Below are 57,671 nucleotides of genomic sequence, written 5' to 3'. Positions count from 1 at the left end.
ACGGCGCGTAGCTCGGCCGAGAGGTACACCTTTCCGGAAGGCACAGGGCATATTCTGTTAAATCTGGGCGAGGGGCTTACGAACGAGAGCGGCGCGATGGTTCGCCGGGTGAGCGCCACGGAGATCGAGGGTACGAAGTTGCTGGGGACGTTCTGCTACAATGCGCAGAAGGTTTTCCCGGTGTACTTCGTGCTTCGCGTTTCGAAGACGCCGAGTGCCGGCGGCTATTGGAAGAAGCAACGGAAGATGACGGGCGTGGAGGCGGAGTGGACGCCGGACAACGGGAGGTATAAACTCTATACGGAGTACGGGCGCGAGCTTTCGGGCGACGACGTGGGCTACTGGTTCTCCTTCGACGGCCTTGCGGCGGGCGAGCAGGTGGAGGTGCGCATGGGCATTTCGTATGTCTCTACGGAGAACGCGCGCAAAAACCTCGATGCCGAGCAGCCCGCGGACGCGCCGTTCGACGCCATCCGGGAACAGGCCCGCAAGGGCTGGAACGAGGCTCTGGGCAGAATCCGGGTCGAGGGCGGCGCCGAGCAGCAGCAGAGGGTGTTCTACACGGCGTTGTACCATGCGCTGCTGCACCCGAACCTCGTGAGCGACGTGAACGGCGAATACCCGCTGATGGAACGTTCGGGCGAGACGGGCGTGACGGATGGCGAACGTTATACGGTCTTCTCGCTGTGGGACACCTGCCGCAACCTGCACCAGCTGCTGACGCTTGTCTACCCGGATCGTCAGCGGGAGATGCTGCGCTCGATGACGGGGATGTACGAGGAGTGGGGTTGGCTTCCGAAATGGGAGCTTTACGGCCGCGAGACCTTCACGATGGAGGGAGACCCTGCGATCCCGGTGATCGTCGACAGCTGGATGAAGGGCCTTCGGGATTTCGATGTCGCCAAGGCCTACGAGGCGATGCGCAAGTCGGCCACGACGCCCGGTGCGCAGAACCGCATGCGGCCCGACATCGACCCCTATATCGAGAAAGGCTATATCCCGCTGGGGTTCTACGCCAAGGACCTTGCGGGCGACACCTCCGTCTCGCACGCGCTGGAGTACTACATGGCCGACGCTGCGCTGTCGCTGCTGGCCGACTCGCTCGGACACGGGGACGACGCGCGTCTGTTCCGCGCCCGCTCGTTGGGCTATAAGCGTTATTACAGCCCGGAAAGCGGGACTTTGCGTCCGCTCCATCCCGACGGAACTTTTTTAAGCCCCTTCGACCCGAAGGCGGGCGAGAACTTCACGGCGGCCCCGGGCTTCCAAGGTGGAAAAAACGGTTAAAGTGACCCCTAAAAAACGGAGGAAGATGACCCCCAAAAGTTGAAGCGTAAAAAGAGTTCAAAGTTGTTGTCCGGATTAGGGTCTAAAAGGATATGATTTTGCCCGGGTTAAACAACTTTTTTTTGTAGGTCTTTCGTCCCGATTTTATGCGAGAACCCCACTTAGTTCTCGCCCATAAAACGGTCGGGATTGTGTCGACCAACACTGCAAATATAACTATTTGTTCTAAAAGAACAAAAGAGTAGTTTTGCAGCTGCAGGCGTCTATCCATAGGCATTTTCAGATTTAGATTTTCTTTTCCTTATCGACTCGCCGAACAGTTCAACGCGCAGCGAGTGGTGTACGATGCGGTCGAGTACGGCGTCGGCGATGGTTTTCTCGCCGATCACGTCGTACCAGTCCTTTACGGGGATCTGCGAGGTTATCATGGTCGAGCGCCTTTGATGCCGGTCTTCGATGATGTCCATCAGTATGCCGCGCGATTGGGCGTCGAGCGGCTGCATGCAGAAGTCGTCCAGGATCATCAGGTCTACGCGTTCGATACGCTTCAGGTCGGCCAGTATCGTGCCTTTGGCCTTGGATATTTTGAGCTGGCTCATTAGTTTGGCCGTGCTTGCATACATTACTCGGAAACCGTCCTGGCAGGCCTTATAGCCGAGCGCGGTGGCCAGATAACTCTTGCCCGTTCCTGTCGGTCCGGTAATGATAAGGTCTTTGTGGTCGCGCACGAACTCCATAGCGGCAAGCCGCTCGACCTGATTACGGTCGAGACCCCGCTCGAAGGTATAGTCGACATCATCCAGGGTGGCGTTGTAACGGAACTGGGCGGCTCTGACAGCCCGTTCAACAGCTCGGTTCTTGCGGTTGTCCCATTCACTGTGAACCAGGTGCGATACGAACTGGTCCTGGGTCATCTTCTCTTTGATAGTGTTCTCCAGCGAGGTCTTAAAAGCGTCGTGCATACCAAAGAGGCGCATCTGGCGCAGTTTCTCTAATGTCTGATTGTTCATAGTTTTATGGATTAAGTATTTATTTATAGTACTCTTTGCCTCTGATGTTCTCGTGTTCAGGCATATCGGCAGGCTCCTCCGGAAGGTCTATCGCCTCGGATTTATTCTGAAGTATATCCTGTATCTCCCGGAAACTGTACTTGCCGTAACTGTCGGCCAGTCGGCAGGCCGCTGCCAGACGGTCGGGCCCCACTTTACGGGCGAAGTTCAGGATGCCCGAACATATCTTGTTGGCCTGATCCTGATAGCGGGTCTTCTCCAGTATCCTGCGGATATAATGCTCCACGTCTTCATGTATGGCGGCAGCCTGCTGGAGGAACCGCTCCGGCGACCACTCCATCACCGCGCGATGCTTTGGACAAAGGTGTTCGGTAACGGTAGTGTAGCGGTAGTTATGGCGGTCGCGGGTATGATGGGCTATGATGTCGTAGTTGTAGCGGATCTCCACGTCGGCCACCGTATAGGACAACTGTACTTTCTTGCCGATGTAGGTGTGTGGAACGCTGTAGTAGTGGATGTCTTCGTGTAGGCGCGCATAACCGTATTTATCGACCGTAGTGACGATATGCTTCTTCATCTGGTAACGGATCGGGTTCAGAGGCCCGAGAGCTTCCTGTTCTACATCCTCGAAGTAATCCCGACGGGAGTAGTTGCGCCGCGGACGGTTCTGGTTGTTATGTTTCTCAAGAGCCGCACGGATAGCTATGTTAAGTGACCGCAGATCGGGACAGTGTAACGGCTCGATGACAGTAAAGATATCCTTGTAGGTAAGCTTAACCGCATTCTCGACATGGGCCTTATCCTTGGGACTGCGGGCCCGGGTAGGATATACCGTCACGCCATAGTGTTCGCCGAACCGCTCGAACTCCGTGTTCAGAATCGCTTCATAACGGCTGGCTTTCGTAACCGCGCTCTTCAGGTTATCCGGAACGATAGCTTTGGGTACGCCGCCATAATAATAAAAGGCGTTCTCGCAGGCCGAGATAAAGTCTTCCTTGCGCTGACTCTCGACAGCTTCCACATAGGTCAGCAGACTGCATCCCAGGATCGCCACGAACACCTCCACTTCGCGGGGTTGTTCACCCGGAGGGTAGATCCACAGCTTGCTGCCCGTATAGTCCACGAACAACTTATCCCCTGCCTTATGCTCCATACGCATCGACGGGTTGCTGATGCGTTCGTAGCGACGCAAGGCGACACGGAACTGCGTCAGACTGTAACCGTCCGGATGGGCTGCGCGATAACGCTCCCATTGCTTGTGGCTGGTCATACCCTTACGCCCCATCTCTTTGCTGGCAGAAGGAAGAAAAGCCTCAAGGGCGTCTATACGGGGATTGGACTCCACCGGAGTCTCCTCGATGCAGAACAGAGCGTAAAGCTCGGCATCGCTCTTGGAAAGGAACTCCTTATAGGTAAGGCTGAGGGTGTTCCACTTGTTGACATACTTTTTTACCGTGTTGCGCGAAGTGCGGGCCATCTCGGCGATAGCCCTTAAACCAACGCGATCGGTGTACAATCGAATGATCGTGCGTAATTTATTCATTTTCAAAGGTCTGTTAGGCATAGTCTCTGGATTTTGGTTTGCTTTTGATAGTCAAGCTAACAAAATCCAACTCCTTTTAAACCTCTGAACAACTACTTTTTACTCAAATTACTGACTGGGGCAGCTTGCTCCGTTTTAGATGGATCACTTTCGACCGTTTTAAGGTGGTCAATTTAAGCCGTTTTTACCGGGTCAATTTCATCCGTCCCTACTGGGTCAATTTTACCGTGTTTTCCATTTCATCTTCGAAATGGATTTTGATTGGACATACGGCCGGCAGATCCCCGCTATGAAAGTGAGAAGCCGGCTTCGGGGCAAAAAATTCAGCGGCAGGGGCAGCCCGCAGTCGGTCTTTTTCGCGCGATACGACCCGAAGGGTGGAGATCGCGCGAAAAAGCCGAAAAGGGCGTAAGACCCTGACGCTATCTTGCCCCGCAGACGGCGATCACAAAGGAATTCTGATTATTACTCGTGCTGTCTCAAAACAAAAAAGCTGTTTGTGCCAGTACAAACAGCTTTAGCGCTTTCTCGATTATCGGACAACCACGCGAGGCGCTTTGCGTATGGCATTCTGCAAATTGCGCTGATTGAGTTTCAAAGACAATGCAAGCAAATCGTAGGCATTGTAGAGGAATTGTTTCCGATAAATTTTAGGACGGATTAGACGTTGGTGCCGGCACACGATAAGCGTTTCTGCCGATATACCGAGGATTTCACAAGCCGCACGAGCCGAAAGGTACATCGGATATTTACTTTGGCTGCATAGATATTCGAACAGCATCACGCTTTTGCTCAGCATGAAATTGGTTTTAATCAGGCTCTCCAACCGTTCGGGTGTGACCAGTACATAGATTTGGTCTTTTTTCGGAATGTTCATGGACGATAGTTTTTATAGGTTTGTGTCTTTCAATGTTTCGAGTTTTCCCTGCTTACGCATCTTGCGGATGAACTCTTGGACCTCGGAGAGCAGGTACATCCTGCGATGCCCGAAAGTGAAGCCCACCAGACGCCCTTGTTCTCTGTAACGTCGCACCTGACGTTCGCTTTGGCGGAGCATTTGGCAAACCTCCGAAAACTCCAGCATAGGGTCGCCCTCCAACACGCTGCGATGTTCTTTCAGGGAGCGGATCTCTTCCAGAATTTCCATGACGATGGCCAGAATACGCGAAATGCTGTCTGCGGATTGATTTTCCATAATTATTATGAATTGGTTTCTTCCGCAAAATTGGGATAATCCTTCGAGACGATCATCTATGTTTGAAGCAGTTATATTATTTTGATATACAATTAATTGTAATTAAAACGAATACTTGCCGGAGATTTTGTCATTGATTGTTGTAATAGCCTGGTCGATCATACTTTCGGTTACTTTTGCATAGATTTGGGTCGTCGTAATGCTCTTATGTCCCAGCATTTTACTCAAAGCGATCAACGGCACGCCGTTCATCAGCGAGATGGTCGTCGCGAACGTATGCCGGCTTACGTGGAAAATACCTACCATTTGAGAATTTGGAAGAATATAGAGAATAAACCGATAACGTGTTGTGAATTAGTCGATTTTCTATATTCTGCGAGTATGATAGGAAAGCAGTTCAACACGGAATATTGAATCCTTTCGGTTACCAAACCGTTATCCGTTGGTTTCCCTAGTGTGGTGAGGTAACGGAAAAAGGAAAGGTTTTTCTGACATGGGTTCTATCTCACTGTTCCACAACGTTTTGCTTATCAAAGAACGTTTTAACAACGGGTAATTTTGCCCATAAAATTAAAGCGTATGAAAATAGAAAAATTCAAGGTGTTGCTCTACCTCAAAAAGAGCAGGTTGGACAAGTCGGGCAAAGCGCCCATTATGGGACGTATCACCGTCAATCGTTCGATGGTGCAATTCAGTTGCAAAATCTCCTGCACATCCGACCTGTGGAATCCTCGTGAAAGCCGTCTGAAAGGTAAGAGCCATGAAGCCGTGGAGACCAATGCGAAGCTGGACAAGCTGATGCTCTCCATCCATACGGCATTCGATACCTTGGTGGAACGTAAGGTCGATTTTGATGCAGAAGGCGTCAAGAATCTGTTTCAAGGAAGTCTCGGAACACAGATGACCCTGTTGGAGATGACGGACATTGTCTGCGAGGATTTGAGGAAGCGCATCGGGATAGACCGTGCAAAGGGAACTTATCCTGCCTATATCTATACCCGGAGAACCTTGGCAGAGTTCATCGAAAAGGAGTTTCGCACCAAAGATGTTGCTTTCGGTCAGATGACGGAGCAGTTTATCCACGATTACCAGAGTTTCATCTTGGACGAGAAAGGACTTGCCATAGATACCTGCCGGCACTATCTGGCTATCGTCAAGAAAGTATGCCGAAAAGCCTATAAGGAGGGACATGCCGACAGATGCTTCTTCGCCCACTTCAGTCTTCCCCAACCAAAGGAAAAAACGCCGAAAGCCCTAAGCCGAGAATCCGTCGAGAAAATCCGTGACTTAGTAATCCCCGAACATCGCGCCTCCCATATCTTGGCAAGAGATCTCTTTCTCTTTGCCTGCTATACGGGAACAGCCTACGCCGATGCCGTTTCCGTTACACGTGACAATCTGTTCACGGATGAGAATGGCGGGCTGTGGCTTAAATATCGCCGCAAGAAAAACGAGCTTCGTGCCTGTGTCAAGCTGCTGCCCGAAGCCCTTGCCTTGATAGAGAAATACAGGGATGACGACCGTCAGACTCTCTTCCCGATGTTGCACTATCCCAATATGCGCCGCCTCATGAAATGTCTGGCTATCCTTGCCGACATCAAGGAAGACCTGACCTACCATGCCGGCAGGCACTCGTTTGCATCGCTGATTACCTTGGAAGCCGGCGTTCCTATCGAGACCATCTGCAAGATGCTGGGGCATTCCAACCTGCAAACTACTCAGGTCTATGCGAAGGTTACGCCCAAGAAGCTTTTCGAGGATATGGACAAATACATCGAAGCGACAAAGGATTTGAAACTCATATTATAAACACCCCATAGATAACAAACGAATTATGCGTAGCACATTTTCTTTACTACTCTATATCAATCGCAACAAGGTACGTGTGGATGGTACAACTTCCGTACTTTGCCGAATCTCCATCGACGGGAAAAGCACGACGATAACCACGGGTATTACTTGCAATCCCAAACAATGGAATGCAAAAAAAGCAGAGACCGCGGACGTGCGGACGAACAACCGCCTGAAAGAGTTTCGAAAGTATGCGGAGCGGCTCTATGATGAAATGCTCAAAGAGCAGGGTGTGGTCAGTGCCGAACTATTGAAAAACAGGATAGCAGGTCAGGCGGTCATTCCTACCCATCTGCTCCAAATGGGAGAAAGGGAACGGGAACGCCTTGCCGTCCGTTCCAAGGAAATCGACTCCACTTCGACCTACAGGAGTTCTCGGTATTACCAGAGCTATATCCGTGAGTTCTTGGACTCGAAAGGCAAGGCGGACATTGCCTTTTCGGACATCACCGAGGAATTCGGACGGGAATATAAGGTCTACCTGAAGCGGTACAAGAACTTCGGGGCATCGCAGACCAACCATTGCCTTTGTTGGCTGAACAGACTGATATATCTTGCCGTAGACCATGAGATTATCCGTGCCAATCCTTTGGAAGAGTTGGAGTATGAGAAGAAACCGTCCTCCAAACGAATGCACATCAGCAAAGCGGAACTCAAACAACTGCTAGAACTGAAACTGCCCGCCAATGACCCATTGAAGGAATTGGCTCGCAGGGCTTTTATCTTCTCCTGTTTTACGGGACTTGCCTATGTCGATACCCAACTGCTGTATCCACACCATATCGGGCGGACTGCCGACGATAGAAGATACATTCGCATCAACCGTAAGAAGACGAAAGTGGAGTCATTTATCCCTCTGCATCCGATAGCGGAGCAGATACTTGATTTGTACAATACGACCGATGACACGCAGCCGGTCTTCCCTTTGCCAAGCAGAGACATGATGTGGTTTGAGATACACGAACTGGGCGTCATTATCGGACGCAAAGAGAATCTGTCCTACCATCAAGCCCGGCACAGTTTCGGATCGTTCTTGATTTCCGAGGGGATTTGTACGGAGAGCATTGCCAAGATGATGGGACACGCCTCCATCACCAGCACGCAGACCTATGCGAAGATTGCAGAGAAGAAGATTGCAGAGGATATGGATAAGTTAATCGAAAGAAGAAAAAACAATGAATATTGAATTACTATGAAAAGAGAATTCATAACCATTGAGGAGAATGGGAACGTACACGTTCCTACGACTTCCATTTGGATGTCGGCTTGCGAAATAGCCGATTTATTCGGCGTATTCTCCGGCAAAGTAAACAGCCACATCAAGTCTATCTTCAAAGAAGGATTACTCAGAGAAGATGAGGTGATGCAAACGCTATTGTTTAAGGGTGGTGCAGTGGATTTATATAATATTGAAATGATAACGATGCTGTCATTTCGTTTTGCTTCTCCACAAGCCAAAAGTTTCCGTAAATGGATAATCAGAAGACTGACCGAAAAGAAGAGAACAAGTCCTCCGCTACTTGTGTGTTATGGCAAAGGTGGATGGTACAGTTGAATATGGATACTGTCCTAAAAAAGTGTGTAAGCCCCATAGCTCTTAACTTTGTGGTAACAAGAAAAACAAACTAAGAACAATGGAGCTTACAACATCACAAAAGTCGGCATTTATTTCGGAAATGCTATCATCGGAGTCAGGTATTAACGAACTTATTCGTATATTATTGAACACCTTCTCCAAGCAAGAACGTTCTCTTTTTGTCCAAGAGCATAAAGGAGAACAGTGCAATGGTTTCCGTCCCCGTCGATGGCGGGGCTATGGATGTAGCTTTGAGCTTCGCATTCCACGTACTCGTTCAGGGAGTTTCGAGCCCCTAATTTTGGGCATTCTTTCGCATCAAGAAAGCGAACGCGCCCTTCTCCTCCATGAACTTTATACGCGAGGACTTTCGTGCGAAGATATTGGCGCCGTGTGCGAACGCCTCTATGGTCATCACTATAGTAAACAGCAAGTTAGCTTCCTGTCCAACACGAGTAAGGCAGAGATCTACAAGTGGTTAGAACGCCAATTGTCTCCTCACTATTTGGCAGTGTACATTGATGCAACGTTTGCCTTTACTCGGCGAGAGGATAGTGTCTCTAAGGAGGCTTACTACACGATGCTCGGTCTACTTCCTGATGGTAGTCGCGAGGTGCTTTGTGTGGTGAATCATCCCACAGAGGGAGCGTTGAATTGGGAGATGGAGTTGAAAGCACTCAAAACTCGGGGCGTGGAACGGATAGATCTGATTATCTCAGATGCCTTACAGGGTATTGAACGCGCTATTTGCTCGGCTTTCCCTCAGTCAGCTCATCAGTTATGTGTTGTCCATTTCAAACGACAAGCCCTTAATGTTGTGTCTAAAAGGGATAAAGCTCAGATGACACAGGAGTTGGATGAGTTATTCCCTATTCGAGATATAGGACTTACTCCCATCAAGGCATTTGAGAAATTGTGTACATTTGCAGAGCGTTGGGGTAAGAGTTACAGGAGTTTCCTCTCTCTGTCTTCCCCTCGCAATATAGGCTACTTCACCTATCTGAGATTCCCAGAAGAAGTTCGTCGTATGATTTACTCCACGACCTGGGTGGAGCGCCTCAATCGCAGCTATAAGCGTACGTTACGTATGCGCGGAGCTTTACCCTCGGCTGGTGCCGTCGTATTCCTTTTAGGATCTGTTGCCCGAGAGATGACAGAAAGGACTTATGCTAGGAGGTTGCCCTACTTCCAAGAGCGGAGTATCAAATAAATGGATAATAACAAGAAAACCACAAAGTTTTTACCACAGGGGCATGCCCCTGTGGTAAAAAAGCAACAACTACGCTTACACACTTTTTCGGACACTACCTGAATATGAGAACAGGCAGTAAGATAAATGCGTCTTACTACCTGTTCTTTTTTAGCGATCTTACTGCATCGACAGCAGTTTGCAATACATTCCGCCTTTAGCTTCGAGTTCGGCGTGCATACCCTTCTCCATAAGCTGTCCCTTGTCCATCACGATAATCTGGTGGGCATTGCGGATGGTCTGCAAATGGTGGGCAATGACCAAGACCGTGCGCTTTCGGATAAGCACAGACATTGCTTGCTGTATTTTGTACTCATTGACGGGATCGACATTGCTCGTTATCTCGTCTAAAAGGAGGATCGGAGCATCTTTGAGGAAGGCGCGAGCGATGGAGAGGCGTTGCTTCTGTCCACCCGAGAGTCCCAAACCGTTCTCCCCAATTTTCGTTTCGTAACCATCGGGCAGACTGACGATGAAGTCGTGTATCATCGCCCGACGTGCGGCTTCCTCGATTTCCCCCTGTGTGGCATTGCGGTTGCCCACCTTGATATTGTTGGCAATGGTGTCGGAAAAGAGAATGACGTTCTGCATTACCACACTGATTTTGCCGAGTAGATAATCGTAGTCCATTTCCCGTATGTCCACTCCGCCGATACGGATACAGCCTGCCTGCGGTTCCCAGAAGCGGAGCAGCAGATTGGTGATGGTGGTTTTCCCCGACCCTGACGAGCCGACAAGAGCCGTTACCGTCCGTTCGGGTACGTTGAACGTGAGGTCTTTCATCTCGAACCCCTCTTTTTCATAGTGGAAACCGACACCATCAAACGAGAGGTCGAAGCGTTCCGCCGTTTTCGGTTGGTCGGGATCAACGATCACGGGAGCATCCAACAGACGGGAAATGCGTTCGTAGCTGTCCTTTACCTTGATGTAGTTCAGCCAATGGCTCTCCATATTGACAAAGGGCTTGTAGAACTCCTTCGATACGATGACGAACATCAGGTAAGCGAAAAGGGAAAGTTCGCCACGCCAAGTCCACCAAAGACCAAGCGTTGCCATCAGTGCAAAAGCCAATTCTATCAGAAAGGTGTATCTACCCACACTCACAGCTGCCAAACGAGAAGCATTCTTACTGCTTTCTCCAAATTCACTAACAGAGTGGTCGAGTCTGTCACGAAACATTCCTTTTCCTCCGAAGACTTTCAGCATAGGTATGCCCTTGACGTATTCAACGAAGAGACTGACCATATCCGCCAGACCGTCCTGCGCCTCCTGCTGTGCTTTCATTCCCGAACGGATGCCCCGATACAAGGAGAAGAGGGCAATAGGAAGGATGGCAATCATCGCCAACCCCATGTGCCAGTCCACCCAGAACAGCCCGATGCCGAGTATCAGCGCCACGATGAAATCAGCGGACATCCGTGTCCAAAGGTGCCCCACCACCATTTCCATATTGTCCACGTCTTTGTGAATGACAGTACTTATCTCGCCCAGCCGTTCATTGGTGTAGAAGCCAAGCGAGAACATTTTCAGTTTCAAGATGATCTTCTCACGGATGCGCTCCACGAGATCGAAGCCGGCAAAGTGCTTGCTCATATCGGCTACGGCATTGGATATGGTTTTCAAAATCAGCAGACCAACGAGTATCCACGCTGCCGAAATGAGCGAAACGCTTTCGCCCGATATATGGCGGTCGATAAGGAACAGGACAGTAAGCATTATTGCCGTTCCGCAAAGGGCATAAACCACGAAAAACAGTGCGGAGATTATCAGATGCCGCACTCCGCGAACGGTCAATTCATTCAATATATTGCGTATCATTGTTTATACCTCCTCCTCTTTCAGTTGCCATTTGCTTACCCGTTCCTGTGTTTCCGTCATATTGCGATATAGTGGGCAGTTGTCCATCAATTCTCCGTGTGTTCCCGTCGCCACAACCTTTCCCTTGTCCATCACGACAATACGTTCCATATCCTGAATGGTGTTGAGACGGTGGGCGATGGTGATGACGGTCTTGTTACGCTGCAATTCATCAAGAGCTTCTTGAATGAGTTTCTCGTTCTCCCCGTCCAAGGCAGCGGTGGCTTCGTCGAGGATGACAATCGGCGAGTCTTTGAGCAACATCCGTGCAATGGAAATGCGCTGTTTCTCTCCGCCGGAGAATTTTACGCCGGCTTCGCCTGCCAAAGTATCGTAACCATTGGGTAACCCCGTAATAAAATCGTGAATGCGTGCACGTCGTGCAGCTGTTTCCACCTCCTCTTGCGTGGCGGAGGGCTTGCCGATACGGATATTGTCCCGAATGCTCGTGTTGAAGAGGAATACCTCTTGTTGCACCATAGAAAAGAAATCGGCAATGTTGTGTTCGGAGAGTTCCGCAAGGTTCTCGCCGCCCAGTCGAACGGTTCCCGACTGCGGTTGCCAGAAACCCATCATCAGGCTTGCCAGTGTGCTTTTGCCTGACCCCGATTCGCCCACAATAGCCGTATGACTACCCTTGGGAAATTGCAGATTGACATCACACAACGCACAGTCTTTCTTATTCGGGTAGGCAAATGTCACGTGCTCGAAACAGACATCGGTCTGCATGGCATCCGTATCCCTGTCTGCCGTATCCTTTGCAGGTACTTCGGTAATCGACTGAACCTTCGCCAACGATTGACCATAGACAATCCTGAAATGCTGGAACGTAGCCTGTTTGGCAAAGGAATATGAGAACAGTCCACCCAATATCAGGGCGAGGATGAAACGTGCTACGGTCAGTTCGCCCGAACTCATCAACCTTAGCCCGACAAGGGTCATTACCACGATGCCGCCCTCCAAGAACATCGTGATGAGCGTCATCGGAACAGTAACGCTGAACATGCTCCGCTTCACCCAATGGATATAATCGCGCATACCTCCGAGAACTCGCTCTGTCCGGGTCTCTTCGTGGCTGAATGCTTTAATGATTGGTATTGTAGCCACATATTCCAGAAGGTCTTCCGACATCTTCTGCGTATTTTCCATAAAGTGTCGGAAACTCTTGCCCCAAAACGTTTTAACTGCCATCTGCAAAAGAAATGCCAACGGTAGCAGCGAGATGAGCGACAGTCCCAGCCGCCAGTCCAATACCATAACAATTACCCAAAGCAAAGCAGGGAAAAGCGTTGCCGAGAGGATTTCGGGCAATCCGTGTGCCAGATAAATCTCGATTTGCTCCACGTCGTGGTTGATGATGTTCACCAAGTCACCCACCTTCCGCTCCTGAAAGAAGCCGAGCGGCAGCCGTTGCAAGTGGCTCACGATACGCAACCTCAACCGTGTGAGGGCGTTGTAAGCCGAGCGGTGCGCCCGCCAGATCGACGTTCCGTAAAACACGCCGCGAAGCAGGGCGAACAGCAGCATTGCCGCTCCAACCATCCATATCGCCGTAGAAGTGAGCGTGTCGCTCATCAGTCTGTCCACCGCCCACACCACGAGCAGCAGAGGCAGTGTGCCGAAAACGAGATGCAGTATGACCACCGCATTGGAGAGCAGGCTGCGGCTCTCCCGTTCCTCATCGAGAGGTTTGATTTTTTGTTTATTCATATGTATGTATCGTTTTGATTTTCTAAGATGCAAAAGTACGGAGACGCACAGGGGTAAAATAACCCGAATGAGCATTACACTGCCCGAAAACGATAACTTGACACATATAAAACTCAATAGGGGTATAAGTGTGAATAGTAGGGTTATTTATCTGTTTTATAGGTGGGTAATTTTGCACGGGTTTTCATAAACAGATAAGATATGTCAATCGACTCAATAGTTCATTTATACAAAAGAGTGCTCATCGTCAGCATCCTATTGCTGTGGGCTTATCCGATGTTCGCACAACAGCATTCCATCGAAATAAAAGTTATTGATGCAGAGAATGGAAACAGTATAGAATTTGCCACTGTGCAATGGAAAGGTCTGAACGATCCTTCGTACAAGAACGGTACAACCACCAACAGAAAAGGAGTGGCGAGACTAAATATCCATGCCCATCAAAAACTTGTACTAAGAGTGAGTTATGTAGGTTATCAGACAATTACCGACACAATTACGGCAAATGAAAAGTGTCATACCCTGAAGTTACGTCCGGAATCGACAGAATTGGCAAATGTGGTCGTCTTTGGAAAAACAAAAGCACAGGTTATCAGAGAGTCGCCCGAAGCGGTTTCAGTGATAAATGCAAAGGAATTGCAAGGTCGTTCCGTTTCTTTAGAAACCATCTTGAACAAGACCATTGGTTTGAAGGTCGGGCAGACAGGTGGATTGGGAAGCAGTTCGAGGATTATCGTTCACGGATTGGAAGGAAACCGCATTCAGATTCTTTGGGATGGTATTCCGATGAATACGTCGGATGGAGCCTTTTCGCTTGATGAGATTCCGATAGATATTATCGAACGGATAGAGGTCTATAAAAGCATTATCCCTGCACGTTTCGGTTGCGATGGCTTGGGTGGTGCCGTCAATATCGTCACGAAGGAGTTCAGTACGGACTATTTGGATGCTTCGTACGAACTGGGTTCTTACCGGACACACAAGGGAAGTGTCTTCTCGCGCAAGAACTTTCCGAAGAGCGGTATTCTGCTCGGTGCGGGAGGTTATTATACATCGGCAAAGAATGATTACTCATTTAGAGTTCCTGAAAGAGAGAACCTATTGGTAAAGCGAGACCACGACCGTTTTCGTTCGTATATGCTGAAAGGAAAAGTCGCTTTCACAAAACTTTGGTTCGATGAGATTAGTACTGAGTTCGGGTATTACAACCGTTTCAATGAGATACAAGGAGTATTGAAGAATATCCAGCACGCCGAAAACAAATCAGGAATGTTTATGCTCGAAAACAAGCTGATGAAAAGCGGGGTACTGAACAACCGCCTTAACTTCGAGTCGCATTTCTCCCTATCACATACAACGAACAATTTTGTGGATACGGCACGGGTGAATCACGATTTCGAGGGAAACATATATCCGAGTCCGAACGGACAGGGAGAAACGGGAGATGTCCCTCACAACTCGAACGACAAAGGTTTGGAAATCAACGAACGCCTCAACCTTGATTACAGATTGTCCACCAATCATAGTCTGAACCTGAACACGCTTATCAACTATGCCCGAAGACAACCGAGCGATGACATTGCGAGTCAGCATGCTGGTTTTGTCATCGGAGGATTTCCAAGCAAAAAGACCAGTGTCGCTTCGGGACTGACTTGGGAGACGAAACTCTTCGGCAGGAAACTGACGAATATGTTCTCTGCAAAGTATTTCCATCTCCACTCCGAGATAGAGGATTTGACGTCATACGAGATGATTGAGGCTCCGAAAAAAAAGAGCAATACGACATCGCAGATCGGCTGGATAGAGGCAATGAAGTACGAACCGTTCAGAGGCTTTCATCTGAAGGCATCTTACCAACGGGCAATACGCCTCCCCAATTCGCAAGAGTTGTTCGGCGACGGTATCATCACCTTTCCTGCTGCCGGACTGAAACCGGAGAAAAGCCACAACTTCAATCTGGGCTTCTTGATAGATAAAAACGGCGTACTCGGACTGTCGCGATTGCAATTTGAAGTAAATGGCTTTTATATGCAGGTGAGCGATATGATAAAACTGATGAAACAACATATGGCAGCCGGATATGTGAATGCGGAAAAGGTGCATATCAAGGGTATAGAGACCGAGTTGAAACTGGATATAACGCCGACGCTCTATGCCTACGGAAATCTGACTTATCAGGATGTGCGCGATGTCTTGGACTATTTGCCGGGCACTCAAGCCCTCAATCCGACAAAAGGCTTGCGATTGCCGAATATTCCCTACCTATTTGCCAACTTCGGAGCGGAATATCACAGCGACCGATTGTTCAAGAACTGGTATGTCAAGGCATTCTGGGACGGGAAGTTCACGGAAGAGTTCTTCTACTTTTGGGAACTTACCGAATTGCAGAAACGGCGCATTCCTCGCAGTTTCGTCTATGATATAGGTCTGTTACTGACTTATAAAAACAAATATTCCATCGCCTTGGAATGCCACAACCTGATGAACAAAGAAGTGTGGGATCAGTTCCGTCAGCCGTTGGCGGGACGGACGTTTCACCTTAAATTCAGATACGTCTTCTCGAAAGGTATTTTATAATTCTAAACATAAATAAGAATGAGAACAACAACATTGAAGAACATAGCTTTTTCTGCTATGCTGGTCGGCTCCATAGGGCTGACATCTTGCGACAAGAACGACGACCCAAAACCTACGCCCAACGATGTGCTACAGCATTTTGCCTTTGTACATTATGTGGACAAAAGTGCTTATGTCGGCACGTTCGGCGATTTGACTCCTCAAGCAACAGACAACAAGAAAGCATTCGAATTCGGCTTTGGGTGTTATCTATTCGCAAAAGGAAACACGGTACTTGTGCCCGAAGGGAAATTCGGAGATAAGGTACACAAGTTTACAAGAGGAGTGCACGGCGAGCTGCAGAAAGCAGGTACGATGACTTTTGAACAGATGGCGCAACCCGGAGAAATCAACTTCATCGACGAACAGCGGGCATACGTTGCTTTGCACGGAAGGGGCAAGATTGCACTAATCAATACCGCTACGTTGCAAAAGGAGGATGAAATCGACCTCTCGCCTTATGCCGTTCAGGACAATAATCCCGATCCCGGATGCAATGTCATTCGAGACGGAAAGATGTATGTAGCCCTCAACCAGCTCAATTCGCCCCACACCTCCGTACCGGGTCTGGGTACGGATAAACCCTGATAATCACCTGATTATCAGGGTTTTCTGTTTTTATAGGGTGTACTAAATGTGTACTGAATGACGAATACAAAGAAAAGGTGTACTTTAATAGTTTTCTTCCCCATATCTTTATAATTTCTTAACGCTTATCCTATCTTTTCTTCCTTATTATTGCCGATGTTTTCGGGAAAAGTGAGATTCTTACCTTATATTTGTAGTAAGAACGTTTAAAGGCACACGATTATGGAAAATCATATAGAAACCAATTTCAGAGGAATACAGAAGATATTAGATAGTTGTATAGCTCATGACTATAAAACTAAAGTAGATGCACTATTTTTAAAACGTGAATATTTGACGCAAGCCCAGCTAAAGGATTATTTGCGACAAGAAATTTTCCGTGTGACTGAAAATATTGTAGCCATCCAACAAAAATACCGTGTCGTGCGTAACATTGTATTGGATATGGATATTCCTGATTTTTTGTGGGAAAGCGGTTATTTTGAGGACTTGAATTCTGATGAAAGAAAAAAGTATATCGGTTTCCGCTGCTCTGATTTTGATATGGATGCATATTTGCATGAACCGTCCTGTTATGATGGGCGGCTTCCCTATTTGTCCATTATCGTTAATCTTGTCGTGCTTTCCAAGTATTTGCGCTATCTGCAAGAACAGGAAAGCAATTACCATACAGATGCGGTTGCCATCCAAGAGCAAGCTTTGCCAAAAGAGAAAGAGGAAAGTGCAGATACTAATCCAACCAAGATTGTGGGCAAAAGCAATCCTTTCAAGTCCACGTTGAAAGCCAATGAAATCAAACTTCTGACCGACTGTGTGAATGAAGCGAATATGTTTACTACTACCGTCAGTGCCAAAATACTTACCGATTTTTTCAACTGCAAACTGAATGGGGTATTGAAAGTTAATAATACCCGTCTGTTAGCCTATCTTATGATGCAACTTAGCTGTTATAATTACATCGTTTATGAATGGCAGTCTGTCATAGCAAACAATAAGCTGATATTGAAGAAGATAAAAGGTGAACCGCTTACACGTACTGACCTGTCGAGTGCGACAGACCAAGCGAAAAATATCTATCCGAAAGGATATGAAATCATAGACAAATACATCAAACAACTGAAAAAAGGTTGAGCATAGATTGAACGCTCAAACAAAGGTCAATTAGAGTTCATTTTCAGGCTCTTAACTTTGCCCCCGTTAACAAAAAAAACGAGGGTGCGCACCTTCATATTGTTTCACCTAAATTCCTAAACAATATGGAAAGAGATTTAGAGTTAAGAGTTTCCGAACTCGAAAAGATGTTGTTCCTTTCAAAGAATGTGCTTAGCTTCGATGAAGCGAGCAAGTTCTTGAACCTTTCTAAAAGTTACCTGTACAAGCTGACTTCGGGTAACTTGATACCCCATTACAAGCCGCAGGGCAAAATGCTTTATTTTGAGAAAGCGGAGTTGGAAGCATGGTTACGTCAGAACCCGGTCAAGACGCAGGCGCAGATAGAGCAGGAAGCGCAGAAGTATATCCTTAACCGTCCTCTAAAGAAATAACAGCTATGGAAAATAGAAAAGCGATAGAAGCCGGGCAGGACATCACCATGCAGAAAGAGGATTTCGCAGCCCTTTGGAAAACCATTCATCTAAAGGTGACGGACACTTACGAAGTACCGCCCGAAATACTTTGGGTGAACGGCTCTACCATTGGCACGCTGGGTAATTTCAGCGCATCCACGGGTAAAGCCAAGAGCAAAAAGACATTCAACATTTCCGCTATCGTTGCGGCAGCGTTGAAGAATGACGAGGTACTGAAGTATTCGGCATACCTGCCACCGAACAAACGGAAAATCCTCTATGTAGATACCGAGCAGAGCAAATACCATTGCCACAAGGTCATGGAGCGTATTTTGCGGCTTGCCGGACTGCCTACCGACAAGGACAGGGACGATTTTGTTTTCATCGTGCTAAGGGAGCAGACACCCGATAAGCGGAAACAGATTATCGGTTATATGCTTGAAAATATGCCCGATGTGGGGTTGCTCATCATTGACGGAATCCGTGACTTGATGTACGACATCAACAGTCCCAGCGAATCGACTGACCTAATCAACCTCTTGATGCGCTGGTCAAGCGGATATAACCTGCATATCCATACTGTTCTACATTTAAACAAGGGGGATGACAACACAAGGGGGCATATCGGCACGGAACTGAACAACAAGGCTGAAACCGTCCTGCAAATCACGAAAAGCCAGCAGGACGGCAACATAAGTGAGGTAAAGGCGATGCATATACGTGACCGGGAATTTGACCCATTCGCATTCCGTATCAATGACAACGCTTTGCCCGAAATCGTGGACGGTTATGTATTCCAACAACCTAAGCAGGACAGGAACTTTCCGCTTACGGAACTGACCGAACAGCAACACCGGAAAGCGTTGGAGAACGGTTTCGGCAAGCAGGTGGTACAAGGCTATTCCAATGTCATAGCGGCATTGAAACAGGGTTATGCGAGTATCGGCTACGAGCGTGGACGCAATGTCCTTGTGTCACTTAACAAGTTCCTTGTGAACAAGCGTATGATTGTGAAAGAGGGCAAGGGCTACCGCTATAATCCCGATTTCCATTATTAAAAGTCAGTTTGGTTTAGTCCGGGTGTATATATAAGAGGAACGGACTTACTATTTCCCTGTATCGGAACAGGCAGGTTTAGTATGGTACGGGTATATATATAATGGACTAAACAGGACTGGCGCACTTTTCAACTATTTTTTAATCCCCAAAAAAGAAAATGTTATGAACATCGAAGATGTGAAACAAATACCCATCGCAGACTATCTGCACAGTTTAGGCTACTCTCCTGTCAAGCAGCAGGGCAACGGCTTATGGTACAAATCACCGTTAAGGGAGGAACACGAACCGTCTTTCAAGGTGAACACTGACCGCAACCTTTGGTATGACTTTGGTGCAGGCAAGGGCGGTAACATCATTGCACTGGCAAAGGAACTCTATTGCTCCGACAGCCTGCCATACCTTTTAAACCGGATAGCGGAACAGACACCGCACGTCCGCCCGGTCAGTTTTTCTTTTCCCCAGCGTAGGACAGAACCGAGTTTCCAACATTTGGAAGTCCGTGACCTTACCCATCCGGCATTGCTCCGTTACTTGCAGGGACGGGGTATCAATGTCGAACTAGCAAAAAGAGAATGTAAGGAACTCCACTTTACCAATAACGGCAGACCGTTCTTTGCTATCGGTTTCCCGAACATGGCAGGAGGTTACGAGGTTCGCAATTCCTTTTTTAAGGGCTGCATCGCCCCGAAAGACATCACCCATATACGGCAGCAGGGAGAGCCGAGAGAGAAGTGTTTGGTATTCGAGGGTTTTATGGACTATCTTTCTTTCCTCACGCTCCGGATGAAGAACTGCCCGACCATGCCCGACCTTGACAGGCAGGATTATGCCATTCTTAACTCTACCGCCAATGTGTCGAAAGCCATTGACGTGCTGTACCCGTATGAACGCATCCACTGTATGCTTGACAATGACAAGGCTGGATATGAAGCGACACGGGCTATCGAATTGGAATACCCCTACCGTGTGCGTGACTTCTCGCACAATTATAGGGGATATTCGGACTTGAACGATTATCTGTGCGGCAGGAAGCAGGAACAGAAAAACGCAGCCAGCCAAGTGCAGGAAACGAAGCAGGAAACCGGACAACGTGCCGCCCCAAGACAAAAGAGAGGCAGGGGCATTTAGTCCGGCAGGACTACCAACGGCTGGCGGTTTATTTGGAGAGCAAGGTTATGTTTCGGTAAACCGAAACTACCTTGCTTTGCTCACCGCAAAGAAAATTTCTCCCGTTGGTCGCAATTTTTAAGACACCATTTAAACGTAAAAACCTATGACGAATATAAAGGATAAGCCGGGGGGACGTCCGGCAAAGAAACGGATAGAGAAGCAGCAACGGGTTGTCAGTACGAAACTGACCGAGTTGCAGTATTACGCCATCAGAAAGAGAGCCGGAGAAGCCGGGTTGCGTGTCAGTGAGTATGTCCGGCAGGCAGTTGTTTCGGCAGAGGTCATACCCCGGCTGAATAGGCAGGATGCGGACACCATCCGCAAGCTGGCAGGGGAAGCCAACAACATCAACCAACTGGCACACCGGGCAAATGCCGGAGGTTTCGCACTGGTGGCTGTGGAACTGGTGAAACTGAAAAACAGGATTGTCGAAATTATAAACCAGTTGTCGGATGATTGGAAAAATAAAAAAGGGAAGCGGGTTTAAGGGCTGCGTAAACTATGTGTTGGGCAAGGAACAGGCGGCTTTGCTCCATGCGGACGGGGTACTGACAGAAAGTCAGGGAGATATAATCCGCAGCTTCTGTATGCAGACCGGGATGAATCCCGACTTGAAAAAGCCAGTCGGACATATTGCGTTAAGCTATTCGGCAGTGGATGCACCCAAATTGACAGACGAGAAGATGATACAGCTTGCGCAGGAATATATGCGTGAAATGAAAATTACCGATACGCAGTATATCATCGTGCGCCATCAAGATCGGGAGCATCCGCACGTGCATATCGTGTTCAACCGTATAGACAACAGCGGCAAGACTATTTCGGACAGGAACGATATGTACCGTAACGAACAAGTATGCAAGAAGCTGAAAGCCAAACACGGGCTTTATTTCGCTGGTGGAAAAGAACAAGTAAAGCAGCACCGCTTGAAAGAGCCGGACAAATCGAAATACGAGATTTACAACGCTGTAAAGAATGAAATCGGAAAGTCCAAGAACTGGCAGCAGTTACAGGAACGGTTAGTGGAAAAGGGTATTACTATCCTGTTCAAGTATAAGGGGCAGACGGGCGAGATACAGGGCGTTTCCTTTTCCAAAGGCGAATACACGTTCAAGGGTTCGGAAATAGACCGTAATTTCAGTTTCTCCAAACTGGATAAATGTTTTGGGGATGTAGGGCAGGCGATAGTCGGAAGCAATAAGCAGACGGTTACTGCACCTATTCAGAAATCAGTATCAGCACCCGACAAAGCGAATAATTCTTTTATTGTAGGTTTAGACGGTCTGTTTTCCGGTTTGTCAGCCCCGGCTGATGAAATACCCGATGATTCCTTTTTGAGAAAGAAGAAGAAAAAGAAAAAACAACTTAAACTGTAAATACATGGAGGAAAATTTGATTTTAGAGGGGCTTCTCTCAATGGTTACAGAACTGAAAGAGAAGCAGGAAACACAGGTGACGCCAGCCAGTCGGGAGGAAACTCTCGAAAGACTGAACGCAATCGAACAGGCATTGTCGGAACTGCATAGTAACCCGGCTGTTCCCGAAAAGGATTTGCAGGCTATCCGAAGCCAGCTTGACGAGATAAGGAACAGGATGCAAGGTCAGCAGAAACATATCGAGGACACCAAGAAAATAGTATTGGAAACCTACCGTTGTTTCAAGGTAATGATTGACGCTTTGGGCTCTTGCAAGACGGATAAAGAGGAAGCTGCACCCTTACCGCTCTATCAACGGATTTACAACAAAGTCGCTTCTTGGATTCGTCCGGAATTGTTTCTTTTTTCGGCTGTGCTGGTTATCTGTTCCGCTTCCATATTCTTAAATGTCCGTTTAGCTGAACGTATGCAGCAGTTGCAGGACAACGATATGAAATACCGCTATTTGCTGATGCAAGGACAGGCAGAAGGGGAAACTTTTGATATGCTGGAAAACAAGTTCAAGTGGCAACGGGATAACGGTTTTATCCGAAGTCTGACCGATTCAGTGATGGATTTTGAATACCGCATCCAAAAGCAGGCGGAAGCGTTGGAACGTGCAAGGCTGTTGAACGAGCAAGCCGAACAGCTAAAGAAAGAAGCCGATAAGTTGGGCAAGCCATAAGCAGGGAAAGCCGGAACAAATGATGAAGTACATTCACCGTTCCGGCTTTTTAGATTTACTTCTTTTTCTTCGTGCAGTGTTCTTTCTCGAACTGGCGTAGCGTGGTAATACTGAACCTTTCTTTGATGAACTCCCGTACATCGGAAGCCTTGTAATACACTTTTCCGTTGATAGTGAAGTATGGCAGCGCACCGAGAGCCCGGTAGCGTTGCAGGGTTTTGATACTTACTTTGAACAGCAGGCACAAGTCCTGATTATCCAATAGGTTGTCATCTTCGGGCAGTACCCTGTCTGCATTGCGTAGTACCCGTACATCTTTGCAGAGTTCTTCCAGTTTGGCATACAGCTTCTGCATCCATTCACCAAATTCGTCATTCTCTATATACATAATTGCTTCATGTTTCAGGTTATACATTCTTATTTGTCAATCGATTGATGAAGCAAAGTTCTAAAAATGGATGCAAAGAAATTATAGGGGAACTAATGGAATCCCCTATAAATAAACCATAAGTTGCTGATTATCTATATCCTTTCTTGTCATGTTCCTTTTTGATTAGGTCTGCCAGTCCATTAAGAAATTCGGTCAGTTTGCCCGGCTTCCGTTTTATCACGTCCTCATGTTTTTGGTAATAGTCGCCTATCTTGATATTGAACAACCATTCAAAGCCTTTAGATAAATCCACCAAATAGGCAGGCTTTCCGTTCTTATATACGATGTCTTTGGAGAGGAACAGACCGCTTACCATTTCCATGATGTTGATAAGAGTTGTTTTGTCTGCAAGAAAAAGAGGAGAAATGATTTGTTTATTAATACATTGCTGTAGTTGGTTCGGGTACTTGATGCGCCATTCAATAAGGCGTATTTCAGTGTTTAAAAGCCCTATCGCTTCATCAATTAGATGCAGATAGGGCATTTTTTTCTTGCTCAAACCGTACACGATACGATTTAAGACGGTGTAAACCAAAGGAAAAATAACGCAGTAAAACGTTGTAATCCTGCTCGTTCATACTGGAATCTGCTAAATGGATAGCCAATTCTTCAATGGCTTCTGTTAACTCTAATTCAGAAACTTCATACTGCGAGTATTCCGATAATAAACGGAAAAATCTCTGTTGTAATACACTTTCCATGTAGTGTTGAAATTATATTATTAATCATCTTTGTTTTTCATTTTTACATATCCATTTGCATAATTTCCTACAATATTGTGATTATCATCATAAATATACCCATTGGAATAATATCCTTTAAGTATTCTCTTTGAACTATAAATATACCCGTTAGTATAATTACCAATCGTTTCACCTTGCTTGTCAAATATATATCCATTTCGATAGGTAATCAATGATGTTTTGCATGAACCAAAACATAAAACACTCAGAATTAGTAACAATGTTCTCATATCATTTTTGAATTAGTATCTAAATCTTGATGTATCTACTCCTTTTATCTCCTTTTTCTTATATCCACCAAAGCGATAACTGAAATGCAGAGTAAATGCTCGTGAATAAAATCCGCTATCCATATTCAAGTTTTGCCCTTTGAAACGGACTTTTGTTGCAGGCATCCCTGTATCAAATATGTCATAGCAACGGACAGATAAACTCAATTTATCATTTGCGAAATTCCATCGCAATCCGGCAGTGAGATTAAAAATAGATTCTATATCAAATGTCCCTTGTATGACGGGGGTCTGTACATTTCCCATTAACTCGAAAGACAAATTCTTATTTACTTTAAATGTATTATCCAGTGTGCCGCTAAATACCCATTTCTTACGATTGAAAGGGATGTCGAAAAAATCATCACAGCGTTGGTGCATTTGCATACCGACTAAGGTTAATCGGGAATCCAGCCAGTTTCCTACTTTAAAGGGTAATATGATATTTGCTCCCCACACCTGCATATAGTTCCAATTTGTGTTTTTATAGATTAGTGCCAGCCTGTCAGTAGATTGATAGGCAGCTTGTGTGAAATAATCTGATGTATGCGTGAAAAACAGGCTAAGAATATACTTATTCAAAAAAATATAGCTTCCATTCAGATTATAATTCGTCATTGGCTTCAAATTCGGTGTTCCCCATAATTCTGTATATCCATTAAGATAGCTGACGGAAGATTGCATATCCCAATAGCTTGGATAAGTTTTGTCCGTAGATAATGAAAGTTGAAACACATGTTTCGGTGTTTTAAAATAAGTCAACGATGCTTGTGGATAAACTGCCCATTTATGATAATTTCCAATAGTATAATATTCTCCCGTAGCAGAAACGGATAAAGATGTACCTGTTGTATAGTTTTTGCTCAATGATACATAAAAGCTGGTAGTTTGTTCTCTTAGATTGGAATATGTATTTTGAGTTTGAATGTTACCTGTCACTTTATCATAAGTTTGAAAATCAAGATCTTTGGCAAATCGATAGGAAATTCCATAACCCAGATTCCATCCTTTTGATAGAGATTGTTTCTGGTCTGCATAGATAGAGTAGCGGTCTATTTTTTGTCCACCAACCATAGAGAAACTACTCTGACTTCCATCTTGATAATCAGCATATAGTCTTTGGGCATTATTAGAAGTATAATATGTATAATCACCACCTATGTCAAGTCCAAAGCCTGAATGATATTGCAATGTAATATTGCGCATTTGATTGTCAATATATTTATCGACATTGCTGGTTTGGTAATTGCCTGATGTCCGGCTATTATTATACTGGTCGGGGGTATAACTACCTGTGTATGCTATATTGATATTGTTTTTGTTGTTGAAGTTATACTCAAAAGCTGCTCTAAGGTCGTGTTTCCAGTACTTGCTACGCAACTGTTCATTTTGTATGATATTATGTAGTTCACCTTTTTGTGTATGTTTGGAATCAAGGTCTATGTACTCCATCTTTTTTACGTTATTTGCTCCGTACATTACATCAAAAGCCATTTTGGGAGTTGATAAACGAAAGTTTCCATTCATTCCTCCATCATTGAAATATTGGTTTTTATAGTTAGCACTTATCTCCCCCTGAAAAGAGTAGTCGTTTGAATGTTTTAAAACCATATTAATAGCTGCACCCCGTACATGATATTCAGGAGGCGCACTGTACATTACTTCTGCTTTTTCTATACGACTAACCGGAGTATTGCGCAGAATTGTTTCAAGTTGTCCGGCATCCATTGTTGTAGGTTTACCATTTAAAATAACAGTCAGTTTTCCTGCTCCAGCCAAAGTTAGTATTCCTCTATCTTCTTGTACTCCCGGTATCTTTGTCAATGCTTCATAAGCATTGTTTACGAGTTGATTTTGGGTAAGAACAGCAAGATTATATCCTAAAAGTCCATTCTCTACTTTTGCAAAAGGATGTTCTGCTTTTATAATAACTTCATCCAAAGCATAGTCTTGAGGTTGAAGTTGAATAGTTCCAGCATTATTTCCCTTACCTACCATTTGTTTAGTCTCATATAAAAGGTGTTGTATTATCAAGCGGTATTCTTTCTGTTGGCTTTTAAAAACGAATATGCCGTCGGAATTGGAAATGGATGCGCCTATATAGGTCGAATCCATTGCTTGCAAAATAATAGTCGCACCGTCTATAGGTAGTTGTTTGTCATCTATTATTTTTCCGTTAATCGTTTGCCCCCAAGCGACTGTTTGATAGCAACCTAAAAATAGGTAGAAAAATGTCAATGGTATTATTTTATTTAATCGCATCATACGAATTCAGTTTATTGATTACAAAACTATTAAAAGGTAAAAGAAACTCCTGCACCAAAGAACCATTCCCATCTTCTTTGTATTATGTTATATTGGTAGTTCGTTTGGGATTTAATAGTGACATATTTGCCTATCTCATATGAAAATCCTGCTCCTATCTGATAAGGGATAGAAGTTGCAGGAAGTATCACACTCCGTTTTTTATCCAGTGTATAGTTTCCATATACACTAAAATATAGTTTCTTATTTAAAGGAATAGCCATATTTGTATTTTGTTGAATCTTTATAAGAGGTAGATTTTTATCTATCCGACTATTGAACATAAGGCTTTTGCATTTTAGATTTCCATTCAATAGATTATTGTTATGATTTAATTTATTGTGAAACGTTGTGGCGCACCCAATATTTGCTACATTCGGAAAATCTTCTTTAAAATCAATATCTAACCTAAAATCATCCCAGTATCTATTATCGTCTTTTGGCGAATGACCAATAATAGACTGTTCTAATTCCCTTTTAAAAGCATCATCAATATGGATAGGCATTTCTCCTTTCAGCATTTTAGCCAATCGGACAGAATCGTTTGGAGTCCACCCGTTTTGTACTTGTGCATTGACTGGACGGGCGAGAAATAAAAAAAACAACAAAAATATTGCTGTTTTCCAAACGTTTGAAATTATCTGATTAGTCGCATCCACACTTCATTTAAGCCTTATCCGTTAATACATCTTCTTCAACGTCCACACCATCTTATTGGGATTATAGGCTTCGGGGGTGAAGACAGAAGTAGGGGCATCATCGTTACTACAATTTGTCAGACATAACATGGCGCAAATAATGAATGTGGAAAGCACCATACATAAAGTAATTTTCTTTTTCATCTTATCTCTATTTTAAGTGATTGACAATAATTATATATTTCTCTTCATAGGGATACTAACAATACCTTTATTAATCTCTTTTTCACCCACTTTTTTGAAGCCTAAAGATGTATAAAAAGTTTCTGCATAGGTTGAAGAATTAACTGTTATATAAGTGAAATTACAATTGCTCATCATATAATCAAATAGCGATTTCCCTATTCCTTGCTGATGATAGTGTGGCAAGACAAAGAAGAGGGATATATGTTGCCTTTCTTGATGTACACCGATTATTCCTATCAATAAATGATTGTCAAAAGCACCATATATGTCAAGTGTATTCATCAACGATGTGTCATACACGAAACTTTTAAAGGTTTCAATACCTTCTTGGGTGAAATCATTCCTGCCACATTCCATATATACTTGATAGGACAAATCAGCCGCATTATTATATTCTTCTTGCGTTAATTTACGTATCATATCAATGTTATTAAATCATGAATGCAAAATACGGAAGAATAAAGAAAAAAGGTCTTGACAATTGTCAAGACCCCGGTATAATGGATGTTAAAAGATTGGCTATTTCTCCAGTTTGCGGCGTATGCGACTAACTGTTTCAGGAGTAACTCCTAAGAAAGAAGCTATACTTTTCAAGGGTACAGTATCTTTAAGGTCAGGACAACGTTTCATTAGTCTTTGATATCGTATTTCAGGTGTACAATACGAATCGAGCAATCGTTCATACACCATTTCATATAGATTTTCAGCTACATATCTTCCTAATCGTTGAGTTTCCATATTCGTTTCCCAACATTCTATAATATCATGGCGTGATATTTCATAAACAGAACAGTCTGTTAACGCTTGAATGCTCACTGCTGACAGACAACTTTTCATAAAAGAAGAATAGTCACATACAAATTCATCGGTAAAAGCATATCCCACAATGTGCTCTTCTCCTTCTTCGTCAATATGCGTATATTGAAATGTGCCATGTTTTACCCATCCAGCAAAACGTTCCACCTCATTTTGCCGGATAAAGAAATCTTTCTTATGGTAAGTACGCAATATCCCTTTTCTCGCAAATAAATCTTTTACATGGGAATAGTCCAAATTGTTGAGATATGTATTAAAATCATTCATTATCGTAAGCTATTTATTCAGTCCACGGCGTATGCGACTGATTGTTTCCGGTGTGACTTGCAAGAAAGAAGCAATCTCCTTTAACGTAATGTACTCTTGAATATCGGGGCATCTATTCAATAAGTCAAGATACAGCTCTGCTGTGGTCTTGCAGTACATATCCATTAATCTATGATACATTAATAAGTATGATTGTTCAACAAGCGTACATTTTAGTTGCATGGTTTCTACATTTGCAGCAAAGAATTCCTCCACTTTTGAATAGGACATATAACAAATCTTTGTATCGCAAACGGCTTCAATTGTTACTAATGACGGTTGATTGGGTTCTATAAGAGTGCATAAACTTCCTGCAAATTCTCCGGAGAAAGTATATCCTACTATGTGTATGTTTCCTTTTTCATCCACACGAGTATATCTCAATAAGCCGTGTTCAATATAAGCTCCCCGATGATTCACTTTGCCTTGAATAGTGAATCGTTCGCCCTTTTTGAGTTCGATATAAGTACCATGTTCCAAAATGAACTGCTTTAGCTGTTCTAATTTCGAATGGTTGGCATATTGTGAGTTAAAATCTTCCATACTATAAACTAATTACAATTGAAATATAGAATAACTTCGTGAGTTGTTCTCTCAAAAAGCAAAAATAGATTCCTGACTTTGTCAAAACATCTTCTCTTTTTTTTTAATCCACTTTATTGTGAGTTTAGTTTGTGCTTTTGTATATATGTCCAAAACGAACTAAACTTATTTCTATTGACTGAAAGTATATGCTGGCGAAAGAAGAAACAACCTTTTTCCTTTTCGCCAATTTTAAAGTTTGTAACTCTCATAGTTTGAGGAGGAAATGAACTCTTTTATTTCTTCTTCTGTTGGAAGCTCTATCCTATACTTCTGTACAAAGATATTTGGGTCTAATCCGGCTGTGGCATACTTTACTAATGTATCTCCCTTTTCAGTGCAAAGCAGAATACCGATAGGTGGATTATCATCCGGCTGCATCACTTCCGCTTTGAAATAGTTCAGATACATATTTAGTTGCGAAGCATACTCATGGTGGAACTTGTCTATCTTCAATTCTACAATAACATGACATTTCAAAATACGGTGATAGAACACAAGGTCGGCAAAGAAATAATCTTCATCAATCAAGATGCGTTTTTGCCGGGCTTCAAAGCAGAAGCCATGTCCCATTTCTAACAGGAAGTGTTGCAGGTTGTCAAGAATGGCTTGTTCCAAATCAGTTTCTGTCACCAATGCACGTTCATTCAACCCTAAGAACTCCAAAGTAACAGGAGTATTGATAACATCTTTAGGTTGTAATAAGGTTGCTTGTTGCTGGACTAAAGCGGAGAGGGCTTCTTTGTTTTTGGATAGTCCGCTACGTTCGTAATATAAAGATGCGATTTGTCGCTCCAACTCCTTTACAGACCAGCAGCCACGAATAGTTTCCATTTCATAGAAAGCACGTTTTACCGGGTTCTCAATTCCCGATATAGTGTTTAAATGGGTGGAAGATAATTTATTGAATAATCTATCAGCTGGAATCATCCATGTTTCGGTTTGTGGGTATTCTGTTGATAGTTTCCAAACTCCACTTTCAGATTCGGCGGTCATCAACCGCCGAATTGGTTCAGTGAATTCGGCGGTCAATGACTGCCGAATTTGAATTTGTGATGCAATGTATTGTGTAACAGGTTTTTTTAGTTGTGGATAAACAAGATACAACCGCCTAAATTCACGGAATCTACGTTCATTCAGCCCTTTTGTTTTCAGTCGTTGTTCCAGCTTCTTCAACAGTTGTTCACCGTAGGCGGCACGGTCTTCTCCGTTCTGCTCAAATTCTACGATATAGCAACCCATAAGCCAGTTACGGGAAGTAAGGGCAAGGTTTACAGCATGTGCGGCTTGTGCCTGCAACGTGTTCTGTATCGTGCTGATATGTTTTACTAATGCTTCAAAGTTCATAGTTACAAAGATAAGTCTTTTATGGTTAAAACTTTAGTTCGGGTAAGCTGTTTATTGCTTCCTCTTTCAATTTATCCACCGCACGGGTGTACTTCTCCGTATGCTTCAATCCGCTATGTCCTAAAAGGCTGGCTACGGTTTTTATATTTGCCCCATTGTTCAGAATGTTCACGGCAAACGAGTGCCGGGCACAATGCCAGCTTATATGTTTGTCTATCCCGGCTCTCTTTACCCAACGCTTTACTGATTTACAGCAGCTTTCGTAAGTAGGCAAATCGAATATCAAACAGTTTTTGTCTGCCGGGGCTTCGCCAATGATAGACAATAGACCGTCATTCAGAGGAATAACCACACCGCTACTGGCTGAATGTCCCTTTGTTTTGCTTTGCTCAAACTTCAATAACCGATTACCATAATCCACATTCTTATAGGTCAGGTCTTTTACATCACAGAAGCGCAGACCGCAGTATAGGCAGAAGATAAAAGCCCGTCTGACATTCGGGTTCTCGTTGTCATAATGGCAAGCCGCCAGCTTTTGTATTTCTTCGGGAGAAAGAACATCTTTCCGAAGCATTTGGCTATCCACTTTGCAGGTAACACTTTTGCATGGGTCTTTCAACATTACATCGTGGTCAATCGCATATCGAATAACTTTCTTAAAACGCTGGTAAATGCTTTTAGCTCCCTCACCCACACTTCGGGATTGCAAATAGGCTACAAACTGCTCCATCATTTCTTTGGTAATAAGTTCCGGTTTGATACTAAACTCATTCATGGGGTATTGCTCTTTTAAGAAGTCCTTAAAACGGCTAAGCGCAATTTGTACCATGCGAATATCTTTCTTGGTATAACTGTTGATATAGGCTTGGAAATAGTCTAAGAAATTGACCGTTCTATCTTTTTTTAACCGATAGCCCAACATACTTTCTTTAAATTCCTGCTCACGCTCTGCACGTATCTTTGTAGCAAGTTCCAACGTTTCTTTGTTCTGCTGACGTTCCGCAGGGGTACGGGGCTTATCTATCAGATACAGACTAAGGTTTTCTTTTCGCCTGTTGTGCTTTACTGCAAACTTGGGCTTGCCTTGCATCTTTCCACTATCATAGTACACTTGATTGCCGTTTTCATCTAATACGGGCTTTTCCTCTCTACCTAAATAATACTCTAAGTAAAGGCTAATTCTACCATCCGAGAGCTTATTTTGCTCTAACTTGGGGTTTTCTTTCGTTTTATTTTCTAACTTTGCCATTGTTTAGAGGTTTTATCCCGATTTAGGTACCATAACCGGGTGATTACGCTAAATAGTTGATTTTCTTTTGTTTTCTGATATTGCAAAGGTACAAAAGAAAATGATATTTCAAAGTGTACTAAAAGTGTACTGAATAACAGAAAATGGGCAAAATATGGCAAAAATGGAGAAAATAAGAAGTATGCAAGTTGTTGATAATAAGGTGAATAAATTCTTTTGTTTTCCTATGATTTCTATGGTTTGTACCGGGGACGGGGGCAGAGGTGGCTGTTGTTGACCTTAAAACGAAAAAGACCGAGGTCATCAAGGACAGCCGCACAAGTGTGGTCGGATTGTTTCGTCACTCCGATGCATTCATAGACGAGCGGGGCGACATCTACTTTTACAGTGCTGGCAACAACTTCAACGTTGCCGATAAGGAAGGATTCCTGCGTATCCGCAAGGGAAGCGACCAATGGGATGCTGACTACCTGTTCAACCTGTCGAAAACGACCATCAAGGGAATGGGCAAGACCGGGCAATATATGATAAAGTCTTACTATTCAGGTAACGGCATAGTATATAGTTGTCTGAAAGTAACGGACACTGAATTCGGAATACTCAAGAAAGACTTCCAGCCCGTGAAAATCGACATTTGGAACAAAACCATCGAAAAAATCGATTTGCCGATGACCGACAGTAACGGTTCTTTTGCCATAACCCGCTACAAAGATTTCATCGTCTTTGGTATGACGTGCAATAACGGAACGGGCTACTATACCTACAATACCAAGACGGGCGAATGCTCGCAAACACCCGTTGTTACTGCCGTGGGAGTACCTTCAAGTTTAGTCGCGTTTGAGTAAATCCCATATCGCAAGAGTATTCCCTCAAAAAGGAATACTCTTGTTTTTTTATAGAGCATGTGATTCAACAAGGATAAAAGTATAAGGAAATCTTCTTTTTTATCCTTGTTTATTTGTAAATTTGCAGAAAGGTATAATGATATGATCATAGAATTTTGTGCAATCAATAAGCCTGAAGATTGGATGGAGATGGTTGCCGAGCAATTTGGCACATCGGTAACGGATAACGGTTTTACCATTCCGCCTTCGGTGGGCAGCGGCTTTTTCAAGCAATACTACCCGTTGCCGTGGCTCACATTGACCTACATCAGTTTTATGGCATACGAACCGATGACAATGGTGCGTCGCTCGGTGGAAAACTCGAAATGGATTCCCGTGATGTTTTATATCAACGAGCATAAACACGAGCAGATTATCGGTACAAGCACGAAAACGGTTGGGGTGGATACACTTGACGGTATCTTTATGCCTTCGAGCAATATCCCTACGGAATGGACTTTCGCGCCTAAACGGCAGTATGAAAACATCACATTGACTTTCAACAAGGATTGGATAGAGCAAATGGATACGGCTCACGAAACCTATATCGGTCGGTTGCTCCTGTCGGACAAGTCTTTTTATCTCTTCGAGACTATCACACCTGCGATGCAACAAGTATTGGATGGCATCAAGGCGATAGCCAAAAGCGATGCGCCTTTCTCTCCCCTCCATCTGCACGGAAAGGCAATAGAACTGCTGACAATATTCCTTGAAAAACTCGAAAAGCGTTCGGAAGTAAAATCTCTTTCCAACTTGAATTTGAACGATGTGGAAGCAGTATTCCGTGTCCGTCGCCGGATTTTACAAAGTTTAAACAACGTACCGAGCATTCCCGAACTGGCACGTGAAGCAGCAATGAGTAGCTCCAAACTGCAAAAATGCTTCAAGCAGGTTATCGGCAAGGCGATTGCCGAGTATGCCCTATCCGAAAAGATGGAATGGGCAAAACGACTGCTTTCCACTCGTCTTTACTCTGTATCCGAAGTAGGCTATAAAATCGGATATGCCAATCTCAGCCACTTCACGGAGGCTTTCCGCAAATATCACAGAATAAAACCCAAGCAATATCTCGACTCTTTGTGAGTTTTATGCAATAGGGATATTACTTGCCGTTTGAGGGTTATTTTGCCCTGAACAATCTTCAGAACTTTGCCTGCAAAAACCATCAGGCAATATGAAAAGACTTATTAAAAACGCATCTTTTGAGATGCTATTCTCTAATAAAAGTACGGAAGCAACCGATGACCTTATCAGAGAAATCATAAAGTTGGGGAATAGTGAAGAAAATCTTGTTTCATTGTTTCGCACATTGAACTTTACTCGATTCCATTTAAGAGGTATGGTTGAAAAAATAGGTATAACAACCGAAATGGGGAAAAAATGTATCGGAACTGCTCTGTGTTATTGACACAGAGTTGCTATTGTTGAGGATGCGAATGCAGGGGCTTCTTCCTGCTTTGCCAGTCAGACCTGCGAAGAAACTCCGTTGGACAGGCAGGGCAACAGACTTGGTCGAACTACTCTATGCACTCGATACCTATGGCTGTATTAACGATGGTGAAATTGGTATAGAAGAATTGGCAGATGCCTTTTCTGAAATCTTGGGTGTAGAAATCAAGAACTGCTACAACGTCTATATGAACATGAAACACCGCAAGGATGACAGTCGCACCTATTTCCTTGATGACCTCCGAGAGAAAATGAACAAACGAATGGTTGAGAGTGACCTGAAAGGCGGAAAATACAAGAAACGATAAATGCATTCAAATGCTTAATCAGGCTTCCCAAAATGAGAGGGAAGCCTGATTTTTGTTCATTAAGGAATAATAATGCACAGTAAAAGGCTATTGCCGATGTTGCCATTTCTCCTGAAACTCACGGGTGAGTTGTACGATTTCACCTCCAATTATTGCCAATTCAAACGTCATTTTCTCCAACTTGGCAAGCATTGCAAAGGCTTTTTTCTCAGTAAAGTTGCTCTTCAAAGCGACAACTGTCTGGTTGTAATTCACTCCGACACTGCGAAATTGTCCGTACAAAGTCGTCAGTTTTTGATAATAGTCAAGCAAGGAACGATCCACTTTTATCACTCGGAAAGTCTCGTTAAAGACCCTTGCCTTGATGAATAGTGACAGACTTGGCACACCGCTTTCCTCTTTCATCGTGAGGAAATGAGCGTATTCCGTCGGCGTGAAATTGACCGAAACACGCTTTTCTGTCTTCTCTTTGGAGCGTGCGCTCCGAATTTTCTTCATTTTCATTTCTTACTTTGGATTTTAGTGTTTCACGGCGTAACCGGCATTCAGAATGTGGCATTCTCTCCTCCAAGAAAAAACGACTTCGGAGTTTTTTCAGCTCTCTGCAAGAGCAAGGGTTTTATGCTGCAAAAACGGAGTCGTGCTGCATAAAACATACCTTGCTATTTGCCCGATGCAAATAAGTCTGTCCATGAAGGACGAAAACGAATCACTCAAAAAAGAGCACTTTATGTCTCGAAAGCTTCGGCTTACCGCTTGGGTGCAAAATTACTAAGCGTCATGTCTAACTCCGTTACCTCATATGAAGTCACAACTATCCAAATTAACGCCACAAGTACGCACTAAAGGAAATCACGCTGATTACAGCATCTCCGAGCCATATATTTGCACTGTCGAATATGTCGGTGGAGGGATGCGTCTTCGATAACATCACGTTTCGATGAGCGATATAGGCAAGGGGGGATATCAAAGAACATATCCTTGATTCTCTCACTCGAACGTTGGGATGTGCGAAAGCAGATACAATCGAACGGTTGTCCTGATAAGCGAAAATGGAACACCCTGTAGGAATACATAAACAATAAGGGGATTCTATCCACGGCAGTTTCAATCTTCGATAATGGGCGGATTCTTTCGGAGAGGGGAATATGCCCGTATTGAAACAGATAATAGAATGTATCACAATTAAAACAAAAAAATATGACAGAGAAGAAAACCGGAACGATTGATTCCATTGCCATTCGAGAACTTATCTCGCAAGGTATTCCCATGAAACAAAAAGAGAGTGAGATGAAACGCTCTCTATCAGAAGAGCAGTGTGTCGAATCGAAACGTCCAAATGACGAACCAATATCAAAGGATTTTTCAAAAGTCCCAAGAAGAGAAAGGCGAAAGGCTGACGAGGGCGATTATGAGTCGCTTTTCATCTGTCGCAATACTTTGAAAAATCGCAAGACCATCTATATTGCCAAAGAGTTGCAAGACACGCTGGCGGAAATAGTCATGTCGATGAGAAACAGAGATGTGACCATTGGTATCTATGTGGAGAACATTATCCTTCATCACCTTGAGACCTACAAAGATGAAATCAACAGATTGGCTGAAATGAAATTTAGGAAACTGTTGTAAATTCCTATCTTCAGCTGTTTAAAATGGAACTGTTCTTCTGCTTGCCGTCCTTTCCTACAATGTCGGGACGGGCAGGTTGCTCGGATACGGCAAGCATTCCAAGAGTAGATTGCTGCGGAAGACAGAATCGGGAGACAGGAATTTCTACCGTGAATTTGTCTCTTTCTGCCGATACAAGGGCAAAGTCCTCAGAGGACTTGTCAAACGATGAAATGTGGAGTTTGCCCTGATCTATGTACTCTGATGCCCAAATACACCTCTTGCGCCATTTTTATGCTCCACAAGAGGCATTTTCTTGCTGTTTTATTCGCCTTTCTCATTGTGAATGAGTAACTTTGTGGCAAACTCTATAATATACAAATTCTGAGACAGAAATTTACTTTAATCACATTGGGAGTAAAAGCTTTTCCAAAGGCATTGGCTTTCTATGAGGGTTTGGGATGGAAGAAGTCGGAACAACGTGTAAGTGAACAACTCTATCCCTTTACGGTAAAGTAATTCTTTCTTCTATAAGAAAATTTTGAAAGAATATATGGAGTGGTTATTATCTGAGATTATACACAAGAACATAAATTAAAGAAAGCTATATGGATTTTGATGCATTGTTAAAACAACTTCAGGATTGGTCTAATAAAGTCCCATTGCTCGTATTAGGTAGTGGTGCTTCTGTTTCGTTTGGATTGCCTTCAATGTGGACACTTGGCGAACACTTGAAACACACATTAAACTTTGAAGAGGATCCAGATAGAAAACAATTTGAGGCGTTTAAAAGAAGTCTTGAAGAAACAAAGGATTTAGAGAAAACATTGTTAGAAATACAACTCAACGATACCGTTCTAAAATCTGTACTTAAAGCAACTTGGGAACGAATCTCTGAAACTGACCTAAAAGCATACAAACAATTTGTTTTGAATGGAGAGGGAGTGCCATTGGCAATATTAATGAAACATTTGCTTTCAACGACTAATAGAAAACTTTCCATAGTTACTACCAATTATGATCGTATTGCAGAATATAGTGCAAGTATTGCAAACGCTTTTATCTGTACAGGATATGCTCACAACTATATTGGACATTTTTCAGACAGCATTCATACGAATGCCTTGGCAAATATAAAAGGATATAGCGGACAGGTTAATATATGGAAGGTCCATGGATCATTAGACTGGTTTGAAACACCGAATAAAGAAAACATTCATTTGCCACTATGTAAAAATATTCCACAAGGCTATAAACCATTGATTGTAACTCCCGGACTTAGCAAGTATGCTGAAACACATAAAGAACCATATAGAACTATTTTTACACAGGCAGATACAGAAATTCAAAACGCAAATGGATTTCTGTGTATTGGTTACGGGTTCAATGATGAACATGTTCAACCAAAACTCATTCAACAGATAAAATCAAAACCAATAATTGTAATCACAAAAGAATTAACCCCAAAAACAAAAGAGGCAATAATTGATGGAGATTGTAAGAATTACATACTTATGGAAGAAAGCCGTGGCAACCACACAAAAATATATTCTTCAAATCAGGGAGAACATACAATTGAAGGCGTTAGCTATTGGCAACTTTCAGAATATATCAAACTAATAAAATAGGAAATATGGCAATTTTTGATTTTGAAGATAATGCTTCTATCGGAACTGTTTTTAGCGTTGACACAGCAACGCTTATCGTAAAAGTTGAAGAACTTGATAAGTTAAGAAAGTTACAGGTTAATCATTTGGTTGCAATCAAAAGCTCAAAAGCTGGACAATATTTAATTGGAATTATAAATCGTATAACTCGTAAGGCTACTGATGATGAGCAACCAGTAGGTGAAGATTTAGGATTGAATAATTTTCTTTTTACAGAAAATATTCTGAAAGTGAACTTAATTGGGACATTGTTAAATAAGCACGGAGAAAAAGAGAATGTGTTTAAAAGAACGCTTGATACTGTTCCAGAAATAGAGGCCAAATGCTTCCCTATAGACGGAGAAAACATTACAAGGTTTATGCAAACTATTTCCACGAAAGAGAAATATCAAATACCTCTTTCTATTGGGAAATATTCTATAGATGAAAATGCAGAAGCATTTTTGGATGGAGATAAACTATTCCAACGGCACGCAGTTATTGTAGGAAGTACTGGTTCGGGGAAATCGTGGTGTGTTGCCAAAATTATTGAACAGATTGCTAAATTACCAATGGCAAATTCTATCTTGTTTGACATACACGGAGAATATAGTGGAGAGAATTTTAAGGCAGACGGAATACAGCATTTCAGAATTGCCAATCCTTCTGATTTAGGGAAAAAAGGTAATCTTACAAACGGCATTTTGATGTTGCCTTATTGGTTATTGACTTACGAAGAGATGTTAGCAATGTTGCTTGACCGTAGTGATAGCAATGCCCCCAATCAAGCAATGCTATTTTCTAAAACCGTATTTACAGAAAAACAAAAATATCTTGATGAAGTGAAAGATACTATTTTCAAAGATAGTATTACTATTGATAGCCCTATCCCTTATAAATTAGAAAAGGTGCTTCAAGAATTAAAACGCCTTGACGAAGGAATGGTTCCTGGAGCTGCAGGAAAAGAAAAGCAAGGTCCATTCTTTGGAAAGTTGACAAGATTTATTCAACGACTTGAAGCAAAAAAAGACGATAAACGTATTGGGTTTCTTTTCCAAGTTTCAGATGATGAATTACAGTTAAATTGGTTAAATGATCTTTGTAGTGCTTTAATGCATGGTTCAGAACTTAATGGTAAAAAAGCAGGCGTTAAAATTATTGATTTCTCGGAGGTTCCATCAGATGTTTTGCCATTAGTAATTGGATTGGTTGCAAGAATTATTTTCACCGTTCAACAATGGACAACAAAAGAAAATCAACATCCAATTTGTCTGCTTTGTGATGAAGCTCATTTATATATTCCTGAAAGAACCAGTCAAGATGCTGTTTCTGAATTAAGTTTGAAAAGTTTTGAAAGAATTGCAAAAGAAGGAAGAAAATATGGCGTTAGTCTAGTAGTAATAAGTCAAAGACCAGCAGAGGTTAATAGAACAGTTTTAAGTCAATGCAACAACTTTATCTCATTACGGCTTTCTAATGCAGAAGATCAAACCGTAATTAAAAGACTTTTACCCGATAATCTTGCCGGTCTAACAGAAGTTCTTCCAATCTTAGATATTGGAGAAGCATTGGTAGTAGGAGATGCTTCTTTGTTACCGACAAGGATTTTAATCTCAGAACCAATAATTAAGCCTGACAGTGCAACTATAAAATTTTGGAAAGAATGGAGTAATAAGTGTGCTAAACAAGATATTGCAAATGCAGTAATTGGACTTCGCAAACAATCCAAGTTCTAATATAAAAATCATATTGTATTTAGAGGTTTGCTGATGTTGTTTTTTGTTATCACCCCCATACAATTGAAGGATTCACAAGAAAAAAAACAATGGATAAGAATAGTATATTACAATATAAATCAACTTTTGACGGCATTGTTCGGCATATAGAAAGTGATGATGCCAAAGATCAAATCGAGGTTTGGTTTGCACGAGAACTGCAAACGATATTGGGCTATGCTCGCTGGGAGAATTTTCTCGTTGCCATACATCGGGCAGTCGCCTCGTGCAAGTCACAGGACATCAATGTAGATGACCATTTTCGTGAAGTCACGAAAATGGTAGATTTGGGTAGTGGTGCCAAGCGTGAAGTTTCTGATTTTATGCTTACTCGTTACGCTTGTTATCTCATTGCTCAAAACGGAGATCCAAAGAAAGAAGAGATTGCCTTTGCCCAAAGTTATTTTGCTGTTCAAACACGGAAGGCTGAGCTGATAGAAGAGCGACTAAACTTGCTTTCTCGCTTGGAAACACGGGACAAATTGAGAGCAGCAGAAAAACAATTGTCGCAAAATATATATGAACGCGGTGTGGACGATAAAGGTTTTGGACGAATACGCTCCAAAGGTGACACGGCTCTTTTCGGGGGGCACACTACGGAAGATATGAAAAAACGGTTGGGCGTGAAATCCAATAGACCGCTGGCAGACTTTCTGCCCACTCTTACCATTGCTGCTAAAAATCTCGCCACGGAAATGACCAATTACAATGTAGAAAACAAAGACCTTTACGGAGAACCGTCCATCACTCGAGAGCATATTCAAAACAATCAAAGTGTGCGTGCCATGTTGGGAAACCGTGGTATCAAACCAGAAGAATTGCCTGCTGCAGAAGATATAAAGAAGTTGGAACGCAAGGTTACTCGAGATGAGAAGAAAATAGAACAAGCTTCGCAAAAACTTCCGAAGAACAAGAAATAAAAATGATATGAATGAATTTATAACAGCATTGTGTAGTAATGCAAGGAATGGACGAATCCCCGAAGAATATGATTTCTTCGGAGGTCTGATAGGCGAATGGGACATTATTTGGGACGACCATTTGGAAGAAGCCGAACCGAGACGAGTAAAGGGTGAGTGGATATTCTCCCGAGTTTTGGATGGTATGGCAGTACAAGACCTCTTTATCGTTCCCTCTCGTGAGGAACGCCTACGAAACAAACAACCCGATGCAGAATATGGAACGACGCTTCGCATTTTCAACCCTAAGACTATGGCTTGGGATATATTCTACGGTTGTATGGGAGAGGCTATCCAATTGACAGCCCGAAAGGTCGGCGAAGAAATTATCCTAACCGAAAATACGACAGAAAAAATGAGGTATGTATTCTCCGATATTACGACTTCTTCTTTTTTGTGGAGAAAAGAACGAATGAATGAGAATAACGAATGGCAAACCGTGGCGAAAGTAACGGCAGATAGAAAACAAAATAAATGAACTGATGATGAAACAGAAAGTTTTATTTATCATATTGAATGAATACACAGATTGGGAAGGGGCGTTTCTCTCCACGGCTCTTCATGTCGGCGTGATACCGGGTGGCGAAATAAAATACGAAGTGCATACCGTTGCTCCGACCTTGGACGCTGTCCGTTCTATCGGTGGTTTTAAGACCTTACCCGATTATTCTTTCGAGAATATGCCGAAAGATTATGCAGCCTTAGTGCTTATCGGTGGCAATTGTTGGGACACACCCGAAGCAAAACTTGTCGTCCCTTTGGTACAAGAAGCTTTGGATAAAGGTAAAATCGTCGGAGCGATATGCAATGGAGCTTCGTTCCTATGTTCGCATGGTTTTCTGAACAAAGTAAAACATACAGGCAACGGTCTTGACCAACTCAAAAAATGGGGCGGTACTAGTTACATTAACGCAGAGAATTATGTGGAAGCACAAGCCATCAGTAATAAGAACATCGTTACGGCAAACGGTGTAGGACATTTAGAATTCACTCGTGAGATGCTTCTATTGTTGGAAGCTAATACTCCCGAAAACATTGCTTCATGGTATGATTTCTATAAAAACGGATTTGTGAGATAATAAATAATTTCATATGGAAAAGAACTGGGAGAAGAACTTATCCGTATATATCGAAAGAACGATTAGTCCTGACGGAAGAGACACGTTTGAGTCCACACAAGCATTGAGTGAACAGATGTTTGAATTTGCGACGGTCAAGAAAGGGAACAAGGTGATGGATTTGGGATGTGGTTGGGGAAAATCTTTGCAGCCATTCGTTCCTCATTTTATATCCGCTCTCGGAATAGATACGAGCCAAGAGAATATTGCACAGGCAAAGGATGCTTATAAGCACTATGATAATGTTTCGTTTCAGTGTGGTAGCATTCAAAATTTGGAACTGTCGGCTGAAAGCGTGGATTTAATCATTTCCTCGCTCGTTCTGCATCAAGTGGAATGGAATGAGCAGGAAAGACTGTTTGAAACCGTGAAGCAGGTGCTGAAAGCAGAGGGTGAAATGGTAATGGCAGATGAAATCATCTTGTTCAATCCGGACGCATCTCCCGAAAAGTTCAATGAAGTCTATCGCTATCTGTTGGAATATACCACCCCGAAAGAAGTGTATGAAAATCATATCAAGCCATATCTGCAAGAGGGACATATCTATACTTGGCAGGACATGAAAGAGAATACGCCTCCTGAATATTGGTTCCACTCTATCGAAGATTTGAAAGCGACATTGAGGAAAGTTCGTTTGAAGCTTGTGGAGGTTCAAGAAATAACCCCGTTTTTCGGTCTGCTCAAAATCAAACATCAATAATATCAAAAGAATGAAACCAAGAAAGATATACGCTTGTTGGATTTATGTAAGTGATTTACAGAAATCAAAGCAATTTTATCAGGATATAGGCTTTGAGGTGAAACTGACAGATAGAGATTGGATTGAATTTAATTTTGGAGAAACCTCATTTGCCATTCTTCAAAGACCGGCACACAAAGGTGATGTAGTTGCAAGCAAAACAAGAATTATGTTTGAAATTGACGACATCGAACTTATATATGAGGAATTAAAGAACAAAGGAGTAAAGACGATCGGAGAAATAAGAACAGAACCTTATGGAAAGTTACTTACCTTTGAAGACCCCGACGGGCATTGGCTGGAATTTTACCAAAGACTTCCTTTTAGTGATTAAAAGGAATATGAGTATTTGATACTGGCTTCTTGTTACTTTTGAGCCGTCTCAACTCACTGTCAAAAGTAACGAGGTGTTTCTCATCGGGGTTTCTTTGCTCCGTCTGTTCTTCTTGAACGGTTACCTGTTCCATCCTTACTTCAGAATAAATCATCTTGTCTGATTTTATGCGGATTCCAGAGGAGAGGGAGTTGAGTTTCCATTTTCTTTTTACCTGCTTCTCGCATATCCGACCTTTTTTTGCGTCTTTCCGTCGGGTCGGTCGTTTTCGTTTCAGTGGCGTAAAAAGGTAGGGCTTAGGACAAACAAGGTTTTACGGCGAGAATACTACCTGCAATGAAATGGAAGTGTGGAGATTGTCGTCTAAACGGCTTGCCGCCTCGACCTTTTTTGTCCGTAAAAGCCCGGAACTACCTTTGCCGCTGACAACGAACAACCGATCCCGACATGATATATGGGCATAAGTAGAGGATTTGCAGACAGAGAAGCAGGGCGAAAACAGAAAACGCAGTTTTCGGAGACTACATTTATCATAAGAATAGAATACCCGGAAAACAAAAAGCAGCCCCAATGGACAGCCTTACGAAAATAACTCAGAGAAAATTCTTTTTTCTCACGATATACTCTTATCTTTGCAACAAACAAAGTGGTTCTTTGAAATGGCAAAACAAGGTAGAGTATAGAAGCTCGCTGGTTTCCTTATCGTTACCTCCCTTTATTGATAAACAATATAATCAGTTGATTATTTGACATTTATAGAATTTCCTATGCTTTGCAAGGTGGAACGAAAGCTGCTTTTCAATGCCGCAGGCGGCGGCGATGAATTTCAGGCTTCGATCCATCACTTTGACTGTGGACATCGGAAAGACCTTCTCCGGCCCGGCCAGACCTTTGTATTTATTCAGAATTGACAACGGAACGGGTAACAATCTGACCAAGTATTTGGTGCCCGTCTTCATCCGGTTACCCGAAACCCACCAATTGCCCGCAGCGTCCTGCTCGAATTGCTTCCATTCGAGCGATCGCATATCCGCGTGACAGATACCCGTAAAGCAGGAGAAAAGAAACAGGTCTCTTGTCCGCGCCTGGCATTTATGACGAAGTGGTGTGGTCATCAGACGTTGTAACTCCTCGTTCGTAAGGTATCCCCGCTCGACCTGCGGAGGCGTATAGCGGTAGAGGGCAAAAGGATTGCGGGGCATCCAACCGTTATTGAAAGCCATTTTGACTACATATTTCAGGCATTTAAGATAACCGGACAATCCATTGGGGGACATTCCGAGGTCATGGAATAGATAAGTATGGAATTTTTCAATGAAGGACTGCTCTAATTCCAAAAGCGGCATATCTTTGACCCGATACACCTTTTCCATGAAAGAATGCAAATGTTCGGAACATTTACAGTAACGCTCCCAGGTCCTGCGGGCACGATCGACACCAACCCGTTTTCGATAGTCTACCGTAAATTTTTCGAATGCTTCGAGCAGGGTCTGGTATTTCCGGTCGAAACCCTGATAGGCGTTCCGTACCCGTTCGGCCGTTACATAACTGTCGTGATCACAAATATCCTGATAATGTTTATTGATTTGCCCCCGAATATTGTCCAAATAGCGATTGATACGATCGGCTTCGACACTCTTGCCTTTCGCACGACCGCCTTTAACCTCCCACAGGCGAACCGGGACTTCGATTTTGGCGCTGAACTGGGTAATCGTTCCATTGACCGTAATACGACCCATGACCGGAGCGAGAGGCTGCTCCTTGTTCCTTTTAAGGTAGAACAGAACCTTGAACGTGCTACGCATAACTCTGCTTTTTGAGGGTTGCAAAAATAATTTCAGCAGAGTCGGTTGTCAAGACGAATAACAACGCAATATATTGCAATTCAAAATAATACGCAATAAATAGCAAAAGTAAACGAGGTAACGATTTGGAAACCGAAACCTCGTTTACAATCACGTTTTTTCACTCTCTAAACGTTATGTTTCTTATTTGGTTCGAAACATAAAAATCTAAAAATCAATCATCTTGCCCCTTTTTGCAAGATATTGAAACCCAAAGGTACTCCCATAATAATTCCGGATGTAGTCGTCTATCTTCCTCTTGAGCATAACTGACTTATATTAAGGCTGTCGGCTGACCTACATGGCCCTGTTTGCCGTTTTTCCAATACGAATATAGGGTATTCATGCCGTTTTTCCAAGAATTATTCGCACACATTTGCCGCTTTTCCATAATTCGGGATTTTCAGCCGTACCAGCTCCATTTTGAGTTACTCTCAAAAGCCTTGCCCTGACAGAGAGCAATCGCCCCTCCGAAGTCGGACAATCAAGAAAATAATAGCAAAGACTCAACAAGCGGTGTAGATGAACTTTCTAAACGCATTGAAATGCAAGATACAGCTTACGTCCCCAAGCCCAAAACAGGATATTCCCCGAACGCCTGCCCTATCCCACTCCCGCAGTTCGGCTGCAATAGCTTTCACAGCCCGACCGCGGCGACGGCGCGAAGTCGATCTTCAGGTTCAGGGATACCCGTAGCTTCGAGATCGCTATTGCTTAACGAATTCCAAGACCTCCACCTTCTCCAGAAGCTGCGTCAGGCGCCCCGTACCGGCTCGCCGCCCCACGGGGAGCAGAAAGTCACCGTACCGGAAGCGCCTGGACACGGTCTTCGAACATGCGGTAGAAAACACCCCGTAGACGAAAGGTCTCCCGAGGTGAAGGCAGCGTCATATATTTTCCGTTCGAGAGCAAGTTGCATGCGTCGTTCGCATGCAGAGCAGATAGGAGTCTGCCTCCAAAGGTCTGACGGCCACCCGTCGAAGTTTATGAAATTTTTTTTGGGGGGGGGAAATTTGGAACTTTCGGGGGATATATACTATTTTTGCGGCCGATTGGTTCCCAAGCGACTTTTTCCGAGTCGGGGGATTAAAAGGGAACCGGGTGAAATTCCCGGACAGACCCGCTGCTGTGAAGCTCCGCCAATCATCCGGGCAATCTGTACCACTGGCCGTTTCGTGCCGGGAAGGAGTTCGGATGAGGAGTCAGTCAGAAGACCTGCCAACGATTTATGGATTTAACCGCACCCGAGGACCGGTCGGTTGGATTGCTTTATAAATGCTTGTCGGATTTTATAAATATCTTTTGTTTCCCCTGGGACTGGCGGGAGGGTGCGTGCCGGAGGCATACGGACAGACGCCCCAGGATAGCCTCTACCATATCAGGGAGGTCGTCGTGACGGGCCGCGTCGTCCGGCGCGAGGTGATTCCCGTGCAGGAGCTCTCGGGCGAACGCCTCCAGCGGCTCAATTCGCACAACGTGGCCGACGCGCTGCGTTACTTCTCGGGCATCCAGATCAAGGACTACGGAGGCGTCGGCGGCTTGAAAACGGTGAACATCCGCAGCATGGGCACCAACCACGTCGGGGTCTTCTACGACGGTATCGAACTGGGCAACGCTCAAAACGGCACGGTCGATTTGGGGCGCTTCTCGCTCGACAACATGGAGTCGGTGACGCTCTACAACGGGCAGAAATGAGAAATGTGCGGTTGAATTTCCGCCAACAGGAACGTTCGCACCTGATGGAAAATATGATTTACAACGATTTGATCCGCAGGGGATATTCGGTAGACGTGGGAATAGTAGAACTGACGCGAATCATAGAGGGCCGACGCCGCTCGTCGCAATACAAGATCGACTTCGTGGTCAACGTGGGCAATGACAAACTGTATATCCAGTCGGCATTACACGTAGACACGCCGGAAAAGAAGGCACAGGAAACCTTCTCTTTGAGAAACACCGGCGACTTCTTCCGCAAGATCGTCGTGCTGGACGGCAACAGCAAGCCGTGGACGGATGAGGATGGCGTCATGTATGTGGGCGTGATCCCGTTCCTGCTGGAAGATATTGTGGCCGAGGCGATCGGATAAAACAGGGGACGGCGTTTCCTGTCCCGCAGGGAAAAACGGACGGTACGGACTATCGGTATCCACCACGGTACAAGAGGCTGTCGGCCGGCTTGCCGGCCCCTCCTGCCGCTTTTCCAATGCAAATACGGGTTGTTTTTGTCGTTTTTCTACGATTCGAGGTTTTTGGGCGGAATACAAAAGGATGGCGACCAGAGAAAAAAGGGACGGGGAGCGGCTTGTGCATAAACCGCTCCCCGCGCGTCTGTCTGCCGTCACGGCCTGACGGGCCGGAACCGGAAGGAGCGTCAGGCCAGCAGTCGGTCGATCATGGACTGCAACCGCAACAGATCGCAATATTGATTGGTGCCGCCGGTATAGTCCTCGGCATGCCGGGCCGTGCGGATCAGGAACGAATCGAGTTCTATTCTGACCGAGCCAATCCTCCGGGACAATCCGGAGGAATGGTTTATGTAAACGAATTTGCCGTTGCGCTCGACAAAACAGCTCGTAAAGTAATGCCCCTTGGTCTTGGCTACGACCGCCGCATCCACGGCTTTGGCATATTTGGATATTTCACGGACGAGCGCCGTCTGGAAATTCCGGTATTCTCTCGAGACATAACACCCTGCGTCCGCAAGGAAGACATATTGCCATTTGGTATAAAAACTCTGTGCCATAATCCAATTTGTCCGTTATCGTGTGTTCTGTAAATAAATTCGCCACTCCTCGCCGTCGATGGTAAGGCTGTTCAGTTCCCAGTCGTACTCCACTTCCGGCATATCGGAATAAGGGAAATGAACGGCATAGCCTATCTGTCCGTAGGAACAGAGCAGCGGCGTGACGCAAACTTCACGACCGAAATAGGTCTGCGGAGTACAGTATTTGCGCCAGTCGAAACGGCCTGCGGTCACATTGCCGCAGAGCCGTGCGAGGATCGCCCCGTCCGTCATCGCTTTCATACGTCGGCACCTCCTTTCTGTACCAACGTCAGTTGGCCGGGGCGGTCGGGGAACCAATAGGCGTCGTTGTCTGAAAAGACGATGCCGCAATCCTCGTCCTCGGGGTAACGGTGCGGACAAAGGAAACTGTCCGGACGGCAAAACCCCAGCACTTCGTGGGGGCCGAACGTCACTCCATAATCGTTTGTAAAGAGAACCGTGTCGCCGACGGCCAGGTCGTCGTCCGTGTCGATGACCTCCGAAAGACGGTCGTAAATCATCTTGCCGTGTTTTTTCTCCACTTCTGCCTTCCAACGCAGAAATTCCGCTTTGTAACTTCGTTTCGTACTCATTTCAATGCTGTTTTCAGGGTTTCATAAAGCGTGTCGATCATTGCCTCGGCCGCTTCCATATCGCTCACGATGTCTTTGATGTGGTAAGGGGCGCCGTTCTTGCCGTGCCCGTCCGTGCCGATCCACAGATAGGCTTCATAGTCGGAGTCGTAAGCCTCGTAATACTTTTCCAGCTCTTGCAGGAGGCTGTCGGGATCGCCGTTCCGCATTTCGACGCTGAAGCCGAAGTCCTGTCCTGCGGGCGTGTACTGCCGGAACTCGAACTCCGTGAAGCCGGGACGACTGGCGTCCGTTTCCACACTCCAGCCCAAAGCAGTGGCCACATTGGTAATCTGTTCTGTTGTTGTCATCGTTTCCGTTTTTTCTTTCCCTCCGTTCGATGTCTTCCGACTTCGCCCGAAGGGGATGTTTTCACGTGCGGAGTCGGACGGGGGATGCGAGAACGACGGGCAAGGAAACGGAAGGAAATTTTATGAAAGGCCGGAATCCCGGATTCCGGAAAGTTTGCGTCAAATTTCATTACAGGTAACGGCAGCGGTCCTTGAACCGTGTTCGTCCACCGTACCTTTGCACACGAAAACGAACCCGGCGGCGAAAGTCGAGACAACGAGAGGGTTATACTCGGTATATCGGGCGTCGTCCGGCAGGTATATAAACGGAAGGGGCGGCGGTCCAAGCCGTCCACAGGGTGAGCTATAAAAGCAACCGGGGGCGCAAACAGCAGGAAAAGATACGAACGTGCATACCGTTTCCGGTACGGGATTCGTTATATAGGTATCAAGGGATACGCCGGCGATACGGACTTTTCGGTTATATCCCGGAATTTATTATCTTTGCCGAACAAGAGGATAGCCTTACGACGAATTAAATACCTGACCGCTATGACACATATAATGATCGAAGACAATACGCCCGAAGGAAAGTGGCTGCTGGAGCTGATCCGGGGACACAAGAGCGTGACTGTCATGGACGAGAAAAAAAAGAAGGGGTTCCGGGAAGCCGTGGCAGAATGCAATGGCCGTCCTGCCGCTGAATTTTTCGACGAAATGAGCCGACAGGCTAAAGAGCATTTCGACCATGCGTGAGGTTATCGTATCCGAACATCTGTGGGGTAAGATTAAAGAGGTAAACGATTATCTCATAAACGAATTACACCTGTCTGAAGAAGCGACTGAAAAGCGAATCCGCAGGATGGAACAGTTCGTCATGGATTTTGCGAAACGGGTCGATCATCCCTTGTGCCGTTTCAAAAAGTGGCGGACACTGGGTTACCACTGCGCCGTATTCGAAAAAGACTGGGTATTCGCCTACGAGGTGTTCGACGAAGGCGTGATCGTGCGCGATATGGCCAATACCGCACTCTTGGCGGAATAACAAGATATATTCATCAACGCAAATCGTCCGAAGCAGGATATTCGGACGGTTTGCGGTCCCCCTACCCCATAGCCGGAACGATTTACGGACCTACAAAAGCAACCGAACCGCAAACAGCGGAAAAAGACGGGAAAAGATACGAACGGCTATCCGCCACTTTACGCATTCCGCGAATTGTTCATCCAGTTTTTCGACCTTTCTTTCATCATACTACCGGATTACATAATCCGGCCCATCTTCAGTGTTCGATCCGTGGTAGAGTTTCATCTCATACCTCCGCCGTTATTGTAACACACACGGGTCAAATCCTGTACGCTGTCGCCGACAGGTGCTCAGCCTCGTAGTGTTCGGCGAGAAAGTCCAACCCCTTGTAGCGGTTCAGGTAGTTGCCGGCTTCGCGCACCGTCATGCCATGCGTACGTGCAAATTCGCCTATATTGGCCACAATGTAACCGATTAAGCGCCGGTCTACGGGAACCGCCACCTGCAAGCACACCGACGCCGACTCTTTCGCCCAGTTTCTCCTGTGTCATTCTGCAACGGGTCCGTTCACGGCGGATCAAAACTCCGATATTGTTGATTTCCATATTCATAGTCTCTCGATTTCACAAAGAAAATCCAAAGTTGCCTATTTTGGAAACTATGCGGCAAAAATTTAGCTTAAAAAAGTAAAAACAGCGTTCGGCAGGTATAGAAACGGAGCGGAGCGCGTGAGGCTTAGAAATGGCCGCAGGAGATATTTCCGCCGGAACGTAATTTCAGAGATCCGCAGGAAATGTTTGCTTTTACGCCCCGAATACGGGATATGGCGCAACTGACAGTTCATGATTCTGCCGGATTTGCAGTATAGGGATAAAATGAGCACTCTCCCCGGTTAGACGATGGCATTCCGTTTTACCGTTCTTCCTTCCGATATTATATATCGAAACGACTTCCTTTACCCTATCCGGCCCTTCGGGAGAATAGAGAAAATACAGATCGGACACTTCGAATAATATTTCGCATATCTCTTTCCCGCACATTCCTCTGACAGCACTGTCTTCGGATACCATTTATGGATTATAATCTCAATCCAAAATACCAAAATGTGGGGATTGCGAGGGGGGGGGAGATTGCTGTAAATTTGCAGTCGAATAAAAAAACACCTAATCTTATTTTCCGACCGTTTAACCTTTTCAAATATAATCGTTAAAATATGAAACATTTTACAATCAAACTAATGACGGTGGCCGCAACCCTGCTGGCCTTCGCCTCTTGCAGCAAGGATGATGACGGACCGTCAGGGAAGATCGACCTGAAAGTTCAGGCTGTTGCTCCGACTACGGAGGACAAGGTTTCGGACTATTCTCAGTTCACCGTAACCGTATCCTCGGAGCGTGACGGGAAGACCATGACGGAATCTCTGGATGCCTCCGGTTCCGCGACATTCAACCTCGATATCGGCAGTTACGGAATCGAGATCCGCGGCAAGGAGAACGGCAAGGAATATTTCGGTACGACGGGTATGGCGCAATACGGCCAGAGTACCACGGTAAGCGTCGACGTGGAGAACCTCTCGGTACACTATACGGGCAATATGGACGGCATCGTTCTTTCCGAGCTGTTCTATAACGGCGGCACCTACGGCGGCACGATGATGCACCCCGACCAGTATATCGTCATTGCGAACAATTCGGACCGTGAGATCAACGTCAGCGGACTGGCACTCGCACAGGCTTCGAATATGAATACGCTGCCATGCTCGGACCTGACCTCGCTTCTGCCGGATTACGTGGTGGCTGCCAATATTTACCAGATACCGGCCGGACAGAATTATACACTCGCACCGGGCGAAGTTTACGTCATCGCTTCGCAGGCGCAGAACCACACGGAAAGCTACACGCCCAATCCGGAGAAAGACACCGGCATTCCGGTCGACCTTTCGGGTGCCGATTTCGAACTCGCCGATAACGACGCAGCCATGTCCGGTTCGGCCGTGGACAATCCGAAAGTTCCCAACCTGACGAAAGTCGCCAACAGCATGCCGGGCGGCGTCACGGCATGGATGCATCCTTATGGTATCCGTCCGCTGTTCCTGTTCGACGCCAGCGGTATCGAGTGGAGTTCGTTCAAGAGCCAGAACGGGTTTACCTACAACGACCGTCCGAAAAAGGATGCCGCCATTCAGGAATATCAGGGTTACAAGGTTCCTACGAACCTGATCGTGGATGCCATCGAAACGACCTCTGCAACCACTCCTTACTGGGGTAATTACACTTCCAAGTCGCTGCCTGTGACCGTCGACAAAAGCTATGTCCAGGCTACGATCGAAGGCTGTCACCACAACACGTTCATGTACCGCGTGAAAGGTACCGACGGGAAGTTCCAGGATACCAACGATTCGAGCGTGGATGTGAAGATCGAACACCGCAGCGACTTCAAGGGTTACCCGGAAGGCTGGAGAAACGAATAATCACCGGAGAATGGATTTGTCAGGGCTCGTCCGGGAAACTCCCGGGGGTGCTCTGACAATTCTGTAATTCCGGTCCCAGATAACGGGGCAGGTCCGTATACGGAGACCGGAATGGAATGACGAGGGGATAAATGAAGAAACTGATATTCATAGCCTTTTTTATATCGGGTCTATGCTCCGCACTCTTCGCGCAGACGGATAAAGCCACTGTGGAGGGTGTCGTCCGGGACTCGGACGGCAAGCCGCTGAGTTTCGCCACGATGTTCATCGCCGAACTCGGAACGGGAGTCTCGACGGACCTCGAGGGAAAGTTTCGGTTTACGGGAACGAAGGGAACGGAATATACGTTGAATGTTTCGTACCTGAACCATGTCGACAAGGAGGTCAAGGTGAAGGCCGGTAGCCCGGAACCCTTGGTGATCGTACTCGAAGAACAATCGTACGAGCTCGCGGAGGTGGTCGTCATGGCGGATTATAAGAAAAACCAAGGCTCTACGGCCGTCATCAACCAACAGGCGTTGGAGCATATCCAGCCCACGTCGGTAGCCGACGTGCTGTCGTTGATCCCGGGCGGATTGTTCCGGGAGTCGAGTGCCACCGGTTTCAACCGCATATCGCTGCGTCAGTCGGGCAGCGACGACAATACGTCGCTGGGTATGGCAGTCGTCATGGACGGCATCCCTCAGGATAACGACGGCTTTCGGGCTTCTATCCCGGGGTTGTCTACCGACGAATACAGCGACCGGCTCGGCATGAACAGGGGCATCGATCTGAAAACGCTTTCGACCGACCATATCCGCAAAATAGAGATCGTCAAGGGCATTTCCTCGGCCAAACTGGGAAACCTCTCGTCGGGCGTCATTCAGACGACCTCGAAGATAGGCATTACTCCCGCACAGCTTCGCATGAAGGTCGATCCGCTTACCAAGCTGATCTATCTGGGCAAGGGGTTCCGCATTTCGCCGAAGATGGGTTATCTGCATACCGGAATCGACTATACTTCGGTTTACGACGACCGCCGCGACCCTATGAGCAAATACAGCCGCCTGACGGGCCAGGTCACCTATAACAATTCCGTCGATGTGGGGGACAAGACGCTATTCCTCTTTTTCAAACTGTCCGAGGTCTATACGCTGAACCAGGCTAAGGAGGACGAGCTGACGCAGGATTACAACGAGTCGTTCCGAAACAAGTATTCGAGGACCGGCGCTTCATTCAAGGCGCAAATGTACGATCTGGGGAAGATCGTCGATAATGTCGAGTTCATCGCTTCGGCGGACTATACCTACGACCTGATAGACCGCAATCGCCTCGTGCAGACCGGGACGCCGCTTCCGTCCCCGCTGGCGACAGAGGAGGGCGAATCGGAGGGCATATACCTTCCTTCTACCTATTACAGTCCCTTCCAGATCGAGAACAAGCCGTTGTCGCTGCTTACGCAACTGAATGCCGAATCTCTTTTCGAGACGCGTTCTTTCCGCCACAAGGTGATATACGGTCTTTCATGGAAGCGGACCAAGAACTATGGGGAGGGCGTTATGGTCGACATGACCCGGCCGCCCTATCCGGGGAACAACGAATACGTGCGTCCGGTGCCCAACCGAAGCATTCCCGCACTGTCGGTCGGCGCAGCCTATGCGGAAGAACAACTGAAGCATTCGAACCGCTGGTTCGATTTCGAGCTGAACGCCGGGGTCCGGTTTACGCAGATGTTCAATTTAGACACGAAATATACCGAATTGAGAAAGTTGCAGGTCGAACCCCGTATCAATGCGGCGTTGTCGTTCAATATCGATCTTGCCGGCGGCAAATCGTTACGCAATATGTTCCGCTTCGGGTTCGGACAGGAGAACAAGCTGCCTACGCTCGATTACATCTACCCGGACAGGGTCTACAAAGATATGATCGTGTTGAACGCTTATACCAAGCAGGACGATCCGTTCAACCATCTGATCACCTATACGAAAATCTACGATGTCACGAACAATAGCCTGCGTCCGAACCGGAATACAAAATACGAAGCGGGATGGGATGTGGAATACGAAGGCTACTCCCTGTCCCTGACTTTTTTCAAGGAGCACTCCGACCGGGGATTCGAAAGCGTCGCCGAGTATTCTCCCGTACGTTACACACGCTATGTCGATCCGATCGACGGACAGCCGATCGTCGGCCGCCGGCCGGAAAAGGAGGATTATGTGGCGGACCCGTATGCCACGTTCGTGGATATGGACATCGTACGCAACAGCATGAAGGTCGAGAAAAAAGGTCTGGAGTACCTGCTGCGCTTCCCGAAAATCATCCCTCTGTCCACGACGGTGGAGATCAACGGCGCATATTATGATACGCGTTACTCTTCGGGCGCTCCGTTGCAGTACCATCCTGCCTTCAGGGACGACGACCGTCCGCAACCGTACGTGGGAATTTACCGGCGTCAGGATATCACCCGCCAGCGGATTTTCAATACGAACCTTTGGTTCAACACGAATATTCCGCGCTATAAAATGATTTTCACTACCTTCTTCCAGTTCATCTGGCTGAATGAAGAGATGCGTATCAAGGGAGATGAATACCCTTCCGCCTATTTCGATACGGACGGTCGGATGCATACCGTGGACGACCGGATACTGCAGTCGATTAAGGACGGACATACGGTGTGGCGGCACTATCATATCTATAAGGAGGATTTCAGCGAAACGCTGCCCGTATCGCTGACGGTTAATTTCAAGGTGACCAAAGAGTTCAGCCGGATGATACGCGCCTCGTTTTTCGTGAACAATATTCTGGACATCAATCCCCTGTATAAGAACCGCTACAACCAGAACGTGCGCGTATGGCAGAAATCGTTCTTCGGGGCCGAGATGACATTCAGTTTTTAATATACACTGAGGATGCCTTTAAGACACACATATTTCACACCGGGAATCGTCGCTGCGCTCCTATGCAGCCTGTGTAGCGTTCCTTCCGTCAGGGGGCAGGAGAGGCTGACCTCGACGGCGTCGAATTCCCCGTTGCAGACCGAGTTCGAGAACCGTTCGTTGCGGCCCGGGACGGACATGCGGGACGCTTATCTGAGAAATCCGGCCCTGATACACCGCATGGTCGGCGAGCGGCGCTACTTTTCGGCCGAAAATCCCGGGTTCGTCAGAGAGAAGCCCGGTACGATCTTCATCGCTGCGGACGGGGCTTCCGGACGACAGGAAGGGGATTATCTGCCTTACGAGGGGCAGGAGTTCCGCGATTTTTCTGTCCGGGCGGACGGATACAAGCAGGGCGACCGGGCGACGTTCTTCGCCCGGATCGGATTTACGGCAGGAGGAAACGACAACGTCGGTTGGAGCGCACTGCGCAATCCCGGACTGTACTGGCCTTACATTGTTGCCGATTCGACGGGCGGCGACTTCCGTTATGAAAAGTACGATCTGATGTGCGGGTACTCGTTCCGGCTCGGGCGGTTCGATCTGGGCATGTCGGGGGAATATACGGGCGATTTCGCATTCCGCCAGAACGATCCCCGTATAGAGGATATCTCCACGTGGCTTACGTTCAAGGCCGGTGCCGCCTATGCATTCCGCCGCCATGTCATAGCCCTGAACGCGGAATTCATGCACCATCGCCAGCATGCGGATGTCAAACACTTCCGGACCGGACAGTTCGCCGGTTTCTTCATCGAATACGGGTTCGGTATGTTCGACTACATTTTCAGCCCGATTTTCAATTCCATGGAACAACGGCAGCATATCAACGCTTACGGCGTGAATCTGACGTTCAATTCCGACCCTTCGCGGGCGTTGCGCCTGAATCTGTTGCTGGGATACGGCCGTGAAACGATGAAGACGGAAGAGAACAATTATAAGGTGAATCTCTACCGGGCTCCGGCCAATACTTTCGATGCCGATCTGGGCATATTGTGGAATGACCGTCGGTGGGGAGCGGAATTTTTGGTGAAGGCCGCTTATGAGGATAAAAAGGGAACGGAAAATATCTTCGAACGTTATATTTCGTCGTCTCAGGACGGTGTGGACGTGTACGATTTCCGCAAGATCGGAGAACAGAACCGCTATGGGATGAAGCGTCTGGACGGAAGTGCGGAACTCAAGGTTTCCCGTTTTCTGGGACGGCACTATACCGTGTCGCTGCTCGGAGGCGTCGGCTATATGATGCGCGAGGAGACCTACAAGGACCACGATTACCTGATCCGCAACGTGTTGCTGACCCCCTCCCTCGGAATCGGAGCCCGGTATTCCGGGGAGAAGTTCGATGTGGAGTTGCGCGGTTGCTGGAGCCACCGGACAGTTCCCGAGAGCCGCTATGAGGTCGGAGTCGACCTGGAAAAAAACACGGAATTCCAGCATGCGTTCACGACTTATGCCTACTATGCCAATACGGCGGAGCTGTATACGGCGGAACTGACCGTGGCAAGGCATTTCCGGTTCGGAACGTTCGGTCTGCGGGGGCAGATGCTTTGCGGACGGGGCAACCGTATTCCGGAGGCCGTCTACGATCTTTCCCGCTACGAGCAGGCCGTACCATCGACGTCGCAGCATACGATCAGCCGGACGCCGGACCGGCACGACTCGGTCTGGTTCCGGGTGTCGCTGTTCACCGTTTTTTAACAGAAAACAATCAAATTCAATTCATACACATAAACACGGAAGAAATGGAAATAAAAGTATTGGGAGGAGGATGCTCTTCATGCAGCCAGATGTACGACAACGCCCGGATCGCAGTCGACGAACTGGGGTTGGATCTGGAGGTGGAGTTCATTCACGACATCACGAAGGCATTGCAGTACGAGGTGCTGCAGATGCCGGCGCTCATCATCGACGAAAAGGCCGTATCCTTCGGCCGCGACCTGTCGGTGGACGAAATCAAGGAAATATTGAAAAAGTATCGATAACCAATTAAAAGAAGACGAAAAATGAAAACCGTAAAAATCATGCTGCCTCTTCTGGCAGCCCTCATGTTCGGCAACGGAGTTGTCCGGGCTCAAAACGAGGCGAAGCACGACAAACCGGCCGTAGAGGTCGTCGTGTTCCATGGAGTGAAACAGTGCCAGACCTGTCAGGCTATCAAGAAAAATTCGCAGGAGGTGGCGGAGGAACTTGCCGCCGACGGGAAGAACGTCTCTTACCGGGTCGTGGATTTTTCGAAACCCGAAGGCAAGGACGAAGCCAAGAAATATGAGATAGCCTGGACTTCGCTGTTGCTGATCCGTCACGATGCCGGTGATAAGGAAACGGTCCGTAACATTTCCAAGTTCGCCATCGAAAATGCACGGACGAATACCGAAAAGTTCCGCAAGCAGTTGGCCGAAGATATCGGGAAGCTGTTGAAAGAATAAGCCCGTGCGATGGAGCAATTCGTAAATTCTTTACTCGATAATTGCAATCTGCCGGTTCTCACGGCGTTCCTGCTGGGTATACTGACATCGGTGAGTCCCTGTACTTTCACGACCAACGTCATGGTCCTCGGATACATCGGCCGGGATATGAGCGGCGGCAGGCGTGTGTTCGCAAACGGACTGTTCTATACTCTGGGGCGCATCGTATCCTATACGGTGCTGGGACTGATCTGTATTCCCGTTTTGAAGAAAGGGGCCAGCACGTTTTTTGTTCAGAGCCTCGTCAGCGACTATGGCGGGTACATTCTCGCTCCGACGCTGATCGTCTATGGGGTATTCCTGCTGCTGGGCAGTAAGTTCCCTTTCGGCAAGTTCGGTTTCCGAGCTTCGGAGAGCAGCAAGCGTCTGCGGGGCAGTTTCGGAGCGTTCGTGCTGGGGCTGCTGTTCGCGCTGGCCTTTTGTCCCATCAGCGGCGTATTTTATTTCGGTATGCTGTTGCCGATGGCGGCGCTGGAGCCGGGAGGCTACCTCTATCCGGTTGTATTCGCCGTGGCCTCGGGAATTCTGGTGGTGCTCATCGCCTGGATCGTAGCCTTCGGCATGTCGAGCCTGGGGCGATTCTACAACCGGGTAAACCAGTTCCAGAAATGGTTGAACCTGATCGTTGCGGTCGCGTTCATTTTGGCAGGGATTTATTATTTTGTGATTTATTACATTTAATGTATCGAGATGAAAAAATTGGAATTGATGAAAGGGCCGTTTTCGCCCAAAGAAAAAATCGAGTATGCCGAAGGCAGTATCGTAAGTCAAGAGTTCATCCATAACCGGGCGGGTAACCTCACGCTTTTCTCGTTCGACGAGGGACAGCAACTGAGCGAGCATACCGCGCCTTTCGACGCCGTATGTCAGATACTGGACGGGGAGGCGGAAATTCACATCGCAGAGGACGTTTATCGTCTTACGGAGGGTCAGATGCTCATCATGCCGGCAAACGTACCCCATTCGGTACATGCCGTGAAGGCATTCAAGATGCTGCTTATTATGATCAAGGGATAAACCTTTATTCCTGCGCCCTTTTTCTGTCCCTGCAGAACAGGAAAAGGGCGTATTTATTCAGACAGCAAAATAACAGCCGGGACTACTCCGTCCCGCAATCGACAGATGAAAATATATTTCA

Annotated in this window: 58 protein-coding genes, 5 pseudogenes and 1 riboswitch (1 of these 64 running past the window's edge); of the genes and pseudogenes, 38 read left to right on the top strand and 25 right to left on the bottom strand. The window is 45.8% G+C overall.

From position 1 onward, the window contains the following. Positions 1-1,281 (top strand): annotated as a pseudogene (locus tag NQ492_RS05700) (GH92 family glycosyl hydrolase) (its annotated part extends 435 nt beyond the left edge of the window); the annotation flags it as partial. A 269-nt stretch (positions 1,282-1,550) separates the two neighbouring features. On the opposite strand, the gene istB reads toward NQ492_RS05700, so the two are convergent. The 5 genes from istB to NQ492_RS05675 all read right to left on the bottom strand — a co-directional run bounded on the left by istB (position 1,551) and on the right by NQ492_RS05675 (position 5,341). Continuing rightward, positions 1,551-2,297, bottom strand: coding sequence for an IS21-like element helper ATPase IstB (istB, locus tag NQ492_RS05695; protein ID WP_015546380.1), 747 nt, complete (start codon positions 2,295-2,297; stop codon positions 1,551-1,553). A gap of 19 nt (positions 2,298-2,316) precedes the next feature. Then, positions 2,317-3,840 carry an IS21 family transposase gene (istA, locus tag NQ492_RS05690; protein WP_229032450.1) on the bottom strand — a complete coding sequence of 508 codons (1,524 nt, stop codon included), beginning with the start codon at positions 3,838-3,840 and terminating at the stop codon, positions 2,317-2,319. Between the two features lie 532 nt (positions 3,841-4,372). Then, positions 4,373-4,717 carry a hypothetical protein gene (locus NQ492_RS05685; RefSeq protein WP_015546383.1) on the bottom strand — a complete coding sequence of 115 codons (345 nt, stop codon included), beginning with the start codon at positions 4,715-4,717 and terminating at the stop codon, positions 4,373-4,375. Between the two features lie 12 nt (positions 4,718-4,729). After that, entirely contained in the window at positions 4,730-5,035 is a 306-nt protein-coding gene (locus NQ492_RS05680) for a helix-turn-helix domain-containing protein (RefSeq protein ID WP_015546384.1), read from the bottom strand. A 102-nt stretch (positions 5,036-5,137) separates the two neighbouring features. Then, on the bottom strand, positions 5,138-5,341 hold the full coding sequence (locus NQ492_RS05675) for a tyrosine-type recombinase/integrase (RefSeq protein ID WP_015546385.1): 204 nt from the start codon (positions 5,339-5,341) through the stop codon (positions 5,138-5,140). 273 nt (positions 5,342-5,614) lie between these two features. On the opposite strand from NQ492_RS05675, the gene NQ492_RS05670 reads away from it, so the two are divergent. From NQ492_RS05670 to NQ492_RS05655, 4 genes are all read left to right on the top strand, one after another. After that, positions 5,615-6,844 (top strand): site-specific integrase, encoded by a 1,230-nt coding sequence (locus NQ492_RS05670; RefSeq protein WP_015546386.1) that lies wholly within the window; start codon positions 5,615-5,617, stop codon positions 6,842-6,844. A 25-nt stretch (positions 6,845-6,869) separates the two neighbouring features. Then, positions 6,870-8,072: a site-specific integrase gene (locus tag NQ492_RS05665; RefSeq protein WP_015546387.1), complete on the top strand. Its 1,203-nt coding sequence runs from the start codon at positions 6,870-6,872 to the stop codon at positions 8,070-8,072. A 6-nt stretch (positions 8,073-8,078) separates the two neighbouring features. Continuing rightward, the gene (locus NQ492_RS05660) at positions 8,079-8,441 is read left to right on the top strand and encodes a hypothetical protein (protein WP_006951737.1); all 363 of its coding nucleotides are present in this window, start codon (positions 8,079-8,081) and stop codon (positions 8,439-8,441) included. Positions 8,442-8,520: 79 nt separating this feature from the next. After that, a complete protein-coding gene (locus tag NQ492_RS05655; protein ID WP_006951739.1) occupies positions 8,521-9,672 on the top strand; it encodes an IS256 family transposase in 1,152 nt (383 codons plus the stop codon). Between the two features lie 159 nt (positions 9,673-9,831). Here the strand turns inward: NQ492_RS05655 and NQ492_RS05650 are convergent, their stop codons facing one another. Both NQ492_RS05650 and NQ492_RS05645 read right to left on the bottom strand, forming a co-directional pair. Then, a complete protein-coding gene (locus NQ492_RS05650; RefSeq protein ID WP_004370832.1) occupies positions 9,832-11,529 on the bottom strand; it encodes an ABC transporter ATP-binding protein in 1,698 nt (565 codons plus the stop codon). 3 nt (positions 11,530-11,532) lie between these two features. Then, on the bottom strand, positions 11,533-13,278 hold the full coding sequence (locus NQ492_RS05645; RefSeq protein WP_015546389.1) for an ABC transporter ATP-binding protein: 1,746 nt from the start codon (positions 13,276-13,278) through the stop codon (positions 11,533-11,535). A gap of 201 nt (positions 13,279-13,479) precedes the next feature. Between NQ492_RS05645 and NQ492_RS05640 the strand changes: the two genes are divergently transcribed. The 9 genes and pseudogenes from NQ492_RS05640 (at position 13,480) to NQ492_RS05600 (ending at position 22,376) form a co-directional block, all read left to right on the top strand. Beyond that, on the top strand, positions 13,480-15,855 hold the full coding sequence (locus NQ492_RS05640; protein ID WP_015546390.1) for a TonB-dependent receptor: 2,376 nt from the start codon (positions 13,480-13,482) through the stop codon (positions 15,853-15,855). Positions 15,856-15,873: 18 nt separating this feature from the next. Further along, a pseudogene (locus tag NQ492_RS05635) lies at positions 15,874-16,473 on the top strand (hypothetical protein); the annotation flags it as partial. Between the two features lie 231 nt (positions 16,474-16,704). After that, complete coding sequence (locus tag NQ492_RS05630; protein WP_015546392.1) at positions 16,705-17,613, top strand: hypothetical protein; 909 nt, start codon at positions 16,705-16,707, stop codon at positions 17,611-17,613. A 125-nt stretch (positions 17,614-17,738) separates the two neighbouring features. Further along, a complete protein-coding gene (locus NQ492_RS05625) occupies positions 17,739-18,026 on the top strand; it encodes a helix-turn-helix domain-containing protein (RefSeq protein WP_004310673.1) in 288 nt (95 codons plus the stop codon). A 5-nt stretch (positions 18,027-18,031) separates the two neighbouring features. Next, a complete protein-coding gene (locus NQ492_RS05620) occupies positions 18,032-19,105 on the top strand; it encodes an AAA family ATPase (RefSeq protein ID WP_015546393.1) in 1,074 nt (357 codons plus the stop codon). Positions 19,106-19,268: 163 nt separating this feature from the next. Then, complete coding sequence (locus NQ492_RS05615) at positions 19,269-20,234, top strand: toprim domain-containing protein (protein ID WP_015546394.1); 966 nt, start codon at positions 19,269-19,271, stop codon at positions 20,232-20,234. Positions 20,235-20,379: 145 nt separating this feature from the next. Then, positions 20,380-20,763, top strand: coding sequence for a MobC family plasmid mobilization relaxosome protein (locus NQ492_RS05610; protein ID WP_004310825.1), 384 nt, complete (start codon positions 20,380-20,382; stop codon positions 20,761-20,763). Next, positions 20,729-21,652 carry a relaxase/mobilization nuclease domain-containing protein gene (locus tag NQ492_RS05605; RefSeq protein ID WP_015546395.1) on the top strand — a complete coding sequence of 308 codons (924 nt, stop codon included), beginning with the start codon at positions 20,729-20,731 and terminating at the stop codon, positions 21,650-21,652. The genes NQ492_RS05610 and NQ492_RS05605 overlap by 35 nt, the downstream gene beginning before the upstream one ends. Before the next feature lie 4 nt (positions 21,653-21,656). Beyond that, a complete protein-coding gene (locus NQ492_RS05600) occupies positions 21,657-22,376 on the top strand; it encodes a hypothetical protein (protein ID WP_015546396.1) in 720 nt (239 codons plus the stop codon). Between the two features lie 55 nt (positions 22,377-22,431). On the opposite strand, the gene NQ492_RS05595 is transcribed toward NQ492_RS05600, so the two are convergent. The 11 genes from NQ492_RS05595 to NQ492_RS05545 form a co-directional block, all read right to left on the bottom strand. Next, complete coding sequence (locus NQ492_RS05595; RefSeq protein WP_024988418.1) at positions 22,432-22,764, bottom strand: helix-turn-helix domain-containing protein; 333 nt, start codon at positions 22,762-22,764, stop codon at positions 22,432-22,434. 130 nt (positions 22,765-22,894) lie between these two features. Next, positions 22,895-23,314 (bottom strand): RteC domain-containing protein, encoded by a 420-nt coding sequence (locus NQ492_RS05590; RefSeq protein ID WP_024988419.1) that lies wholly within the window; start codon positions 23,312-23,314, stop codon positions 22,895-22,897. After that, complete coding sequence (locus tag NQ492_RS05585) at positions 23,268-23,507, bottom strand: hypothetical protein (protein WP_024988420.1); 240 nt, start codon at positions 23,505-23,507, stop codon at positions 23,268-23,270. The genes NQ492_RS05590 and NQ492_RS05585 overlap by 47 nt, the downstream gene beginning before the upstream one ends. A gap of 20 nt (positions 23,508-23,527) precedes the next feature. Beyond that, the gene (locus NQ492_RS05580) at positions 23,528-23,779 is read right to left on the bottom strand and encodes a 4-fold beta flower protein (protein WP_128824472.1); all 252 of its coding nucleotides are present in this window, start codon (positions 23,777-23,779) and stop codon (positions 23,528-23,530) included. 12 nt (positions 23,780-23,791) lie between these two features. Continuing rightward, entirely contained in the window at positions 23,792-26,083 is a 2,292-nt protein-coding gene (locus NQ492_RS05575) for an outer membrane beta-barrel family protein (protein WP_015546399.1), read from the bottom strand. Positions 26,084-26,112: 29 nt separating this feature from the next. Next, the gene (locus tag NQ492_RS05570; protein ID WP_024988423.1) at positions 26,113-26,781 is read right to left on the bottom strand and encodes a hypothetical protein; all 669 of its coding nucleotides are present in this window, start codon (positions 26,779-26,781) and stop codon (positions 26,113-26,115) included. 213 nt (positions 26,782-26,994) lie between these two features. Further along, a complete protein-coding gene (locus NQ492_RS05565; RefSeq protein WP_015546400.1) occupies positions 26,995-27,426 on the bottom strand; it encodes a GNAT family N-acetyltransferase in 432 nt (143 codons plus the stop codon). 99 nt (positions 27,427-27,525) lie between these two features. After that, entirely contained in the window at positions 27,526-28,089 is a 564-nt protein-coding gene (locus tag NQ492_RS05560) for a Crp/Fnr family transcriptional regulator (RefSeq protein ID WP_032586502.1), read from the bottom strand. Positions 28,090-28,098: 9 nt separating this feature from the next. Further along, on the bottom strand, positions 28,099-28,671 hold the full coding sequence (locus NQ492_RS05555) for a Crp/Fnr family transcriptional regulator (protein ID WP_015546401.1): 573 nt from the start codon (positions 28,669-28,671) through the stop codon (positions 28,099-28,101). A 231-nt stretch (positions 28,672-28,902) separates the two neighbouring features. Continuing rightward, positions 28,903-30,057, bottom strand: a complete 1,155-nt coding sequence (locus NQ492_RS05550) for a PDDEXK nuclease domain-containing protein (protein ID WP_015546402.1) — start codon at positions 30,055-30,057, stop codon at positions 28,903-28,905. Between the two features lie 25 nt (positions 30,058-30,082). Beyond that, positions 30,083-31,306 carry a site-specific integrase gene (locus NQ492_RS05545; protein WP_015546403.1) on the bottom strand — a complete coding sequence of 408 codons (1,224 nt, stop codon included), beginning with the start codon at positions 31,304-31,306 and terminating at the stop codon, positions 30,083-30,085. A 242-nt stretch (positions 31,307-31,548) separates the two neighbouring features. On the opposite strand from NQ492_RS05545, the pseudogene NQ492_RS05540 reads away from it, so the two are divergent. The 4 genes and pseudogenes from NQ492_RS05540 to NQ492_RS05525 all read left to right on the top strand — a co-directional run. Continuing rightward, positions 31,549-32,151: pseudogene (locus NQ492_RS05540) on the top strand (hypothetical protein); the annotation flags it as partial. 141 nt (positions 32,152-32,292) lie between these two features. After that, a complete protein-coding gene (locus NQ492_RS05535; RefSeq protein ID WP_004371346.1) occupies positions 32,293-33,273 on the top strand; it encodes a helix-turn-helix domain-containing protein in 981 nt (326 codons plus the stop codon). Positions 33,274-33,364: 91 nt separating this feature from the next. After that, positions 33,365-33,598: a hypothetical protein gene (locus NQ492_RS05530; protein ID WP_004371347.1), complete on the top strand. Its 234-nt coding sequence runs from the start codon at positions 33,365-33,367 to the stop codon at positions 33,596-33,598. A gap of 22 nt (positions 33,599-33,620) precedes the next feature. Next, on the top strand, positions 33,621-33,947 hold the full coding sequence (locus tag NQ492_RS05525) for an RteC domain-containing protein (RefSeq protein WP_004371348.1): 327 nt from the start codon (positions 33,621-33,623) through the stop codon (positions 33,945-33,947). Positions 33,948-34,034: 87 nt separating this feature from the next. On the opposite strand, the gene mobA is transcribed toward NQ492_RS05525, so the two are convergent. Beyond that, on the bottom strand, positions 34,035-34,451 hold the full coding sequence (mobA, locus tag NQ492_RS05520; RefSeq protein ID WP_004371349.1) for a conjugal transfer protein MobA: 417 nt from the start codon (positions 34,449-34,451) through the stop codon (positions 34,035-34,037). A 696-nt stretch (positions 34,452-35,147) separates the two neighbouring features. Between mobA and NQ492_RS05515 the strand changes: the two genes are divergently transcribed. The 9 genes and pseudogenes from NQ492_RS05515 (at position 35,148) to NQ492_RS05475 (ending at position 42,126) form a co-directional block, all read left to right on the top strand. Further along, the gene (locus NQ492_RS05515; RefSeq protein ID WP_015546404.1) at positions 35,148-35,576 is read left to right on the top strand and encodes a DUF3408 domain-containing protein; all 429 of its coding nucleotides are present in this window, start codon (positions 35,148-35,150) and stop codon (positions 35,574-35,576) included. A gap of 34 nt (positions 35,577-35,610) precedes the next feature. Next, a pseudogene (locus NQ492_RS05510) lies at positions 35,611-35,787 on the top strand (glycoside hydrolase family protein); the annotation flags it as partial. Positions 35,788-36,163: 376 nt separating this feature from the next. Further along, positions 36,164-37,183, top strand: a complete 1,020-nt coding sequence (locus NQ492_RS05505) for an SIR2 family protein (protein WP_015546405.1) — start codon at positions 36,164-36,166, stop codon at positions 37,181-37,183. Positions 37,184-37,188: 5 nt separating this feature from the next. Next, positions 37,189-38,937, top strand: coding sequence for an ATP-binding protein (locus NQ492_RS05500; protein ID WP_015546406.1), 1,749 nt, complete (start codon positions 37,189-37,191; stop codon positions 38,935-38,937). A gap of 89 nt (positions 38,938-39,026) precedes the next feature. Further along, on the top strand, positions 39,027-39,896 hold the full coding sequence (gene dinD / locus NQ492_RS05495) for a DNA damage-inducible protein D (RefSeq protein WP_015546407.1): 870 nt from the start codon (positions 39,027-39,029) through the stop codon (positions 39,894-39,896). 7 nt (positions 39,897-39,903) lie between these two features. Next, positions 39,904-40,413 (top strand): hypothetical protein, encoded by a 510-nt coding sequence (locus NQ492_RS05490; protein ID WP_004371357.1) that lies wholly within the window; start codon positions 39,904-39,906, stop codon positions 40,411-40,413. Positions 40,414-40,420: 7 nt separating this feature from the next. Continuing rightward, entirely contained in the window at positions 40,421-41,014 is a 594-nt protein-coding gene (locus NQ492_RS05485; protein WP_370540972.1) for a DJ-1/PfpI family protein, read from the top strand. Positions 41,015-41,027: 13 nt separating this feature from the next. Then, positions 41,028-41,753 carry a class I SAM-dependent methyltransferase gene (locus NQ492_RS05480; protein WP_004371360.1) on the top strand — a complete coding sequence of 242 codons (726 nt, stop codon included), beginning with the start codon at positions 41,028-41,030 and terminating at the stop codon, positions 41,751-41,753. A gap of 10 nt (positions 41,754-41,763) precedes the next feature. Continuing rightward, positions 41,764-42,126, top strand: a complete 363-nt coding sequence (locus NQ492_RS05475; protein WP_015546409.1) for a VOC family protein — start codon at positions 41,764-41,766, stop codon at positions 42,124-42,126. A gap of 734 nt (positions 42,127-42,860) precedes the next feature. On the opposite strand, the gene NQ492_RS05470 is transcribed toward NQ492_RS05475, so the two are convergent. Continuing rightward, positions 42,861-43,931 carry a site-specific integrase gene (locus tag NQ492_RS05470; protein WP_015546410.1) on the bottom strand — a complete coding sequence of 357 codons (1,071 nt, stop codon included), beginning with the start codon at positions 43,929-43,931 and terminating at the stop codon, positions 42,861-42,863. 1,075 nt (positions 43,932-45,006) lie between these two features. Next, positions 45,007-45,207, top strand: a riboswitch (cobalamin riboswitch). Positions 45,208-45,245: 38 nt separating this feature from the next. Here NQ492_RS05470 and NQ492_RS05465 point away from each other — a divergent pair. Both NQ492_RS05465 and NQ492_RS05460 read left to right on the top strand, forming a co-directional pair. Further along, a pseudogene (locus NQ492_RS05465) lies at positions 45,246-45,662 on the top strand (TonB-dependent receptor); the annotation flags it as partial. A gap of 47 nt (positions 45,663-45,709) precedes the next feature. Beyond that, positions 45,710-46,057 (top strand): ATP-binding protein, encoded by a 348-nt coding sequence (locus tag NQ492_RS05460; RefSeq protein WP_229108417.1) that lies wholly within the window; start codon positions 45,710-45,712, stop codon positions 46,055-46,057. 284 nt (positions 46,058-46,341) lie between these two features. Here NQ492_RS05460 and NQ492_RS05455 read toward each other — a convergent pair whose 3' ends face one another. The 4 genes from NQ492_RS05455 to NQ492_RS05440 are packed head-to-tail and all read right to left on the bottom strand — an operon-like array spanning position 46,342 to position 47,677. Continuing rightward, positions 46,342-46,713: a hypothetical protein gene (locus NQ492_RS05455; protein ID WP_004328572.1), complete on the bottom strand. Its 372-nt coding sequence runs from the start codon at positions 46,711-46,713 to the stop codon at positions 46,342-46,344. 15 nt (positions 46,714-46,728) lie between these two features. Continuing rightward, entirely contained in the window at positions 46,729-46,986 is a 258-nt protein-coding gene (locus NQ492_RS05450) for a hypothetical protein (protein ID WP_040293444.1), read from the bottom strand. Positions 46,987-46,991: 5 nt separating this feature from the next. Continuing rightward, a complete protein-coding gene (locus NQ492_RS05445) occupies positions 46,992-47,327 on the bottom strand; it encodes a hypothetical protein (protein WP_004328570.1) in 336 nt (111 codons plus the stop codon). Further along, positions 47,324-47,677 (bottom strand): hypothetical protein, encoded by a 354-nt coding sequence (locus tag NQ492_RS05440; protein WP_004328569.1) that lies wholly within the window; start codon positions 47,675-47,677, stop codon positions 47,324-47,326. Before NQ492_RS05440 ends, NQ492_RS05445 begins: the two co-directional genes overlap by 4 nt. A 531-nt stretch (positions 47,678-48,208) precedes the next feature. Here NQ492_RS05440 and NQ492_RS05435 point away from each other — a divergent pair. Both NQ492_RS05435 and NQ492_RS05430 read left to right on the top strand, forming a co-directional pair. Then, positions 48,209-48,412: a hypothetical protein gene (locus NQ492_RS05435; protein ID WP_004328568.1), complete on the top strand. Its 204-nt coding sequence runs from the start codon at positions 48,209-48,211 to the stop codon at positions 48,410-48,412. Positions 48,413-48,518: 106 nt separating this feature from the next. After that, the gene (locus NQ492_RS05430; protein ID WP_015546414.1) at positions 48,519-48,701 is read left to right on the top strand and encodes a hypothetical protein; all 183 of its coding nucleotides are present in this window, start codon (positions 48,519-48,521) and stop codon (positions 48,699-48,701) included. Between the two features lie 301 nt (positions 48,702-49,002). Here NQ492_RS05430 and NQ492_RS05425 read toward each other — a convergent pair whose 3' ends face one another. Further along, positions 49,003-49,110 carry a DUF3791 domain-containing protein gene (locus tag NQ492_RS05425; protein WP_229034976.1) on the bottom strand — a complete coding sequence of 36 codons (108 nt, stop codon included), beginning with the start codon at positions 49,108-49,110 and terminating at the stop codon, positions 49,003-49,005. Positions 49,111-49,896: 786 nt separating this feature from the next. On the opposite strand from NQ492_RS05425, the gene NQ492_RS05420 reads away from it, so the two are divergent. The 7 genes from NQ492_RS05420 to NQ492_RS05390 all read left to right on the top strand — a co-directional run bounded on the left by NQ492_RS05420 (position 49,897) and on the right by NQ492_RS05390 (position 57,550). Then, the gene (locus NQ492_RS05420; RefSeq protein ID WP_004328564.1) at positions 49,897-51,153 is read left to right on the top strand and encodes a DUF4876 domain-containing protein; all 1,257 of its coding nucleotides are present in this window, start codon (positions 49,897-49,899) and stop codon (positions 51,151-51,153) included. Positions 51,154-51,284: 131 nt separating this feature from the next. Further along, positions 51,285-54,029 (top strand): TonB-dependent receptor, encoded by a 2,745-nt coding sequence (locus NQ492_RS05415; RefSeq protein WP_015546416.1) that lies wholly within the window; start codon positions 51,285-51,287, stop codon positions 54,027-54,029. A 12-nt stretch (positions 54,030-54,041) separates the two neighbouring features. Further along, complete coding sequence (locus NQ492_RS05410; protein ID WP_004328562.1) at positions 54,042-55,766, top strand: DUF6850 family outer membrane beta-barrel protein; 1,725 nt, start codon at positions 54,042-54,044, stop codon at positions 55,764-55,766. Between the two features lie 44 nt (positions 55,767-55,810). Beyond that, positions 55,811-56,050, top strand: a complete 240-nt coding sequence (locus NQ492_RS05405; RefSeq protein ID WP_081443362.1) for an MTH895/ArsE family thioredoxin-like protein — start codon at positions 55,811-55,813, stop codon at positions 56,048-56,050. A 21-nt stretch (positions 56,051-56,071) separates the two neighbouring features. After that, on the top strand, positions 56,072-56,494 hold the full coding sequence (locus tag NQ492_RS05400) for a nitrophenyl compound nitroreductase subunit ArsF family protein (RefSeq protein ID WP_004328560.1): 423 nt from the start codon (positions 56,072-56,074) through the stop codon (positions 56,492-56,494). A gap of 9 nt (positions 56,495-56,503) precedes the next feature. Continuing rightward, positions 56,504-57,214: an aromatic aminobenezylarsenical efflux permease ArsG family transporter gene (locus tag NQ492_RS05395; protein ID WP_004328559.1), complete on the top strand. Its 711-nt coding sequence runs from the start codon at positions 56,504-56,506 to the stop codon at positions 57,212-57,214. Between the two features lie 9 nt (positions 57,215-57,223). Further along, positions 57,224-57,550 carry a cupin domain-containing protein gene (locus tag NQ492_RS05390; RefSeq protein WP_004328558.1) on the top strand — a complete coding sequence of 109 codons (327 nt, stop codon included), beginning with the start codon at positions 57,224-57,226 and terminating at the stop codon, positions 57,548-57,550. Positions 57,551-57,671 lie beyond the last annotated feature (121 nt).

It is taken from the genome of Alistipes shahii WAL 8301, assembly GCF_025145845.1.
Lineage (GTDB): Bacteria > Bacteroidota > Bacteroidia > Bacteroidales > Rikenellaceae > Alistipes > Alistipes shahii.
The sequence above is the reverse complement of the archived record's forward strand: the minus strand, read 5'-3'. Positions and strand labels throughout refer to the sequence as shown.

Coding starts and splice junctions, on each gene's coding strand:
- NQ492_RS05585 (WP_024988420.1), bottom strand. CDS start 23,507: ATGGAAAGTGTATTACAACAGAGATTTTTCCGTTTATTATCGGAATAC.
- NQ492_RS05650 (WP_004370832.1), bottom strand. CDS start 11,529: ATGATACGCAATATATTGAATGAATTGACCGTTCGCGGAGTGCGGCAT.
- dinD (WP_015546407.1), top strand. CDS start 39,027: ATGGATAAGAATAGTATATTACAATATAAATCAACTTTTGACGGCATT.
- NQ492_RS05460 (WP_229108417.1), top strand. CDS start 45,710: ATGGAAAATATGATTTACAACGATTTGATCCGCAGGGGATATTCGGTA.
- NQ492_RS05555 (WP_015546401.1), bottom strand. CDS start 28,671: ATGGAAGATTTTAACTCACAATATGCCAACCATTCGAAATTAGAACAG.
- NQ492_RS05675 (WP_015546385.1), bottom strand. CDS start 5,341: ATGGTAGGTATTTTCCACGTAAGCCGGCATACGTTCGCGACGACCATC.
- NQ492_RS05435 (WP_004328568.1), top strand. CDS start 48,209: ATGACACATATAATGATCGAAGACAATACGCCCGAAGGAAAGTGGCTG.
- NQ492_RS05400 (WP_004328560.1), top strand. CDS start 56,072: ATGAAAACCGTAAAAATCATGCTGCCTCTTCTGGCAGCCCTCATGTTC.
- istB (WP_015546380.1), bottom strand. CDS start 2,297: ATGAACAATCAGACATTAGAGAAACTGCGCCAGATGCGCCTCTTTGGT.
- NQ492_RS05600 (WP_015546396.1), top strand. CDS start 21,657: ATGGAGGAAAATTTGATTTTAGAGGGGCTTCTCTCAATGGTTACAGAA.
- NQ492_RS05575 (WP_015546399.1), bottom strand. CDS start 26,083: ATGATGCGATTAAATAAAATAATACCATTGACATTTTTCTACCTATTT.
- NQ492_RS05485 (WP_370540972.1), top strand. CDS start 40,421: ATGAAACAGAAAGTTTTATTTATCATATTGAATGAATACACAGATTGG.
- NQ492_RS05505 (WP_015546405.1), top strand. CDS start 36,164: ATGGATTTTGATGCATTGTTAAAACAACTTCAGGATTGGTCTAATAAA.
- NQ492_RS05630 (WP_015546392.1), top strand. CDS start 16,705: ATGGAAAATCATATAGAAACCAATTTCAGAGGAATACAGAAGATATTA.
- NQ492_RS05670 (WP_015546386.1), top strand. CDS start 5,615: ATGAAAATAGAAAAATTCAAGGTGTTGCTCTACCTCAAAAAGAGCAGG.
- NQ492_RS05665 (WP_015546387.1), top strand. CDS start 6,870: ATGCGTAGCACATTTTCTTTACTACTCTATATCAATCGCAACAAGGTA.
- NQ492_RS05390 (WP_004328558.1), top strand. CDS start 57,224: ATGAAAAAATTGGAATTGATGAAAGGGCCGTTTTCGCCCAAAGAAAAA.
- NQ492_RS05610 (WP_004310825.1), top strand. CDS start 20,380: ATGACGAATATAAAGGATAAGCCGGGGGGACGTCCGGCAAAGAAACGG.
- NQ492_RS05685 (WP_015546383.1), bottom strand. CDS start 4,717: ATGAACATTCCGAAAAAAGACCAAATCTATGTACTGGTCACACCCGAA.
- NQ492_RS05615 (WP_015546394.1), top strand. CDS start 19,269: ATGAACATCGAAGATGTGAAACAAATACCCATCGCAGACTATCTGCAC.
- NQ492_RS05440 (WP_004328569.1), bottom strand. CDS start 47,677: ATGACAACAACAGAACAGATTACCAATGTGGCCACTGCTTTGGGCTGG.
- NQ492_RS05455 (WP_004328572.1), bottom strand. CDS start 46,713: ATGGCACAGAGTTTTTATACCAAATGGCAATATGTCTTCCTTGCGGAC.
- NQ492_RS05430 (WP_015546414.1), top strand. CDS start 48,519: ATGGAACAGTTCGTCATGGATTTTGCGAAACGGGTCGATCATCCCTTG.
- NQ492_RS05620 (WP_015546393.1), top strand. CDS start 18,032: ATGGAAAATAGAAAAGCGATAGAAGCCGGGCAGGACATCACCATGCAG.
- NQ492_RS05525 (WP_004371348.1), top strand. CDS start 33,621: ATGCGAATGCAGGGGCTTCTTCCTGCTTTGCCAGTCAGACCTGCGAAG.
- NQ492_RS05480 (WP_004371360.1), top strand. CDS start 41,028: ATGGAAAAGAACTGGGAGAAGAACTTATCCGTATATATCGAAAGAACG.
- NQ492_RS05530 (WP_004371347.1), top strand. CDS start 33,365: ATGAAAAGACTTATTAAAAACGCATCTTTTGAGATGCTATTCTCTAAT.
- NQ492_RS05545 (WP_015546403.1), bottom strand. CDS start 31,306: ATGGCAAAGTTAGAAAATAAAACGAAAGAAAACCCCAAGTTAGAGCAA.
- NQ492_RS05410 (WP_004328562.1), top strand. CDS start 54,042: ATGCCTTTAAGACACACATATTTCACACCGGGAATCGTCGCTGCGCTC.
- NQ492_RS05660 (WP_006951737.1), top strand. CDS start 8,079: ATGAAAAGAGAATTCATAACCATTGAGGAGAATGGGAACGTACACGTT.
- NQ492_RS05595 (WP_024988418.1), bottom strand. CDS start 22,764: ATGTATATAGAGAATGACGAATTTGGTGAATGGATGCAGAAGCTGTAT.
- NQ492_RS05605 (WP_015546395.1), top strand. CDS start 20,729: ATGATTGGAAAAATAAAAAAGGGAAGCGGGTTTAAGGGCTGCGTAAAC.
- NQ492_RS05475 (WP_015546409.1), top strand. CDS start 41,764: ATGAAACCAAGAAAGATATACGCTTGTTGGATTTATGTAAGTGATTTA.
- mobA (WP_004371349.1), bottom strand. CDS start 34,451: ATGAAAATGAAGAAAATTCGGAGCGCACGCTCCAAAGAGAAGACAGAA.
- NQ492_RS05405 (WP_081443362.1), top strand. CDS start 55,811: ATGGAAATAAAAGTATTGGGAGGAGGATGCTCTTCATGCAGCCAGATG.
- NQ492_RS05445 (WP_004328570.1), bottom strand. CDS start 47,327: ATGAGTACGAAACGAAGTTACAAAGCGGAATTTCTGCGTTGGAAGGCA.
- NQ492_RS05560 (WP_032586502.1), bottom strand. CDS start 28,089: ATGAATGATTTTAATACATATCTCAACAATTTGGACTATTCCCATGTA.
- NQ492_RS05580 (WP_128824472.1), bottom strand. CDS start 23,779: ATGAGAACATTGTTACTAATTCTGAGTGTTTTATGTTTTGGTTCATGC.
- NQ492_RS05565 (WP_015546400.1), bottom strand. CDS start 27,426: ATGATACGTAAATTAACGCAAGAAGAATATAATAATGCGGCTGATTTG.
- NQ492_RS05680 (WP_015546384.1), bottom strand. CDS start 5,035: ATGGAAAATCAATCCGCAGACAGCATTTCGCGTATTCTGGCCATCGTC.
- NQ492_RS05655 (WP_006951739.1), top strand. CDS start 8,521: ATGGAGCTTACAACATCACAAAAGTCGGCATTTATTTCGGAAATGCTA.
- NQ492_RS05645 (WP_015546389.1), bottom strand. CDS start 13,278: ATGAATAAACAAAAAATCAAACCTCTCGATGAGGAACGGGAGAGCCGC.
- NQ492_RS05490 (WP_004371357.1), top strand. CDS start 39,904: ATGAATGAATTTATAACAGCATTGTGTAGTAATGCAAGGAATGGACGA.
- NQ492_RS05425 (WP_229034976.1), bottom strand. CDS start 49,110: ATGACGGTGCGCGAAGCCGGCAACTACCTGAACCGCTACAAGGGGTTG.
- NQ492_RS05450 (WP_040293444.1), bottom strand. CDS start 46,986: ATGACGGACGGGGCGATCCTCGCACGGCTCTGCGGCAATGTGACCGCA.
- NQ492_RS05640 (WP_015546390.1), top strand. CDS start 13,480: ATGTCAATCGACTCAATAGTTCATTTATACAAAAGAGTGCTCATCGTC.
- NQ492_RS05625 (WP_004310673.1), top strand. CDS start 17,739: ATGGAAAGAGATTTAGAGTTAAGAGTTTCCGAACTCGAAAAGATGTTG.
- NQ492_RS05470 (WP_015546410.1), bottom strand. CDS start 43,931: ATGCGTAGCACGTTCAAGGTTCTGTTCTACCTTAAAAGGAACAAGGAG.
- istA (WP_229032450.1), bottom strand. CDS start 3,840: ATGAATAAATTACGCACGATCATTCGATTGTACACCGATCGCGTTGGT.
- NQ492_RS05415 (WP_015546416.1), top strand. CDS start 51,285: ATGAAGAAACTGATATTCATAGCCTTTTTTATATCGGGTCTATGCTCC.
- NQ492_RS05535 (WP_004371346.1), top strand. CDS start 32,293: ATGATCATAGAATTTTGTGCAATCAATAAGCCTGAAGATTGGATGGAG.
- NQ492_RS05500 (WP_015546406.1), top strand. CDS start 37,189: ATGGCAATTTTTGATTTTGAAGATAATGCTTCTATCGGAACTGTTTTT.
- NQ492_RS05515 (WP_015546404.1), top strand. CDS start 35,148: ATGACAGAGAAGAAAACCGGAACGATTGATTCCATTGCCATTCGAGAA.
- NQ492_RS05420 (WP_004328564.1), top strand. CDS start 49,897: ATGAAACATTTTACAATCAAACTAATGACGGTGGCCGCAACCCTGCTG.
- NQ492_RS05550 (WP_015546402.1), bottom strand. CDS start 30,057: ATGAACTTTGAAGCATTAGTAAAACATATCAGCACGATACAGAACACG.
- NQ492_RS05395 (WP_004328559.1), top strand. CDS start 56,504: ATGGAGCAATTCGTAAATTCTTTACTCGATAATTGCAATCTGCCGGTT.